This is a genomic window from Pseudomonas sp. LBUM1668, from assembly GCF_059695715.1.
Window position 1 is genome coordinate 5813116 of the sequence record NZ_CP166787.1, and the last position, 57671, is coordinate 5870786.

Genomic DNA, 57671 nt, shown 5'->3' on the forward strand with positions numbered 1-57671 from the left:
TGTACTGGTTTTTCGAATCACCTGCATCGAGGCAGTGCCATGACGCTTTATGTGAACCTTGCCGAACTGATCGGCACGCGCATCGAACAAGGCTTCTATCGTCCTGGTGATCGACTGCCGTCGGTGCGCGCCTTGAGCGTAGAACATGGCGTCAGCCTCAGCACGGTGCAGCAGGCTTATCGCATGCTTGAGGACGGTGGTTTGGCCACACCGAAACCCAAATCCGGCTACTTCGTTCCGGTCGGGCGCGAGCTTCCGGAGCTGCCCGCCGTCGGCCGCCCTGCGCAGCGGCCGGTGGAGATCTCGCAGTGGGATCAGGTGCTTGAGCTGATTCGCGCGGTGCCGCGCAAGGATGTGGTGCAACTTGGTCGCGGCATGCCCGACATCAGCTCACCGACCATGAAGCCGCTGCTGCGCGGACTGGCACGGATCAGCCGGCGCCAGGACATGCCCGGGCTGTATTACGACAACATCCACGGCACCCTCGAACTGCGTGAGCAGATCGCCCGGCTGATGCTCGATTCCGGCTGCCAGTTGAGCGCCAGCGACCTTGTCGTCACCACCGGTTGCCACGAAGCGCTATCCACCAGCATCCGCGCGATCTGCGAGCCCGGCGACATCGTCGCGGTGGATTCGCCAAGTTTCCACGGCGCCATGCAGACGCTCAAAGGGCTGGGCATGAAGGCTTTGGAAATCCCCACCGACCCGCTCACTGGCATCAGCCTCGAAGCGTTGGAACTGGCGCTGGAGCAGTGGCCGATCAAGGTCATCCAGCTCACCCCCAACTGCAATAATCCGCTGGGCTACATCATGCCGGAGTCGCGCAAACGTGCCCTGCTCAACCTCGCACAGCGCTTCGACGTGGCAATCATCGAGGACGATGTGTATGGCGAACTGGCCTACACCTACCCGCGCCCACGCACGATCAAATCCTTCGATGAAGACGGCCGCGTGCTGCTTTGCAGTTCGTTTTCCAAAACGTTAGCGCCGGGGCTGCGCATCGGCTGGGTCGCGCCGGGTCGGTATCTGGAACGGGTGCTGCACATGAAATACATCAGCACCGGATCGACCGCGCCACAGCCGCAAATCGCCATTGCCGAATTTCTCAAGTCCGGCCACTTCGAACCGCATTTGCGGCGGATGCGTACGCAATACCAGCGCAATCGCGACATAATGATCGACTGGGTGACTCGCTACTTCCCCGCCGGCACGCGCGCCAGCCGCCCGCAAGGCAGCTTCATGTTGTGGGTCGAACTGCCGGAAGGCTTCGACGCGCTGAAACTGAATCGTGCGCTGCTCGAGGAAGGCGTACAGATTGCCGTTGGCAGCATCTTTTCCGCCTCGGGCAAGTACCGCAATTGCCTGCGCATGAACTACGCCGCCAAACCAACGCCGCAAATTGAAGAGGCGGTGCACAAAGTCGGCGCGGCGGCGATCCGGCTACTGGCCCTCGGCTGATTGGCAGACAGCGTCGACCGTTGCATACAGTTTATCGGTGTCGCTGCTTGCCGGCGCATCGACCTCGACCTGGCAGGCTTGACCGCTGCCGGAGTCGATCCGCAACCGCACCAGGACTGGCGCATCGATCAGGTACACCAGCCCGGCATCCACCACATTGGTCAGGTAGTTGCCCTGGGCATCCTGCACCGATGCACCTTTACGGACGGGTAAACCGTCAGGCGTACGCACCTGCAGCATCAGACGGCACACGGTGTCTACGGGAAAGTCCAGGCGCGGCACGGCGCCACGTCCGGCTTCGACTTCCTGATAACCATTGAGTACATCCACATTGCGCGGCAGGCTGCGGGTGTCGATTTCGACTCGATTGGTGCGCCACGCCGACAAACTGGAAGCCACTGCCCGCCCCGCGCCATCGGTCCAGACCGGACCTTGCGGCGTGCTCAACTGGATACCGGCATCGTCACCTGCCTTGACCAGCGCAAAGGTCTCGCGCACCGGATAAGGCGATAGCGTCACGCCCCCTTCGTGCAGCACCAGACCACCGCGCAGCCCGGCGTCATAACGGCTCGAGCCGACGCTATTACGCGAGTAGCCAAGGTCGACGCTGGTGTAACGCGGCAATGCACTGAGCCGGGCATTGAAGTCGGTCTGCCCGTTCTGGGTACGCTCCATGCCCATGCTGTAATCCATCGTGTCGCTCAATTGTTCGGCGTAACGCACGCCTGTGCGCGAGCCCCGGTGCTCATCGTGGCGGGCGAATGTGCTCAGTCTGCGTTTGCTTCCCAGCGGCAGACTAACAGTCAGGTAGGCGCTGTCACCTCGCCCCCCCATGGCGGAGCTGCTGCTTTCGCGCTGAACACTGAGCGATAAGTTGGCCCTGGAATAAGTCTGCGACCATGTCGCCCCCATCCGCGAATGTTGCGTGCTGCCCTGCCCCGCATACGTTGACCAGAAGCCGGAAAAGGCGCCCCAGTCACGACTCGAGTAGTTGACCCCGGCGCCCCATTGTCGCTCGCCCTGCTGGTCCAGCTCCTCTCCAGCACCCTGCCCCGTCTGCGCCAAGGTACGAAACCCCCCGCTGCGCCGGCTCATATTGAGACTGGCTGACAGGCCGTAGCCCAAAGGCATCCCGAGCGCCGCTTGCGTCCTCCGGCCATTACCCGAATTCACGGTCATGGAATTAAGCTGCTGCACGCTGACCACCGCCCCCATGCCCACAGCCTGCGTTAATTCCCACCCTGCGGAACGATAGTCGCCGGCACCCATGATCCCGGCGCTGAAGCCAGTCGCCGAGCCCAACAACCAGTCTTTGTTGGCCGCCACGAAGGTCGGCGCTTCGCGGTCATCATTGCGCATTCGCCGGACCTTTCCTGCCGCAAGCCCATATCCTGGTTTCGCCGGCAGGGTCGGGGCTCTCAAAGAGGCTGCCGGAACGAGAAATACGTGGCGCTCACCACTTTCGGCCACAACCGTAACTTCCAGATCCAGATGGCGACTCAACAGTGGCAAATTGCGCAGTGCAAACGGCCCGCCCGGTACCACCGTGGAATAGACCACCACGCCGCTCTGCCGAACTTCGATCCGCGCGGGCGAAGGTGCATGACCTTCCACGACCGAGCCGCTGCCGGCATCTTCTGGCACGGCCCCGGCCAAGGCCGAATCCGGCAAGATTTGAATACCCGTGAACGGCTCGCCCGCGAACAACGATGAACGCATGTTGAGCTGCCCGACCTGCACCTGCGCCGCATACGCCTCCCATGTGCGAGAAGCCTGGGTATAGAGGACATCGAAACGCTCGGTATCCGCAAATGAGGTGTAGTTCTGCCGACTGCGCACCACCCAATCGGCAGCGTTGAATCCCAACTCGGTGCCAAGGTTCAGATATTGGGTCGAATGGCCAAGACTGGAGTCGCTCACCACCAGCGCGTCGTAGTTGAACAACCCGGCCCTGCCCCCCGACTGCCAGGCGCGCGCAGCAGACTTGGGTTCAAGCAGCAAACCAGTCGGCACCAGCAGCATCACCCTTTGCGAACCGGGATCAAGCCGTACTTGCACGTCGGGGAGATGATCCTCGACGTGAGCACAGCTACCATTCTCGGCGTTGTCAGGCAGGCCGGAAGGCACCGCAATGGACGCCTGATCCAGTAACCGGGTATCGAGACACAACTGCCCGTTGCCATCAAACGTCGCCAAAATCGAACCCAAAGCCCTGCCGTTGACCTCAAGCGCCACTCGACTGCGTCCGGCCGTGAAACGGGGTTCAACGCCGAAAAACCGGGCGGTGGCAGGGTCGATACCGCGTGCCTCCAGTACCGCTGGGTCGAACTCGGTATACGTCTGGGCCGAGGCTGCTGAAGGCATCAGGAGGATCGGCGCCAACCACCAGGGGACAGCGCAAGACACACGCTGGATCTGTGCGCTGCGTTTCATTTTTGAACGATCAACGGCGCGTCGAAGCTGTCGACGGCAAAACCGTACGTTGTCGCCGGAAACAACCGTACGTGACTGGCCAATGTCGACGGTGTGTCGAGCATCATCACTTCGCCCGGCAAAATGTAAGTACGTTGCAGATCGAGCGTGACGCCACCGGGAATCAGGCTCACCGCTTTGGACAGCCTGACCACATACGGGCTTGGGTTACTCACGCGAATTTGTCGGCCGGCAACGCTCCAGACCAGGCGTTTCCAGGGCGTACGGTCGATAGCCAGATCGGCTGGCCGGACAATCACCGGGATGTTCTGACGCACGGTCAGATACACCTGAGCGCCGTTTCCCTCTTGCCGTGGGCTGATCCCTTCGAATACCACGCGTTGCAGTCGCTCGGTTTTCAGCGGTGCGACGTCCCGCAAAATGAACCGCACTTGCTGACTTTTGCCCGGCTCCACCCGCGCCACCGGCGGATTGAGCAATAGCAGCAGCTCGGTATCCTCGGGAATGTGCTCGATGGTGCTGTAGAGCAATGCCGGCTGGTCGTCGGAGTTGCGGACATTCAGGGTCGCTTCCCCCGACGCTTGATCGACCACCACAACCGGCGTTTCCGGGACCATGCCAGCGGCATGGCTACTGATGCTCATAAATGACAGGCACACGGCCACGAAGGCGACAGGCACCTGGAAAGAAAAAAGGGGATACATGAAATTCTCCTGCGGGTATCGGCCGAAATGCGTCAGGCAATTTCGGCCGATACCTTGATGCGAAAAAATACGCGCTAACGCTATTCAGGCCCTGCGAGGCGCATCACGCGATCCGCATGGGTTCGGCAGTTTTTCGACTCAGAGGTAGAACACGTCGAACGTCACCGAACCATCGAGCTGGAACTCATCGGTGGTCGGCGGCAGATCGGCGGTCGGGCGAATGGCTGCCGCGACCTGCATCGGGAATGTGTGCAGCCGAGCAGCGGCAGGGCCCGCCGCAGCACTTGGCCCCCACGAATAAGAGATAGGTGCGTTGGATACCAGGCCGGTGGCCGGTACACGCCATACGCGGTTTTGTGGGCTGCGTACCAAGAAGGTTTGTGGCGTGCCATCGGCCAGTGGCTGGCCGGTCAACAGGCCGAAACCGCCAATGCCTACACCCTTTGTGCTGCCTAGACCGTAATAAAGCGTGTCAGAAGTCCGCCCATTGAACGTCAGGCCGGACACTTTGGTGGCGGCACGGTTGTCAGTCGCCGAGATTTCAACCGCCGCCGGTGCATCGCACGCAACCTTTAGGGTGATGTCCCTTGGGGGCAGATCGTTCTGCTGAGTCGCGCTCAGACTGGCGGAAAAAATACGCCCCAGATTAACGTTGCCGCCACCGGCGAATGCCGGAACGCAGGACGTTGGAATCACTGTGCCGGAGACCGTCAGGTCGAGGGTGCTGGCCTGAGCTGCAAAAGGTGACAGTGCCAATAGCAAGGCACTGGCTGCATAGAGTTTTTTCATTGTTATTTACCGGTTGATGATTGGGTACATACACAGGTCGTTTCAGGACGTTGCGCAGTCCTGAGCGGCCGTTATGCCCGCACATCATTCCCGGTTCAGAAAGGCTTTTCTGTAGGTTCAAGGTACCTGGTAGGTGTAGCGTTTTCGACGTACTGCGTAGTCCATTTCAGCGTGCATCGACAGAGGTGACTCAAAGTCCAGAGTGAATTTAATCTAAACAAAGAATGTCCTACGCCCGTGCCATACTTCGACCTTCGACCCGCCATGAGATGATCCTCCTTGAGATCAAGAACGGTCCTACTTTTCCCCCTACTTCTCGTGCTCCTGCTCAGCAGTTGCGCGAGCCTCAATGCACCGCGCGAACCGAGCCAGGCGTTGCCAGCGTCCGACTCGGCTTTCGGCCGGTCGATCCAGGCTCAGGCAGCGCCGCATGAGGGGCAGTCCGGTTTTCGTCTGCTATCCAACAGCACCGAAGCGTTCACCGCCCGTGCCGAGCTGATCCGCCACGCGCAAAGCAGCCTCGATTTGCAGTACTACATCGTGCATGACGGCGTCAGCACACGGATGCTGGTGGAAGAATTGCTGAAAGCCGCCGACCGCGGCGTGCGCGTGCGGATTCTGCTCGACGACACCACCAGCGACGGTCTCGACCAGATCATCGCGACGCTGGCGGCGCACCCGCAGATCCATATCCGTCTGTTCAATCCGCTGCATCTGGGACGCAGCACCGGCGTTACCCGGGCTGCCGGACGACTGTTCAACCTGTCGCTGCAACACCGGCGGATGCACAACAAGTTATGGCTGGCAGATAACAGCATGGCCATCGTCGGCGGCCGCAATCTGGGCGACGAGTACTTCGACGCCGAGCCGAATCTGAATTTCACCGACATCGACATGCTCAGCGTCGGGCCGGTGGCCGAGCAGCTCGGGCACAGTTTCGATCAGTACTGGAACAGCGCGTTGAGCAAACCGATTGAAGAATTTCTTTCCAGCAAACCGACGGCCAGGGATTTGCAGAACACCCGTACGCGCCTGGAAGAGTCGCTGGAGGAAACCCGCAAGCAGAACCACGCGCTGTATCAGCAGTTGATGACGTTCAAGACCGACCCGCGCATGGACATCTGGCGCAATGAGCTGATCTGGGCCTGGAACCAGGCGCTGTGGGATGCGCCGAGCAAGGTGCTGGCCAAAGGCGAGCCGGATCCGCAATTGCTGCTGACCACGCAACTGGCGCCGGAGCTTACGGGGGTCAGCAAAGAACTGATCATGATCTCGGCCTATTTTGTACCGGGCCAGCCGGGGCTGGTGTACCTGACTGGGCGCGCCGACGCCGGGGTTTCGGTAAGCCTGCTGACCAACTCGCTGGAGGCCACGGATGTGCCAGCCGTGCATGGCGGGTATGCGCCGTATCGCAAGGCGCTGCTGGAGCACGGAGTAAAACTGTTCGAACTGCGGCGCCAGCCCGGGGACGGTGGCGGCAGCGGCCCGCACGTGTTTTACAGTAAGTCGTTTCGTGGCTCGGACTCTAGCCTGCACAGCAAGGCGATAATCTTCGACCGGCGCAAATCGTTTATCGGCTCGTTTAATTTCGACCCGCGTTCAGTGCTGTGGAACACCGAAGTCGGGGTGTTGGTGGACAGTCCGCAGCTTGCCGAGCATGTGCGCGAACTGGCGCTGCAAGGCATGGCGCCGGCGCTCAGTTACGAAGCGAAATTGCAGGATGGGGATATCGTCTGGGTGACTGAGGATAACGGTCAGATGCACACACTGACCAAGGAACCGGGGAGCTGGTGGCGCCGGTTCAATGCGTGGTTCAGTACCAGCGTTGGCCTGGAACGGATGCTTTAAAGATCAAAAGATCGCAGCCTTCGGCAGCTCCTACATTTGGAATGCATTCTCTCTGTAGGAGCTGCCGCAGGCTGCGATCTTTTGACTTTAAGCAGTCTGCACTGTGCCAAAAGCACCTTGTCGGGATACCAGAATCACCAACCCGAAAGCTCCCGCCGCCATCAACCAGGGCAACGCATGCCCGCTGATCCACTGACTACCCGCCCCCGCCGCCAACGGCCCGATCAGACAGCCAACACCCCACAGTTGCGCGATATGCGCATTGGCCCGCACCAGCGCGTCATCACGATAACGCTCACCGATGAGGATCAGCGATAGCGTGAACAACCCACCTGCGCTGGCGCCAAACAACACCCACAGCGGCCAGATCAGCAACGTGTCGATCAACATCGGAATCGCCAGGCTCGACAGCATCAACACCACCGCGCACCCGGTGAACAGCGTGCGCCGCGACAGGTAATCGGCTAACGCGCCAATCGGTAATTGCAGCAGCGCATCGCCCACCACCACAGTACTGACCATCGCCAAGGCGATTTCGGCGGTAAAACCCTGTTGCAGGCAATACACCGGCAACAGCGTCAGGATCATCGCCTCGAACGCGGCAAACAAGGACACCGCCCAGGCAATCGCCGGCAGTTCGCGGGCAAAGCCCCACAGGTCGCGGAAGGTCACGCTGCTCGCTTCACTGCTCGGCGCACCGCTACGGCGCAGCAACAGCAAAGGCGAGATCATCAGCAGCGCGACACCGACCCAAAAGCCGTAATCATCTTCGGTGCCGAGCGCGCCCAGCAGCAAAGGACCAGACAGTTGGCTCAGCGCGTAACTGCTGCCATACAGCGCCACCAGTCGACCGCGCCAATGCTCGACCACCAGTTGATTGATCCAGCTCTCGCCGAGGATGAACACGATGGTCAGGATCACGCCGATCATCAAGCGCAGCACCAGCCAGATCGGATAGCTCGGCAACAGCGCCAACAGGCCAATGGACAAAGCACCGGCCCACAAGCACAGACGCATCAGGTTCGCCGTGCCAAAACGCGCCGCCAGATGACTGGAAATCTTCGCGCCCAACAACACGCCAATGGCCGGCATCGCCGCCATTACGCCAATGGCAAAGGCGCCATAACCCCAGCCCTCAAGACGCAACGACACCAACGGCATGCTGACCCCCAGGGCCAGGCCTACACTCAAGACAGACGCCAACACGGCGAAATACGTCGCCCACCGCATGTTCCACGCTCCTGTGGATATTCTTTTTGTATTCACCCAAAACACTGTGGGAGCGAGCCCCGGTGGCGAGGGGATTTATCCCCGTTGGGTCGCGCAGCGGCCCCAAAACCTGCAACCACGATGTACCAGGTACACCGCGTGCAATGGTTTAGCGACTGCTTCGCAGCCGAACGGGGATAAATCCCCTCACCACAGAAACTCACTCCCACAGAGGATTTCTGTAGCGCTCGGGAGCCTGATTCAGCAGGCCCTCTTTACCGCATTACAACTTGATCCAAGTCGCCTTCAGCTCGGTGTATTTGTCGAACGCGTGCAGCGACTTGTCGCGGCCGTTGCCCGACTGCTTGAAGCCACCGAACGGTGCAGTCATATCGCCGCCGTCGTACTGGTTGACCCAGACGCTACCGGCGCGTAGCGCCTTGGCGGTCAGGTGCGCTTTGGAGATGTCCTGAGTCCACACCGCAGCGGCTAGGCCGTAAGGCGTGTCGTTAGCGATCTGGATGGCTTCTTCAGCAGTGTCGAAAGCAATAACCGACAGCACCGGGCCGAAGATCTCTTCCTGTGCGATCTTCATCGCGTTGCTCACGCCGTCGAAAATCGTCGGCTCGACGTAAGTACCACCGGTTTCCTGAAGAATGCGCTTGCCGCCAGCCACCAGTTTGGCGCCGTCGGTATGACCGGACTCGATGTACGACAGCACGGTGTTCATCTGCTGGGTATCGACCAGCGCGCCGACATTGGTCGCCGGGTCCAGCGGGTTACCCGGCTTCCAGGCCTTCAGCGCCTCGATCACCATCGGCAGGAATTTGTCCTTGATCGAACGCTCGACCAGCAGACGCGAACCGGCGGTGCAGACTTCGCCCTGGTTGAAGGCAATGGCGCTGGCGGCGGATTCGGCAGCGGCTTGCAGATCGGGAGCATCGGCAAAGACGATGTTCGGGCTCTTGCCACCGGCTTCCAGCCAGACGCGTTTCATGTTCGATTCGCCGGAATAAATCATCAATTGCTTGGCGATCTTGGTCGAACCGGTGAACACCAACGTGTCCACATCGTTGTGCAGGGCCAGCGCCTTGCCAACGGTATGGCCATAGCCCGGAAGGACGTTGAGCACGCCTTTCGGAATGCCGGCCTCAACAGCCAGCGCCGCGATACGGATGGCGGTCAGCGGCGACTTTTCCGACGGCTTGAGGATCACCGAGTTGCCGGTCGACAGCGCCGGGCCGAGTTTCCAGCAGGCCATCATCAGCGGGAAGTTCCACGGCACGATGGCGCCAACCACGCCTACCGGCTCGCGGGTCACCAGACCCAGTTGATCGTGCGGCGTGGCCGCGACTTCGTCGTAAATCTTGTCGATCGCCTCACCGCTCCAGCTCAGCGCTTGCGCCGCGCCCGGCACGTCGATGTACAGCGAATCGCTGATCGGCTTACCCATGTCGAGGGTTTCGAGCAGGGCGAGTTCTTCGGCGTGCTGTTTCAGCAGACCGGCAAAGCGAATCATGGTGGCTTTGCGCTTGGTCGGCGCCAGGCGCGACCACACGCCGGAATTGAACGTAGCGCGAGCGTTTTCCACAGCGCGCTGGGCGTCGGCGGCGTCACAGCTGGCAATTTTGCCCAGCAGACGGCCATCGACCGGGCTGATGCTCTCGAAGGTCTCGCCGGAGACCGCGTCGGTGTATTCGCCATTGAGGTAGGCGCGGCCTTCGATCTTCAGGTCGCGGGCGCGTTGTTCCCAATCGGCACGAGTCAGGGTGGTCATTCAGGTGTCCTCCTCTTGTTGAATACGAGCGCCGCGCGATCTTCGCCGACGTCCTCAGCAATTCTGCCCGGCCAGCCTGCATTTTCGGCCCGAGGCACCCGCCACCCTAAACCAGCGGCCGGGTTTGTTTCAATATATTTGACATAAGGTGGTCATACGACCTTGCAGTGTTGATTTTAATCAACATAGACTTTGGCCTTTTCCAGCCATTGCGCCGCATTCACGGGAGATAACAACAATGAACATCCAGAACGTCGTCGACATCAGCCTGACCACCAGCGAAGCCGAACGCTACCGCCCGGACCCGGCCAAAGTACTCAAGGGCGATCCCGAGCAAGCAGTGTTCCATCAATATGAAAGTCCTTGCGGGCAGATGGGTGTCGGCGTGTGGGAAGGTGCGGTGGGTCAGTGGACGGTGAATTACACCGAGCATGAATACTGCGAAATTCTTCAGGGCGTTTCGGTGCTGCGTGACAGCGACGGCAATGCCAAGACGTTGCGCGTCGGTGACCGCTTTGTGATTCCGGCGGGTTTCCGCGGCACTTGGGAAGTGCTGGAGGCTTGCCGCAAGGTCTATGTGATCTTTGAACAGAAGGGCTGAGGATATTCGCTGGCTGATCTGGCCCCATCGCTGGCAAGCCAGCTCCCACAGTAATTGTGGGAGTTCACAAATTATGCGGTCACCAAAAAACCTATGGAAGCTGGCTTGCCAGCGATGAGGCATGGACGGGCGCGACAAAACCTGAGAAACAAAAAAGGCCCGTATCGTGAGATACGGGCCTTTTTCGTAAGTCAGGAAAAATCAATTACTTGATTTTGCCTTCCTTGTACATCACGTGCTTACGAACAACCGGATCATATTTCTTGATCTCGATTTTGTCCGGGGTAGTACGCTTGTTCTTGTCGGTAGTGTAGAAGTGACCAGTACCGGCGCTCGAGATCAAACGAATCAATTCACGCATGATTAGCTCCCTTAAATCTTGCCATCGCGGCGAAGTTCGGCGAGCACGACAGTGATGCCACGCTTGTCGATGATACGCATGCCTTTGGCAGATACGCGCAGACGCACAAAACGTTTCTCTTCTTCAACCCAGAAGCGGTGATGCTGCAGGTTCGGCAGGAAACGACGACGGGTTTTGTTGTTTGCGTGGGAAATGTTATTCCCAGTCACCGGACCCTTACCGGTAACTTGACATACTCTCGACATGCCTCAGCCCTCTAAAACCACATGCCCAACCCGGCATGGGTTGGCCGCTTAATCTCTCAGTCATTTGGCGCCAGGCGCCGCGTTTCTTTAGAGGTCTTACCGGCTACACCTACAGTGAAGGAACCGGGCCCCTAGAAAAGAGCGCTGCTTTATACCAGAAAGACTGGGGTGCAACAACTTTCCGTGTGCAATCAATCCACAAAAAGCCGCAAATTCTGCCCGTGAGTGCCTTGGATAAAGGCCGGGACGGGGTTTTACCACTCGTCGAAGAAAACTGCTCACATGCGCGATTCTGGCTCTTCGTTGCACCGAGCACCCACCGCAACCGCGTAAAAACGCTCCCAAAAACACAAAAGGGGATAGTCATTTGCAATCGCGACCTCTAGGGTAGGGCTTTTCCAGACTGCACTTGCAGATGGGCCTTCGATCTGTGAAAGGAAACCGACCATGCGCCTCGCTGCCCTAACCCTGCTGCTCGCCCCCCTCCTGCTGAGCCCCTTGGCCCAGGCCGCCGCGCTGAGCGTCTGCACCGAGGCGAGCCCTGAAGGCTTCGATGTGGTGCAGTACAACTCGCTGACCACCACCAATGCGTCGGCCGATGTGCTGATGAACCGCCTGGTTGATTTCGACACTGCCAGCGGCAAGGTCATCCCGAGCCTGGCCGACAGCTGGGAAGTCAGCACCGACGGCCTGACTTATATCTTCAAATTGCACCCGCGGGTCAAATTTCATACAACCGAATACTTCAAGCCAACCCGCGAGCTGACTGCCGAAGACGTCAAATTCAGTTTCGACCGTATGCTCGATCCAGCCAATCCGTGGCACAAAGTAGCGCAAAGCGGCTTCCCCCACGCGCAGTCGATGCAGTTGCCGGCACTCATCAAGAAGATCGACGCGCTGGATCCGCTGACGGTGCGCTTCACGCTTGATCACCCGGACTCGACTTTTCTGGCGACGCTGAGCATGGGTTTCGCCTCGGTCTATTCCGCCGAATACGCCGACAAGCTGTTGAAGGCCAACGCCACCGACAAGCTCAACAGCCAGCCAATCGGCACCGGCCCGTTCGTATTCAGCCGTTTTCAGAAAGACGCCGCGGTCCGTTACAAGGCCAACCCGGACTACTTCCGTGGCAAGCCTGCAGTGGATCCGCTGATCTTCGCGATCACGCCAGATGCCAACGTGCGCCTGCAAAAACTGCGACGCAATGAATGCCAGATTGCCCTGTCGCCAAAACCCTTGGACGTACAGGCTGCGCAGAAAGAACCGACGCTGAAAGTCGAAAAAACTGACGCGTTCATGACCGCCTTCGTCGGCATCAACAGCCAGCATCCGCCGCTGGACAAACCGGAAGTGCGGCAGGCGATCAACCTTGCCTTCGACAAGGCCAACTACATCAAAGCCGTGTTCGAAGACACGGCGGAAGCGGCCAATGGCCCTTACCCGCCGAATACCTGGAGCTACGCGAAGGGCCTTCCGGGCTACCCGCACGACGTGGCGAAAGCCAAGGCGCTGATGGCCAAGGCCGGCTTGAAGGATGGTTTCAAGACCACGATCTGGACGCGTCCATCGGGCAGCCTGCTCAACCCGAATCCGAGCCTTGGCGCACAGATGCTGCAATCGGATCTGGCAGAGATCGGCATTCAGGCGGAAATCCGTGTGATCGAATGGGGCGAGCTGATTCGCCGCGCCAAGGCGGGCGAGCATGATCTGTTGTTCATGGGCTGGGCCGGCGACAACGGCGACCCGGACAACTTCCTCACGCCGCAGTTTTCCTGCGCCGCGGTCAAGTCCGGCACCAACTTCGCCCGCTACTGCAACGCCGATCTCGACAAGCTGATCAGCGCCGGCAAGACCACTAGCGAACAAGGTGTGCGCACCAAGCTCTACGAGCAGGCACAGGCGCAGATTCAGCAGCAGGCATTGTGGCTGCCGCTGGCGCACCCGACGGCGTTCGCACTGACGCGTAAAGACGTTCAGGGTTACACGGTGAGCCCGTTTGGCCGGCAGGATTACTCCAGGGTCAACATGAAATAATCGCCACACCACCAAATCCCTGTAGGAGCTGTCGAGTGAAACGAGGCTGCGATCTTTTGATCTTTAAAACAGAGTCAAAAGATCGCAGCCTTCGGCAACTCCTACAGAGAAAGGGTCGGCGGATAATTACATCCAGCCGCACTCCGCCATCGACAGCGGCTCACCCTCCCCCACGATGAAGTGATCGAGCACCCGCACATCAATCAGGTCCAAAGCCTTCTGCAAACGCTTGGTCAACAACCGGTCCGCCTGACTGGGGTCGCTGTTCCCCGACGGGTGATTGTGACACAGGATCACCGCCGCTGCGTTATTCGCCAACGACCGCTTCACTACTTCCCGAGGATGCACGCTAGTGTTGTCGATGGAGCCGCGAAACAGCGCCTCGAACGTCAGCACTTGATGCTTGGAGTCCAGAAACAGACAACCAAACACCTCGTGTGGCTCGTGGCGCAGCATCGATTTGAGGTAATCGCGAACCGCCTGCGGATTCTCCAGTGCGGGTTTCTTGCGCATGCGTTCGGCCAGATGCCGCCGGCCCATTTCCAGCACCGCCTGCAACTGGGCGAACTTCGCCGGCCCCAATCCCAATTCCCTGCTGAATTCTGCAAGATCGGCCTCCAGCAACACGCGCAGGCTGCCGAATTGAGTCAACAGGTGTCGCGCAAGATCCACTGCGCTCTTTCCAGTGACTCCGGTGCGTAAAAAGATCGCCAGCAATTCTGCGTCGGAAAGACTTCCCGAGCCTTGTTCAAGTAGCTTCTCCCGCGGGCGTTCTGCCGCAGGCCAATCGCGAATACTCATACACTTTCCCTGTCTGTGGGCGCCGCTGTTCCGTAGCGGTCGCTGTGATATCTTAGCCCATCTTTTTTGCGGGCGAATTCACCCTGGGGAGGGGGTTTCGCCACGTATGTCACCCACGAAATGAAAGGCAGACCTATGCAGCGGCTGTATCGGAAACGCATCGTTCTGGGCGTCGGCGGCGGCATCGCTGCCTACAAGAGCGCTGATCTGGTTCGTCGCCTGATCGACCAGGGCGCCGAAGTGCGCGTGGTCATGACCCATGGCGGCGCCGAGTTCATTACTCCGCTGACCATGCAGGCCCTGTCCGGGCACCCGGTTCACCTGGATTTGCTCGACCCGGCCGCCGAAGCGGCGATGGGCCACATCGAACTGGCCAAGTGGGCCGATCTGGTGCTGATCGCCCCGGCAACCGCCGACCTGCTCGCACGCCTGGCCCAAGGCATCGCCAACGATTTGCTGACCACACTGGTGCTGGCCACCGACGCCGTCGTGGCGGTCGCACCTGCAATGAATCAGGCGATGTGGCGCGACCCTGCGACCCAGGCCAACCTGCAACTGCTTGAAAGCCGCGGCCTGAAGACATTCGGCCCGGCCTCCGGCAGCCAGGCCTGCGGTGACGTCGGCATGGGCCGCATGATGGAAGCCACGGATCTGGCCCAATGCGCAGCGGACTGCTTCCAGCGACAGGCGCTGACCGGCAAGCACTTGGTGATCACCGCCGGCCCGACCCAGGAAAACATCGACCCGGTGCGCTACATCACCAACCATAGCTCCGGAAAAATGGGCTTCGCCCTGGCCGAAGCGGCGGTGGAAGCCGGCGCCCGCGTGACACTGATCAGCGGCCCGGTGCACCTGCCGACCCCGGATCGCGTCACGCGCATCGACGTGGTCAGTGCCCGTGACATGCTCGCAGCGTGCGAATCTGCGATCCCATGCGACGTGTTCATTTCCTCGGCAGCGGTTGCGGATTACCGCCCGGAAGTCATCGCCCCGCAAAAACTCAAGAAAGATCCTACGAGCGGCGACGGCTTCGTCCTGCAAATGGTGCGCAACCCAGACATCCTGGCCACCATCGCGACCCGTCCCGATCGTCCGTTCAGTGTCGGTTTCGCCGCCGAGACCGAACACCTGCTCGACTACGCTGCACGCAAGCTGAAGGACAAGAATCTCGATTTGATCGTCGCCAACGACGTCGCCAATCCGAGCATCGGTTTCAACAGCGAAGAAAACGCCTGCAGCGTAATTGACCGTGAGCTTCACGCAACGGTTTTCGCCCAGACCAGCAAGAGCAAGATCGCTCGCCAACTGGTCACTTTTATCGCCGAACGTCTGAACCAGGTTTAATTTACATGCACGCTTTGCAAGCCAAGATCCTCGACCCACGCATCGGTACTCAATTCCCGCTGCCGCAATACGCCACGCCGGGCTCCGCCGGGCTCGACCTGCGCGCCATGCTGGAGCAGGACATCGTGATCAAGCCGGGTGAAACCGTGCTTATCCCGACCGGCCTGTCGGTCTACATCGGTGACCCCAACCTCGCTGCGCTGATCCTGCCGCGCTCGGGCATGGGCCACAAACACGGCATCGTGCTGGGCAACCTTGTTGGCCTGATCGACTCCGATTACCAGGGCCCGCTGATGGTTTCGTGCTGGAACCGCGGCCAGACCGATTTCACCATGACCGTCGGCGAACGCCTGGCGCAACTGGTGCTGGTGCCGGTGGTACAGGCGCATTTCGAGATGGTTGACGAGTTCGTCGAAACCGAGCGTGGCACCGGTGGTTTTGGCCATACCGGCACCAAATAATCCATACCGATACCGATACCGATACCGATACCGATACCGATACCGATACCGATACATCACTGTAGGAGCTGCCGAAGGCTGCGATCTTTTGATTTTGTTTTTTAAGATCAAGATCAAAAGATCGCAGCCTTCGGCAGCTCCTACAGGGGAAAATTTCAGGCAGATCAGCTGAAAGGTTTACCGCCGCAAATCAAGGTTTTGCCGGACCAAGGCCACGCCAGCCGAGGCGTCATGGCCCTTTCATGCCACGAACTCTCTGCGGAAAACGCCGTCATACCCTTCAGTTTGAGCTTGCCGTCGAATGAGTCGTCGGTCTGTCCAGTCACTTTTGAGATGGAGCATTTCCGCAGATGACCACCCCCGCCCAAGTTGCACCAAAGCTGCCTGACAGCATCTTCCGCGCCTATGACATTCGCGGCACCGTGCCGGAATTCCTCAATGCCGAAACCGCTTACTGGATCGGCCGCGCTGTCGGCTCGCAGAGCCTTGCCCAAGGCGAACCCAATGTGTCCGTCGGTCGCGACGGCCGCCTGTCCGGCCCGGAACTGGTCGCAGAACTGATTCGCGGTATCGCCGAGAGTGGCTGCCACGTCAGCGATGTCGGCCTGGTGCCGACGCCGGCGCTGTACTACGCCGCCAACGTCCTGGCCGGCAAGTCCGGTGTGATGCTCACCGGCAGCCACAACCCGTCCAACTACAACGGTTTCAAGATCGTCATCGCCGGCGACACGCTCGCCAACGAACAGATTCAGGCTCTGCACGAGCGCCTCAAGACCAACAACCTGAGCAGCGGCAACGGCAGCGTGACCCAGGTCGAGATCCTCGACCGCTACAACACCGAGATCGTCCAGGACATCAAACTGGCGCGACGCCTGAAAGTCGTGGTCGATTGCGGCAACGGCGCGGCAGGCGTGATCGCCCCGCAACTGATCGAAGCGCTGAACTGCGAAGTCATCCCGCTGTTCTGCGAAGTTGACGGCAATTTCCCCAATCATCACCCGGACCCGGGCAAGCCGGAAAACCTTGTCGACCTGATCGCCAAGGTCAAGGAAACCAACGCCGACATCGGCCTGGCGTTCGATGGTGACGGCGACCGTGTCGGCGTGGTGACCAACACCGGCAGCATCGTTTTCCCGGATCGCCTGCTGATGCTGTTCGCCCGTGACGTGGTGGCGCGCAACCCGGACGCGGAAATCATCTTCGACGTCAAATGCACCCGTCGCCTGGTACCGCTGATCAAGGAGTACGGTGGTCGGCCGCTAATGTGGAAGACTGGTCATTCGTTGATCAAAAAGAAAATGAAACAATCCGGCGCGCTGTTGGCCGGTGAAATGAGCGGGCACATCTTCTTCAAGGAACGCTGGTTCGGTTTCGACGACGGTATCTACAGCGCCGCACGGCTGCTGGAGATCCTCAGCAAGGAAAAATCCACCGCGGAGGAGCTGTTTGCGACCTTCCCGAATGATATTTCTACGCCGGAAATCAATATCCATGTGACCGAAGAGAGCAAATTCAGCATCATTGATGCACTGCACGACGCACAGTGGGGCGCAGGCGCTGACCTGACCACCATCGACGGCGTGCGAGTCGACTACGCCAAAGGCTGGGGCCTGGTGCGCGCGTCCAACACCACACCGGTGCTGGTGCTGCGCTTCGAGGCCGATGACGAGGCTGAATTGCAGCGCATCAAGGATGTGTTCCACGCCCAACTGAAACGCGTTGCACCTGATCTCCAACTACCGTTCTGATCCACCCGGAGCCCTGAATGACCCTCGAACGCGAAGCCGCCGCCAACACTGCCAAGGTCCTGTCCGAAGCACTGCCTTACATCCGACGCTATGTCGGCAAGACCCTGGTGATCAAATACGGCGGCAACGCGATGGAAAGCGAGGAGCTGAAAACCGGCTTCGCCCGCGACATCGTGCTGATGAAAGCCGTGGGTATCAACCCGGTGGTCGTGCACGGCGGCGGTCCGCAGATCGGTGATCTGCTCAAGCGCCTGTCGATCGAGAGCCACTTCGTCGACGGCATGCGCGTTACCGATGCCGCGACCATGGACGTGGTGGAAATGGTCTTGGGTGGTCAGGTCAACAAAAGCATCGTCAACCTGATCAACCGTCACGGCGGCAGCGCTATTGGCCTGACCGGTAAAGATGCCGGGCTGATTCGTGCGAAGAAACTGACCGTCACCCGCCAGACCCCAGAGATGACCCAGCCGGAAATCATCGACATCGGTCACGTGGGCGAAGTGGTCGGGATCAACACCGAGCTGCTGAACCTGCTGGTCAAAGGCAATTTTATCCCGGTGATTGCGCCAATCGGTGTGGGTGAGAACGGCGAGTCGTACAACATCAACGCCGACCTGGTGGCCGGTAAAGTTGCCGAAGCGCTGAAAGCCGAAAAACTGATGCTGCTGACCAACATCGCCGGCCTGATGGACAAGTCAGGCACGGTTCTGACCGGCCTGAGCACCCAGCAGGTCGACGATCTGATCGCTGACGGCACCATCTACGGCGGCATGCTGCCGAAGATTCGTTGCGCGCTGGAAGCCGTTCAGGGTGGCGTGGGTAGCTCGCTGATCATCGACGGGCGCGTACCGAACGCGATCCTGCTGGAAATCTTCACCGACACGGGTGTCGGCACGCTGATCAGCAATCGCAAGCGTCCCTGATCGCTGAAACGTAAAAGATCGCAGCCTGCGGCAGCTCCTACAGAAGCGAATTTCGTGTGTATGAAATTGCTGTAGGAACTGGCGAAGCTGCGATCTTTTTTATGCGCACAGGAAGCGTCTGACTTAACACAGCGAAACGTCCGACATCCCCTCAGAACAAATCTCCCTAGGATCTTCCCCTCATCCACCGGAGATTTACCCATGCAAAAAGACTACGTTCCTTACGGCAGTGACATTTCAGCAGGTAGCTACGCCTGCGTGGACTGCGGCCGAGAGTATTCAGGCCCTTCGCAAACATCGATGCCACCCTGCCCTGACTTCACCGAGGCCTCTCACCCTCTGAAAGGCTGGAAAGTGCTCACGGGCCAAGGGGATGCCCCTCAGGATCCGTACCCGGCAGACAGCAACAAATAACCCCGGAGGCCCGAGCCATGCAGATCTCGTTCACGATCGACGCCGACGCTTTCGAGCTGGAACAAAAGGAACCGGTCAAAAAGACCTTGCGCATCGGCGATGCGGAAATCACCCACGCCCTCCAGCGTATCGCCAAGGCGAGCCTGACCGAATACCTGAAAATGCTGGTCGAGGGCGGGATGCCCAGCCGGGCCGACGAGGCAAAGCAGGATCGCCTGCTTTATCTGATTCAAAGCTACTTCGGGCAGACTTTACCGACTGAATCGCAAATCTCGACGATCTTCCAGTTGACCCAGAGTCAAAGCAAAACCTTGCTGAAAAACACTGTGTCGCGCTTTCGTAATCAGCTCGACGACATCCTGCAGCACAGCATGCGTGCGGTGGTCGATTCTGCGGAGCATGCAAAGGATGTCTATCTGGTCGTCATCAGCTCGGATGTGATCCGTGATGAGCTGAACATGCTGATTACCCAGAACGAGCCGACCTTCAAACCCATCACCAAGCGCAAGGGCAGTGCCGGGCAGTTTGAGATCAGTGAGGATTCCCACGATTTGTTGTGCGCAACGCTGGGACTCAATGCCGTTCAGTGACATCGTCGCGGTCAGTGGCTTGCTGCTGACCCTGACCACCTTCATGTTCAATCTGGCCTGGCCCAAGCTCAATGAGGCGTTGGCGCTGGATGAGTCACTGTCAGGCCTTCAGGCAAGAAAGCGCAGCAGGCAAAAGGTCATGGGGACGTTATTAAGCTGTGCGGTGCCGCTGACTTGCGCCTTTGCAGCGCTGTTTTACATCAACCTTCCGGCTGCGGTGGGGATTATTCGCAGCAGCTCAGTGGATCTGTGGGATTTCGACGTTGATCGCACGCTGTACGTAATGGTGGTTGTCGCGCTGCTCGCGTTTGCGCTGATCAATACGGTATTGACCCTGAAACTGATCTGGAAATGGCGAAATCTGCGCTAACCGCAAGCAAAAAGACCCCGCTCAGCCTGACTGAACGGGGTCTTTCTTTGCCTGCGATCCCTGTAGGAGCTGCCGAAGGCTGCGATCTTTTGATTTTGCTTGCGTCAAAAAATCGCAGCCTTCGGCAACTCCTACAGGGGATTGCGTCAGGCCAGAATCTGCGTCAAACGCCGAATTGGGCGCGGTACGCTTCCACGGCTGGCAAATGCTGCTTGAGCTGCGGATCGTCAGCGAGGAACTCCAGCACCTGATTCAGCGAAACAATGCTGATCACCGGAATGCCGAAATCGCGCTCTACTTCCTGAATTGCCGACAACTCTCCGTTGCCACGTTCCTGACGGTTCAAGGCGATCAACACACCGGCAGCCTTGGCACCGTCCTGAGACGCGATGATCTGCATGACTTCGCGGATCGCAGTACCGGCGGTGATCACGTCGTCGATGATCAGCACATCACCGGTCAGCGGGGCACCAACCAGACTGCCGCCTTCACCGTGGGCCTTGGCCTCTTTGCGGTTGAAGCACCATGGCAAGTCACGGTCGTGATGCTCGGCCAGCGCGACGGCGGTAGTCGCTGCCAACGGGATGCCTTTGTACGCCGGGCCAAACAGCACGTCGAAGGAAATGCCGCTTTCGGCAATGGCTGCGGCGTAGAACCGACCCAGCTGCGCCAGGGCCGAACCCGTGTTGAACAGGCCGGCATTGAAGAAGTAAGGACTGGTGCGCCCGGACTTCAGGGTGAACTCACCGAAGCGCAAAACGCCGCGATCGATGGCAAAACGAATGAAATCGCGCTGATACGCTTGCATGAAAAAAACCCCAAATACCACGGATTTAGCTAATTAGCTTGACGCCGTGTATCATACACGCACGCGATTTTTGGGGCCATTTATGCGGATCATCAGTGTGAACGTCAATGGTATTCAGGCTGCAGTCGAGCGTGGTTTGCTCAGTTGGCTGCAAGCACAGAATGCCGACGTCATCTGCCTGCAGGACACCCGTGCCTCCGCCTTTGAACTGGATGACCCAGCCTTCCAACTGGATGGCTACTTCCTTTATGCCTGCGATGCTGAAGTCCCCGCCCAAGGTGGCGTGGCTTTGTACTCGCGGTTGCAACCGAAGGCTGTCATCAGCGGTCTCGGTTTCGAGACGGCCGACCGCTACGGGCGCTACCTGCAAGCAGATTTCGACAAAGTCAGTATTGCCACCTTGCTGCTCCCTTCGGGGATGAACGGCGATGAGGACTTGAACCAGAAGTTCAAGCTCATGGACGACTTCGGCAAGTACCTGGACAAACAGCGGCGTAAACGTCGCGAGTACATTTATTGTGGCTCGCTGTATGTCGCGCAGCAGAAGCTCGACATCAAGAACTGGCGTGACAGCCAGCAATCCCCGGGCTTCCTGGCGCCAGAACGCGCCTGGATGGACGAGATTGTCGGCAACATGGGCTATGTAGATGCCCTGCGCGAAGTCAGCCGCGAAGGCGACCAGTACAGCTGGTGGCCGGACAACGAACAGGCCGAGATGCTCAATCTGGGCTGGCGCTTCGACTACCAGATCCTGACCCCAGGCTTGCGGCGCTTCGTGCGCAGTGCACGCCTGCCGCGCCAGCCTCGGTTCTCGCAGCACGCGCCGCTGATCGTCGACTACGACTGGACGCTGACCATCTAAGCGTCGATTCGCAGACAAAAAATGCCCGTATCGCGAGATACGGGCATTTTTTGTGCCTCAGACTAAGGTGGTCCGAAGCTCAGACGGCGACGAAAAACGGCAACACCAGGTACAGCTTGATCACGATGACATTGATAATGTCGATGAAGAATGCACCCACCATCGGCACCACGAGAAACGCAATCTGCGAAGGACCGTAGCGCTGCGTCACCGCCTGCATGTTGGCGATGGCCGTCGGTGTCGCACCCAACCCAAAACCACAGTGCCCCGCTGCCAATACCGCCGCGTCGTAGTTACGACCCATCATTCTGAACGTCACGAAAATCGCAAACAGCGCCATGACCAGTGTTTGCGCAGCCAGGATGATGAATATCGGTAGTGCCAGTGCCGCCAGATCCCACAGCTTGAGCGACATCAAGGCAATCGCCAGAAACAGCGACAGGCTGACATTCCCCAACACCGAGACCTCGCGCTCGAACACCTGATACAAGCCCAGCGCTGACAGCCCGTTACGCAGAACGACACCCACGAACAAGACGCAGACAAACGTCGGCAACTCGAATGCGGTGCCGTGCAGCAACCCATTGAGCAGATTGCCGGCCAACAGGCTGACGGCGATCAGCGCAAGCGTCTCGATAAACGAGAACGGTGTGATCGAGCGCTCCTTGTTCGGCTGCTCAAAACCTTTTGGCAAGCGTGGTGTTTCTTGCGAGTGGCAGCCGGGCACCTGAACGCGCTTGATGAGCAAGCGAGCCACAGGGCCACCAATCAGCCCACCCAACACCAGACCAAAGGTCGCAGATGCGATGGCGAGCTCGGAGGCGGAGGCCAGACCGTACTTCTCGCTGAACACCGTGCCCCACGCAGCGCCAGTGCCGTGACCGCCTGCCAGCGTTATCGAGCCCGTCAGCAAGCCCATCAACGGATCCAGCCCCAGCGCAGTGGCAAGGCCAATGCCCAAGGCATTCTGAACCACCAGCAACCCGGTGACCGCGAGCACAAAGATGCCCACCACGCGCCCACCTTTCTTCAGGCTGGCAAAATCCGCACTCAAACCGATAGTGGCAAAAAAAGCCAACATCAAAGGCGTCTGCAGTGAAGTATCGAAGCGGATTTCAATATCGAGAGTTCGCAGCAACAACAGAACCAACGCAACAACCAGACCGCCCGCGACGGGTTCGGGAATATTGTAATTGCGCAGAAAGGCGATACGCATAACCAGCCCACGCCCCAGTAAAAGCACCAGGGAAGCGGCCACAAGCGTTCCATAAAAATCGAGCTGAATCATTGGATTATTCTTGGCTATATATTCAGAGCCGCACTTTATACCTGGGCACGCCTCATGAACTGGCTGATCTACTCAACACTATTGATCGGGGGGTTCAAGAACCTTCGCTGGCTTGAATATATCGAGATATTTCAAAGGAAATACAACGTGCGACAACTTTAACAACCACCAAAGCTTATTGCCAAGAACATGGGCATCACTGAGGCGATGCAGTTGTGACTAAAGATGTAAGAGCCTGATGTATATAGCAATCTGCACTGCCGCTCATCGCAGTCAGATTATTCCTACACACTTTTTAAACTGATTTAATTGCAAACACAGAAAAACCCTGTAGGCGCTGCGGCACGCTGCGATAATTTGATTCTGACTCTAAAAATCAAGATCAAAAGATCGCAGCGTGCCGCAGCTCTTACAGGGGGCTTTGAATCGTTACTTGATCAGACGCCACGTGAAAGGATAGCGATAGGGGAAACCTTCGTTAGCTTTCACGCCACCGATAATCGCCAATACCAACGCGGCAATGGTCACCAGTCCGTAAAGAAAGAAACCAACGATGACCAGCATCAGCAGAATGCAAATCGCCGTAGCGATCGCAACGGTGATCTGAAAATTCAGCGCCTCTTTGCCCTGTGCATCGATAAACGGATCTGACTCACGCTTCATCTGCCACAGAATCAGCGGCCCGATCAGATTGCCGAAAGGAACCCAGATCCCCAGCAAGGCGGACAAGTGACAAAACATCGCCCACTGACGAACCTCCTGGCTCGGTTTGGGCAGCAGCTCTTGGTCACTCATCGCGTCCTCCTTGCGGGTTATGAACCTGCTCAGTCAGCCAGTGCTGATTTCTGCAGTTCAAAGATTTCATTCATGCCTTTTTTGGCCAGTTCCAGCATCGCGTTCAGGTCTTCAGGCTGGAACGGCGCGCCTTCAGCGGTGCCCTGCACTTCGATGAAGCCACCGGAGCTGGTCATCACCACGTTGAGGTCGGTCTCGGCAGCGGAGTCTTCAAGATAGTCCAGATCCAGCACTGGCTCGCCTTGATACATGCCCACCGATACAGCGCCGATCATTTGCTTGAGCGGATCGCCGCCTTTCAGGCCGCCGCGCTTTTTGATGACCTTCAACGCATCGACCAGGGCCACCATGGCGCCGGTGATGGATGCAGTGCGGGTGCCACCGTCGGCCTGGATCACGTCGCAGTCGACGTACAGGGTGACGTCGCCCAGCTTGGACATGTCCAGCGCCGCGCGCAGGGAACGACCGATCAGACGCTGGATTTCCAGGGTGCGGCCGCCCTGCTTGCCGCGACTCGCTTCACGCTGATTACGCTCGCCGGTGGCGCGCGGCAGCATGCCGTACTCGGCAGTCAACCAGCCCTGGCCCTGGCCTTTGAGGAACCGCGGCACGCCGTTTTCGACGCTGACGGTGCAGATGACCTTGGTATCACCGAATTCGACCAGTACGGATCCCTCGGCGTGTTTGGTGTAGTTGCGGGTAATGCGGATCGAGCGGAGCTGATCGGCAGCGCGACCACTTGGACGTTTCATAGGGAATACCTGTACTGGGGACGGAAAACTGCCGAGCATTATAGAGCGGTGCACCGCCACTGGGCACTGGTTAAAAATCCGCACCGACGACCGAACGCCCTCAAACACTTATTACCGACGGGCTGCAGCCCTTTGTCACACCGTGTGTTTGGGCGCATTCGCCGCACTGCGCTACAATCCTGCGCCTTTGCTGCCAGTCGGCTTAAATTCATTGATATCGCGCCTGCGGAACTCAGGTTCCGCGCCGATCTGCATTGCGAGGTCACCGCCATGGTGCACAGCATGACCGCTTTCGCCCGCGTCGAAAAAGCCGGCGCACAGGGCACCCTGAGCTGGGAATTGCGCTCGGTCAACAGTCGCTATCTGGAACCGCACCTGCGTCTGCCGGAGTCGTTTCGCGACCTCGAAGGCGCCGTGCGTGAAGCCCTGCGTCAGGGCCTGTCGCGGGGCAAACTGGAATGCACCCTGCGATTCACTGAAGAAAGCACCGGCAAACCGCTGCAAGTTGATCGCGAGCGCGCCGCGCAATTGGTCGCCGCAGCCGAAACGATTGCCGGTCTGATCAAGAATCCTGCTGCACTCAATCCGCTGGAAGTGCTGGCCTGGCCCGGCGTTCTGGTCGCCGATGCCAGTGACCCGCAAGCACTGAATGCCGAAGCCCTGGCCCTGTTCAATCAAGGGTTGAAGGAACTCAAGGCCGGCCGTGAGCGTGAAGGCTCGGAGCTGGCACGGCTGATCAACGATCGCCTGACATCCATCGAAGAAGACGTCGTGACCCTGCGTGAACTGGTTCCGCAGATGCTCGCCACCCAGCGCCAGAAGGTCCTCGACCGCTTTGCCGACATGAAGGCCGAGCTGGATCCGCAGCGCCTGGAACAGGAAATGGTCATCCTCGCGCAAAAGAGCGATGTGGCCGAAGAACTGGATCGCCTGAGCACTCACATCATAGAAGTACGCCGGGTGCTCAAATCCGGCGGTGCCGCCGGACGGCGCCTCGACTTCCTGATGCAGGAACTCAACCGCGAAGCCAATACACTGGGCTCCAAGGCCTTTGACCCGCGCAGCACCCAAGCCGCCGTCAACCTCAAAGTGTTGATCGAGCAGATGCGCGAACAAGTGCAGAATATTGAGTAAGGCTACCCCCGACATGACCCACAGCACCGGCACCCTGTACATCATTTCCGCACCATCGGGCGCGGGCAAGAGCAGCCTGGTCAAGGCTTTGACCGATGCCAACCCGGAGATCCGCGTTTCGGTTTCGCACACCACCCGCGCCATGCGTCCGGGTGAAGTGGACGGCGTGAACTATCACTTCGTAACCCGCGAAGCCTTCGTAAAGATGGGCGAGCACGGTGATTTCCTTGAGCGCGCCGAAGTCTTCGGCAACTTCTACGGCACCTCGCAAAGCCATCTGCAACAGACCCTCGATGAAGGCCACGACCTGATTCTGGAAATCGACTGGCAGGGCGCCGAGCAAGTGCGCAAGCTGATGCCGCAGGCGCGTTCGATTTTCATTTTGCCGCCATCGCTGCAAGCGCTGCACCAGCGTCTGACCAATCGCGGCCAGGACAGCGACGAAATCATCGACGGGCGGATGCGCGAAGCGGTCAACGAGATGAGCCACTACGTCGAATACGACTACCTGATCATCAACGACGACTTCGCTCATGCGCTGGACGATCTGAAGGCGATTTTCCGCGCCAATCAGTTGCAACAGAAACGCCAACAGGTGCGTTTCGGCAAATTACTGGCCGAATTGCTCGGTTAATCAGCGCTTCCCAAAAGCGCTGCAAGGGCTTTACATTGGCACTTGCAGCGCGTTGAAGAGGTTGATCAAAAATCAGCGCTTCCCTAATCGCTGGTGTTTTTTTAAACTGCTTAGTCCGCTCGCCCAACCGGGCAGCGCGCATATTGCATTCGCTCCGAGGAATACCATGGCCCGCGTAACCGTTGAAGACTGCCTGAACCACGTGGAAAACCGTTTTGAGCTGGTCATGCTCTCTACCAAACGTGCCCGTCAACTGGCCACCGGCGGCAAAGAGCCACTGGTTCAGTGGGAAAACGACAAGCCTACCGTTGTAGCGCTGCGTGAAATCGCTGAAGGCCTGATGAGCTACGAGTTCATCGCCGAGCAGGAAATCGTCCAGGATGAACCGCTGTTCGCAGCGTTCGAGGACGAGTCCAACGAGGCCGTCTAAGCCTATGCCTGGTCGACGTAGCACGGCGCAGGGTCACAACGTACGGCAGGAGTCATCATGCCGAGCATAGACGCCCTCGCCGATCGCTTATCGACCTACCTCGGCAATGACCAGGTCAACCTGGTCCGCCGAGCGTATTTCTACGCCGAACAAGCCCACGACGGCCAACGCCGACGCAGTGGCGAGGCGTACGTCACGCATCCTCTTGCCGTGGCAAATATTCTTGCCGACATGCACATGGACCATCAGAGCCTGATGGCTGCGATGCTGCATGACGTGATTGAAGACACCGGTATCGCCAAAGAAGCGCTGCAAGCGCAGTTCGGTGAAACCGTGGCCGAACTGGTCGATGGGGTCAGCAAACTGACCCAGATGAACTTCGAGACCAAGGCCGAAGCCCAGGCTGAAAACTTCCAGAAAATGGCCATGGCCATGGCACGCGACATCCGCGTGATCCTGGTCAAGCTCGCTGACCGCCTGCACAACATGCGCACGCTGGAAGTGCTGTCCGGAGAAAAACGCCGCCGGATCGCCAAGGAAACCCTCGAAATCTACGCGCCCATCGCCAACCGGCTGGGTATGCATGCCATTCGCATCGAATTCGAAGACCTCGGCTTCAAGGCCATGCACCCGATGCGTTCCGCGCGGATCTACCAGGCGGTCAAGCGCGCCCGGGGCAACCGCAAGGAAATCGTCAACAAGATCGAAGAATCCCTTGGCCATTGCCTCGCAATCGACGGCATCCAGGGCGAAGTCAGCGGTCGCCAGAAACACCTCTACGGCATCTACAAGAAAATGCGCGGCAAGCGTCGGGCCTTCAACGAGATCATGGACGTCTACGCGTTCCGGATCATCGTCGACAAGGTCGACACCTGCTACCGCGTGCTGGGTGCTGTGCATAATTTGTACAAACCGCTGCCCGGGCGCTTCAAGGATTACATCGCGATCCCCAAGGCCAACGGCTATCAGTCGCTGCACACCACGCTGTTCGGCATGCACGGCGTACCGATCGAGATCCAGATCCGCACCCGCGAAATGGAAGAGATGGCCAACAACGGCATCGCCGCCCATTGGCTGTACAAATCCAGCGGTGACGAGCAGCCGAAGGGCACTCACGCCCGCGCCCGCCAGTGGGTCAAAGGCGTGCTGGAAATGCAGCAACGCGCCGGCAACTCGCTGGAGTTCATCGAGAGCGTGAAGATCGACCTGTTCCCGGACGAGGTCTACGTATTCACGCCAAAAGGCCGGATCATGGAGCTGCCGAAAGGCTCCACGGCGGTCGACTTCGCCTACGCGGTGCACACCGACGTCGGTAACAGCTGCATCGCCTGCCGGATCAACCGCCGTCTCGCACCGCTGTCCGAGCCACTGCAAAGTGGCTCCACGGTCGAGATCGTCAGCGCGCCCGGCGCACGACCGAACCCGGCCTGGCTCAACTTCGTGGTGACCGGCAAGGCGCGCACGCACATTCGCCATGCGCTGAAACTGCAACGCCGCTCCGAATCCATCAGCCTCGGCGAACGCCTGCTGAACAAGGTACTGAACGGTTTCGACAGCTCGCTGGAGAAGATCCCGAACGAGCGCGTCAAGGCGATGCTCACCGAGTACCGCCTCGAACTGATCGAAGACCTGCTCGAAGACATTGGCCTGGGTAATCGCATGGCCTATGTGGTCGCCCGTCGCCTGCTTGGCGAAGGCGAACAACTGCCTAGCCCGGAAGGCCCGCTGGCGATTCGCGGTACCGAAGGCCTGGTGCTGAGCTACGCCAAATGCTGCACGCCGATCCCGGGCGACCCGATTGTCGGGCACCTGTCGGCGGGCAAGGGCATGGTCGTGCACCTGGACAACTGCCGCAATATCAGCGAAATCAGGCACAACCCGGAAAAATGCATCCAGCTCTCGTGGGCCAAGGATGTCACCGGCGAATTCAACGTCGAACTGCGTGTCGAGCTGGAACACCAGCGTGGCCTGATCGCCCTGCTGGCCAGCAGCGTCAACGCAGCCGATGGCAATATCGAGAAAATCAGCATGGACGAACGCGATGGTCGTATCAGCGTCGTCCAACTGGTGGTCAGCGTTCACGACCGTGTGCACCTGGCCCGCGTAATCAAGAAACTGCGCGCACTGACCGGGGTGATCCGCATCACCCGCATGCGTGCATAAGTCCACCCTTACAAGGAGTCATGCATGACCAAGACAGTTATCACCAGCGACAAGGCCCCTGCTGCTATCGGCACTTACTCCCAGGCGATCAAGGCTGGCAACACCGTCTACATGTCGGGTCAGATCCCGCTGGACCCAAAAACCATGGAACTGGTTGAAGGCTTCGAAGCCCAGACCGTCCAGGTGTTCGAGAACCTCAAAGCCGTGGCCGAAGCCGCCGGCGGTTCGTTCAAGGACATCGTCAAACTGAACATCTTCCTCACCGACCTGAGCCACTTCGCCAAGGTCAACGAGATCATGGGCAAATACTTCGACCAGCCGTACCCGGCCCGCGCCGCCATCGGCGTTGCTGCCCTGCCAAAGGGTTCGCAGGTTGAAATGGATGCCATTCTGGTCATCGAGTGATGCGCACGGCGCGGCCTTCATACGCCGCGCCGACTGCTCTGCAAGAAAGGTTTTGAAAGGATTCCACCATGCGCAAAGCGCTTGCTCTCTCGCTGTTCGCCATTTTCCTCGGCGGCTGCGCCAGCGACCCTGCCGACCGTGACATCAGCGGCACCTGGATCAATCAGGTGGCGATTGATGCTGCCACCAAGGGCGGCTCCCTGCGCGAAGCGCTTCAGGCTTACGGCCCGAACCTGGAATGGGACGTCAACACCAAGGCCGGCCAGGCCCGCTACACCAACGGTTTTGAGAAAGTCGAAGGTCGGTTGCTGGGCGAACAGTCCGGTGCCTGGAAAGTCGACTTTTATGGCAGCTCCGCCAGCGAGCTGAAACGCGACGGCAATCAGCTGCAACAGGCCGCCAGCGACAACGAACCGGAACAGCTCTTCGACCGCGCGCAGCTCCAGGTACCCGAAGGCGCGCCGATTGGTGCGAGCTTCGAACGCGCACTGTATTCAACCTACATGGGCGGCACCTGGAAAATCGCCAATGGTCAGGGCGAAGGCAGCACCGTGCAGTTTCAGGCCGATGGCCAGGTCTCCGGCCTGCCGGGCGCCGATCGTTACGCGCTGTGCCTGGCGGGCGATTGCGCATCGATGAGCAGTGGCAACGACAGCATGTGGTTGCAGCAGAACGGCCAAGGCAACAACTGGATCTTTGTGCGCAAGGGCAAGGAACTGGAAATCCTGCAAGCGGTGAACACCGCTCTGGCGGATGAACAACCGCAGTTCACAGCTGGTGAGCGCAAGTGGTTGCTCGAGAAGCAGTAACCTGCTTCTGAAATTGCAGCGAACCCGTGTAGGAGTGAGCCTGCTCGCGATAGCGCATCAACAGTCAGCATAAATGTTGAATGTTAATCCGCTATCGCGAGCGGGCTCACTCCTACAGTTGTTTTGTGGCGTCAGGACGTCAGCATTTACCTTCAAGAATCGCCGCGTAACCTTCGCGGTAGCTCGGGTATGTTGGCGTCCAGCCCAACGCTTTCGCCCGCGCATTGCTGCAACGTTTGCTGCCGGTGCGCCGCACGCTTTCATCTTCCGACCATTCAGTGACACCCAGATACTCGCGCAGCCAGCCCACCACCTCGGCCAGCGGCGCCGGCGCGTCATCGACACCGATGTAGATCGGCTCCAGCGCCACGCCCCGACGGTCAGCCTCAAGCAGAAACGCCAGCAACCCCGCCGCATCATCAACATGGATACGATTGCCATACAGCGGCGGATCAACGGCCACTCGATAGCCACGCCGTACCTGAGTCAACAGCCATTCCCGGCCCGGGCCATAGATACCGGTCAAACGCAGGATACTCGCCGGGATACCACTGTTGAGCGCTACCTGCTCGGCTTCAAGCATCAATCGCCCCGAGTAACCGGTGGCGACGGTCTCGGAAGTCTCATCCACCCACTCGCCGTCCAGTTGCCCGTAGACACTGCTGCTGGACACGAAGATCAGCCGATCCGGCACTTGACCATAGTCGTCCAACCAACTCAGTACATTCTGCAAACCCTGCACGTAAGCCGCTCGATAACCGGCCTCATCGTGATCGGTGGCAGCGGCGCAGTACACCAGGTAATCCACGGCACCGACCGGCCAGGTCGCCGGACAGTCTTCATTGAACAGGTCGCCGGCAACACCGATGACCCCTTCAGGCAGGCGCGAGACATTTCGGCGCAAGCCATGAACTTCCCAACCAGCAGCCAACAATTGCGTGGCCAGACGGCTGCCGACATCACCACAACCGGCGATCAAAACAGAAGGCGCGGACATCAAAAAACTCCCATCGGAAAGGCACAGACTAGCCTCGGCGAAGGACGAACGGCTAGCAATCAAGGAAAAAAAGTTACTCTATTACTTTTGTTAACAAGAATTACTTGCAATAATGCCTGCCACTTTTGTTCTCGGCCTCACGAGGCCTGGAAGAGCATTACCGTTTTTCTATCTCAGGTCCGGCCAGCATGAATCGTAATCAAATCCCCGCTTCGCCAACCAAACGACCTCGCGCCTGGAGCGCGGTGGCGGCTCTGTTGCTCAGCCTGATGCTGACGCCAACCGCCGCTTTCGCCGACGCTCAGGCACCCGCTGCTCCGGCCGCCTCCGAACAGAGCGCTCCAGCAGCGGCTGCACCGGATGCAACGACCCCGGTTCAAACCCTCGACGCCGCACCTGCCGATGCGCCAGAAGTCCTTGAAGCCGACAACAGCCTGGGCATGGCTCACGACCTGTCACCTTGGGGCATGTACCAGAACGCCGACATCATCGTGAAAATCGTGATGATCGGCCTGGCCATTGCGTCGATCATCACCTGGACCATCTGGATCGCCAAGGGCTTTGAGCTGATGGGCGCCAAGCGTCGTCTGCGTGGCGAAATCGCCGCCCTGAAAAAGGCCGCCACCCTTAAAGAAGCCAGCGCCACAGCGGCGAAGGAAGGCACGCTCGCCAACCTGTTGGTGCACGATGCGCTCGAAGAGATGCGCCTGTCGGCCAACAGCCGTGAGAAAGAAGGCATCAAGGAACGCGTCAGCTTCCGTCTCGAGCGCCTGGTAGCTGCCTGCGGTCGCAACATGAGCAGCGGCACCGGCGTGCTGGCTACCATCGGTTCCACCGCACCGTTTGTCGGCCTGTTCGGCACCGTGTGGGGCATCATGAACTCCTTCATCGGCATCGCCAAAACCCAAACCACCAACCTTGCCGTCGTGGCACCTGGTATCGCTGAAGCGCTGCTGGCCACCGCACTGGGTCTGGTGGCTGCGATTCCTGCGGTAGTGATCTACAACGTCTTCGCCCGCTCCATCGCCGGTTACAAGGCGCAGGTCTCCGATGCCTCGGCAGAAGTCCTGCTGCTGGTCAGCCGTGACCTCGATCACCAGCCTGAGCGCAGCTCGCAACCGCACATGGTGAAAGTGGGGTAATCGGCCATGGGCCTGCATTTGAAAGAAGGCGCAGACGACGATCTGGCCGAGAACCACGAAATCAACGTCACACCGTTCATCGATGTGATGCTGGTGCTATTGATCATCTTCATGGTGGCCGCTCCATTGGCCACTGTCGATATCAAAGTCGACCTGCCCGCCTCGACCGCCAAACCGGCGCCGCGGCCAGAGAAGCCGGTGTTCCTCAGCGTCAAGGCTGATCAGCGCCTGTTCCTCGGCGAAGACGAAGTGAAGCCTGAAACACTGGGCGCCACCCTCGACGCCCGCACCAAAGGCAAGAAAGACACCACCATCTTCTTCCAGGCCGACAAAGGCGTGGATTACGGCGACCTGATGAGCGTGATGGATAACCTGCGCTCTGCCGGTTACCTGAAGGTTGGTCTGGTGGGACTTGAGAGCGCAGTCAAAAAATGATCACGACGCGCCATAAGCTGACGCGTTACAGCGGTAGCCTGGCCGTGGTGCTGGGCGTTCACGCGCTGGCCATCGCGCTGGCGCTGAACTGGACTACCCGCCCGCCCATTGAACTGCCTCCCCAGGCAATGATGGTCGAGCTGGCCCCGGTTCCAGCCCCGCCACCGCCAGCTCCGCCGAAAGTCGTCACCCCGCCGCAGCCACCGGCTCCGGTTGAAGAACTGCCGATTCCGAAATTGGCCGAAGCGCCGAAAGCCGAAATCGCGGTGCAGAAACCAAAACCGAAGCCAAAGCCTAAACCGCCGAAGCCTGTCGAGAAAAAGCTGCCCGACCCGCCGAAGGAAAAACCTTCCGAGGAAAAACCGGCCGACACGCCACCGACACCTGCACCGACAGAGAAATCTGCTGCACCAGCACCAGGCCCGTCGCCAGCCCAGATGGCTGCCAAGGCCAGCTGGCAAGGCACCCTGCTTGCGCATTTGGCCAAGTACAAAAAGTACCCGCAAAGCGCACAGGCGCGCGGCAAAGAAGGCTTGAACCGTCTGCGTTTCGTGGTCGATGGCGAAGGCAACGTGCTGTCGTTCGAACTGGTGGGCCGCTCCGGCAACGCCGATCTGGACCGGGCCACCCTGGAAATGATCCGCCGCGCACAACCGCTGCCCAAACCACCGGCCGACATGTTGACCAATGGCTCGATTGAAATTGTTGCGCCATTTGTTTACTCGCTGGAACGCCGTCGTTAAGGCAACGCAAAACCCTGTAGGAGTGAGCCTGCTCGCGATCGCGGTGTGTCAGACGATGATTTTCTGACTGATACACCGCGATCGCGAGCAGGCTCACTCCTACAAGGGTTCTCAGCCAACCGAGAGAACCAAGCCAAAAAGGCACCGAAAGGTGCCTTTTGCATATCCATGCACGGCAAACCGGCATTGCCTGGTGTCGCACTCCTCCCTCAGTCTGATAACGTGCGTCTATCGATTGCAGCCGGTATGCTTGGCCCGCATCTTCATGGACGCTTGCTATGACCCTCACAGAATTACGCTACATCGTCACCCTCGCCCAAGAGCAGCATTTCGGCCACGCCGCCGAAAAATGCCACGTCAGCCAGCCGACCCTGTCGGTGGGCGTGAAGAAACTTGAAGACGAACTCGGTGTGCTGATTTTCGAGCGCAGCAAGAGTGCCGTGCGTGTGACGCCGGTCGGCGAAGGCATCGTCGCCCAGGCGCAGAAAGTACTGGAACAGGCCCAAGGCATTCGCGAACTGGCCCAGGCCGGCAAGAACCAGCTGACCGCCCCGCTGAAAGTCGGCGCGATCTACACCGTCGGCCCGTACCTGTTTCCACACTTGATTCCACAACTGCACCGGGTCGCCCCGCAGATGCCGTTGTACATCGAAGAAAACTTCACCCACGTGCTGCGCGACAAACTGCGCAACGGCGAACTCGACGCGATCATCATCGCCTTGCCGTTCAACGAAGCCGACGTGCTGACCCTGCAACTCTATGACGAGCCGTTCTACGTCTTGATGCCAGCGCAGCACCCGTGGACCCAGAAAGAAACCATCGACGCCGGCCTGCTCAACGACAAGAGCCTGTTGCTGCTCGGCGAAGGCCACTGCTTCCGCGATCAAGTACTGGAAGCCTGCCCGACCCTGACCAAGGGCAGTGACGGCGCCAAGCACACCACGGTCGAATCCAGCTCGCTGGAAACCATTCGCCACATGGTCGCCTCCGGTCTGGGCATCTCGATCCTGCCGTTGTCGGCGGTCGACAGCCACCACTACGCCCCGGGCGTGATCGAAGTGCGGCCCTTGTCGCCGCCGGTGCCATTCCGCACCGTGGCGATTGCCTGGCGCGCGAGCTTTCCACGGCCCAAAGCCATCGAGATTCTCGCCGACTCCATTCGCCTGTGCTCGGTGGCCAAGCCAGCGGCACCGGTTACAGCCGGTTAAGCGAGCGTCATGACAGAGCTGTCGCAAGTGTCGGTGACGGCACTCAAGGGTGTCGGCGAAGCCATGGCCGAGAAACTGGCCAAGGTCGGCCTGGAGAACCTCCAGGACGTGCTGTTCCACCTGCCGCTGCGCTATCAGGATCGCACCCGCGTGGTGCCGATCGGCCACTTGCGACCGGGACAGGACGCCGTGGTCGAAGGCACCGTCAGCGGGGCTGACGTGGTCATGGGCCGACGTCGCAGCCTCGTCGTGCGCTTGCAGGACGGCACAGGCGGCTTGAGCCTGCGCTTCTACCATTTCAGCAACGCGCAGAAAGAAGGCCTCAAGCGCGGCACGCGGATTCGCTGCTACGGCGAAGCGCGGCCCGGCGCGTCAGGACTGGAGATCTACCACCCGGAATACCGCGCCATCACGGGCGACGAGCCGCCGCCGGTGGATGAAACCCTGACCCCGGTCTATCCGCTGACCGAAGGCCTGACCCAAGCGCGCTTGCGTCAGTTGTGCATGCAAACGCTGACGATGCTCAAGCCTGACACCCTGCCCGACTGGCTGCCGACCGAACTGGCCCGCGACTATCAACTCGCGCCGCTGGCCGATGCGATCCGCTACCTGCACAACCCGCCCGCCGATGCCGACGTTGACGAACTCGCCCTCGGTCATCACTGGGCCCAGCATCGTCTCGCCTTCGAAGAACTGCTGACGCATCAACTGTCGCAGCAACGTCTGCGCGAAAGCATGCGTTCCCTGCGGGCGCCAGCCATGCCGAAAGCGGAAAAACTGCCGCCCAAATACCTGGCCAATCTAGGCTTCGCCCCCACCGGCGCCCAGCAGCGGGTCGGCAACGAAATCGCCTACGACCTCAGTCAGCACGAACCGATGCTGCGGCTGATTCAGGGTGACGTTGGCGCGGGTAAAACCGTGGTCGCCGCCCTCGCCGCGTTGCAAGCGCTGGAGGCCGGATACCAAGTCGCGCTGATGGCGCCGACCGAAATCCTCGCTGAACAACACTTCATCACCTTCAAGCGCTGGCTCGAACCGCTGGGCATTGAAGTCGCGTGGCTGGCCGGCAAGCTCAAGGGCAAAAATCGCGTCACCGCGCTGGAGCAAATCGCCAGCGGCACGCCGATGGTGGTGGGCACGCATGCACTGTTTCAGGAAGAGGTGAAGTTCAAGAACCTCGCGCTGGTGATCATCGACGAGCAACACCGCTTCGGCGTGCAGCAACGTCTGGCGTTGCGGCAGAAAGGCGTCGGTGGGCGCATGTGCCCGCATCAATTGATCATGACCGCCACGCCGATTCCGCGCACGTTGGCGATGAGCGCCTACGCCGACCTCGACACCTCGATCCTTGACGAGTTACCGCCCGGACGAACCCCGGTCAACACTGTGCTGGTCACTGACACACGCCGCGTCGAAGTCATCGAACGGGTCCGTGGCGCCTGCGCCGAAGGGCGTCAGGCCTACTGGGTGTGCACGCTGATTGAAGAGTCGGAAGAGCTGACCTGTCAGGCCGCCGAAACCACCTTCGAAGACCTCACCGCCGCCCTTGGCGAACTGAAAGTCGGCCTGATTCACGGCCGCATGAAGCCTGTCGAAAAAGCCGCGGTGATGGCCGAGTTCAAGGCCGGCAACCTGCAATTGCTGGTCGCAACCACGGTGATCGAAGTCGGCGTCGACGTCCCCAACGCCAGCCTGATGATCATCGAAAACCCCGAGCGCCTGGGCCTCGCGCAGTTGCACCAATTGCGCGGTCGCGTCGGTCGAGGCAGCGCGGCCAGCCATTGCGTGTTGCTCTACCATCCGCCGCTGTCGCAGATCGGCCGCCAGCGCCTGGGCATCATGCGCGAGACCAACGACGGTTTCGTCATCGCCGAAAAAGACCTCGAACTGCGCGGCCCCGGTGAAATGCTCGGCACCCGCCAGACCGGTCTGTTGCAATTCAAAGTCGCCGACCTGATGCGCGATGCCGACTTGTTGCCCGCCGTGCGCGACGCCGCCCAAGCCTTGCTGGAACGCTGGCCGACCCACGTCAGCCCCTTGCTCGATCGGTGGCTGCGCCACGGGCAGCAATACGGCCAAGTGTGAGCACCGTCGCAGTTTCTGACAGCCCGCGCCTACAGAGCTGGTTATACTCCTGCAATTGTTTCAAAAACGGATACAGACCATGACCGAAGCTGCTCTCGCCCCCGAATCTCCGCACGCTCCGTCTGTTATTCGGCTGCTGCTGGACAAGCTCGGGATCGTCTACGAAGAAGTGCTCGACCACCACGGCCTCAATGCATCGCGCAAAGTACAAGCCGTGTTGCTGGACGACGCTGTCGGCGCGCTGATGGTGCTATTTCCACAGAGCCAACTGCTCGACCTCAATCGCCTCGCCGAACTGACGGGTCGTCGTCTGACCGCCGTGTCGACTGAGCGCCTGCAAAAAATGCTCGGCAAACACAGCCTGAGCCTGTTGCCAGGTCTGCCGGCGCTGACCAGTTCGCCGTGCCTTTACGAAGAAAGCCTGCTGCGCGAGCCGAAGTTGCTGATCAACTCCGGCGAGCCGGGCGTGCTGCTGGAAATCACCAGCGAACACTTCAAGACCATGCTCACCAAGGCCAGCGCCGCCAACTTCGGCGAGAATCTGACCAGCATTCGTCCGAACCTCGACCGCCCTGATGACGACCGCAAGGAAATCACCCAGGCTGTGCAGGCGTTCACCGCGCGACGCATCCAGCAGCGACTGGAAGCGACCATCGAGATTCCGCCGCTGGCCGAAACCGCTCAAAAGATCATCAAGTTGCGCGTCGACCCGAATGCCACCATCGACGACATCACCGGCGTGGTCGAAACGGACCCTGCGCTGGCCGCACAAGTGGTGAGCTGGGCGGCGTCGCCGTACTACGCCTCGCCGGGCAAGATTCGTTCGGTGGAAGACGCGATCGTCCGCGTGCTCGGTTTCGATCTGGTGATCAATCTGGCGCTGGGCCTGGCCCTCGGCAAGACACTGAGCCTGCCGAAAGATCATCCACAACAGACGACGCCGTACTGGCAGCAGTCGATCTACACCGCCGCCGTCATCGAAGGCCTGACCCGCGCCATGCCGCGCGCCCAGCGCCCGGAAGCCGGCCTTACTTATCTGGCCGGTCTGCTGCACAACTTCGGCTACCTGCTGCTGGCCCACGTCTTCCCGCCGCACTTCTCGCTGATCTGCCGCCACCTGGAGGTCAACCCGCACCTGTGCCACAGCTACATCGAGCAGCATCTGCTGGGCATCAGCCGCGAACAGATCGGCTCGTGGCTGATGCGCTACTGGGACATGCCCGACGAACTGGCCACCGCCCTGCGCTTCCAGCACGATCCAAGCTACGACGGCGCCTACGCCGAATACCCGAACCTCGTGTGTTTGGCCGTGCGCCTGCTGCGTAGCCGTGGCATCGGCTCCGGTCCGGATGAAGACATCCCGGATGCACTGCTCGAGCGTGTCGGCCTGACCCGCGAAAAAGCCAACGACGTCGTCAGCAAAGTGCTTGAGGCTGAAGTCCTGCTGCGCGAACTGGCTTCGCAATTCAGCCAGGCCTAAACGCATCGCGGGCAAGCCCGCTCCCACAAGATCTATGCGATCCCTGTGGGAGCGGGCTTGCCCGCGATGAATCCAGCTCAATCTATCTGCCTGAAAAAAAACCTGTGGTGAGGGGATTTAGCGAAACGTCGCACCGCCCCGACCGACTGCGCAGCAGTTGCAAACCCAGCCAACAAGGTTTGTCCGGTAGATCGAGTATTCTGGCTTTGGGGCCGCTTCGCAGCCCAACGGGGATAAATCCCCTCGCCACAAAAACCCTTCTACTCTCAGGCTTTTGGCTTGGCCTTCCTCGGCTTCAAATACTTCATCAACCCCTGAAACCACATCACCAGCGCCGGATTGCCCTTGATCTGGATCGACTTGTCCTGAATCCCCTGCATAAACGCCAACTGCTTGTTCTTCGCCTGCATCGTGGCAAAGCCATAACCCGCATCTTTAAACGCAATCGCAAACGCCGGCTCCGCCACCACCCCAGACTTGCTGGTGATGCGTTGATCCTTGACCACGAAATGCCGCGCCACTTTCCCATCCAGCGTCTGCATCTGAAACACCAGATCCTTGTCACCCAACTGCTGCTGGAACGCGGGATTTGTCCGGCTGGCCTTACCCATCAACAAACCCATCATCCACAGAAGAAAACGAAATTTCATGCGCACAGCCTCAAAAGGAAAATGAACGGCCGGGGGAGTGTAACGGCTTCAAGCGATAACGCCACTATTGGTAAACGTTGGAAGAGGATGCCGCCGTTTTCTAGCACGATGACTACCAAGTCACACTTCCCTACACACGCCTACACACATTTCTGTAGGAGCTGCCGAAGGCTGCGATCTTTTGATCTTCCACCCCGTAAACCTATGGAAAATTTCCTGCAAAGAGCCGGGCTGTTCATGAACTAGGCGGACGGGTGGGCTATCGATAAGCTCTGTGTGTCGCCGCAAAATCGGTGATCGGATGTGCAAGTCCGTATTCGGGGAAAATCAATTAACTGCTCAGGATTTACACCCATGACTGATGAAACATTCGACGCTGATTCAACCTCCCCCTACGCGTCTCCCGATTCAAAGAAATTCCACGAAGCCGCCGAGCGCGCCCTCGACCACTATTTCAAACCCGCCGTCGAACCACGCCCCAAACGCGAAACCGGCCTCTTCAGCCTCTCCCCCGGCACCGACGCCGAAGCCCTCATGGCCAACGCCTCGGAAGACCTGCTGTCTATCAGCGTCATCGCCTGCGATCTGGCTTGTGAGGGACGCTGAAAAATCAGTCGAGGGGCATGCAAAATTTGCCGTATCACCCTCGGTTTTGCGTGGTTCCTGAAGGTTGCTCTGATCCAGCTTTGAACCCGTAATGGTCTTTGCATCCAATTCCGCCAAGCGCTTCCTAATGCTCGCCGCATCCTTGTAAGCACACTCGACTTCTACGTCATCCTCAAGATTTAAGCCGTCTCGGCAGTTCTGGAATTCGGGTTCTGGCGGGTCACCTCGAAAGAACTGCATAGACAATTGATCACCATCCTTGAAGAGCGGCAATTCCAGCACCGAGTAGGAATCACCTTCGAAATGGCTGTGCGAGATTTTGTTCTTTGTCAGAACAAACATCGACTTTCCGGCGCGCGCGGGGGATTTGCGCTCGAAGAAGAACACCGAGGCTATCTGCTCGCCTTCCACCTTCCACACATAATTCAGCGTGGGTTTGGCTGCGTTCAAGGCTGAATAGAAGATCTCGGCGGTGGGAACGTGAACTCCGGTCGCTTGTTCTTTCAGGTTGTTCTTCAGAAAGAACACCGTAATCTTTTGATCGCCCAAAGACGCCACTACCGGCGGATGCAACTCACCAATGGTTTGTGGATCGCCGGCCAATGCCGATTGGGTCGACAAACCGACCATGAGTCCAAAGGCACAAACAAAACCTGAAAACCTGCTCAATTCCATTTTCCTTCCGGGGTTAATCTTCATGTCGACTCAGGCGCGCCGCATTTCAGCTCTTTGATCTGGGCGTGCTGAATCGGTATCACACAGGCGCGACGTTTCTCTCCAGGCCCACGAAGCTCCGTCAGGCTGAGCGTCACGTGTAACCCATCCTCAGCAAACGCGTGATCCTCGAAACCAGCGTCGGCATAATCCTTCCAGAACGCTTTGCCATCGAAACTACAAAACTGCCTGGACGACAGCACTCTCCAGTTGCCGTCAGGCGCGAGGATCTGAACAGTGAGGCACGGATCACTGAAGGTACTGACGTAGCGAGCCACGACATCGCCGAAGCGTTGAGAGGCAGATTTAGAGACTTTACTGATATTGGTCGCATCACTCGGTCGATCGGATGCGATCGCGTCCAGATAACCGGCACGCTCCAGACTTATCCGTGCCACACACAGACTGATCATCAAGGACTGCGCCTGTGAGCCGGGTTGTACTTCTGTGGCCTCCAGCAAGCATGTTGTGTCGCGCAACTTGAGCCAGGCACGTTGTGAATCTTTGGCGATTGCCGTAAACGCCTCAGCTTGTGCAAGGTCTGCCTCTCTCTGAGAAGCGAAGCGCGCCATGAGCTTTTTGTAGCTGGCATTTAGTTTTGCGTCGGCCGCTTTACGGTCGGCTTCCACACATTCCAAGTATTGCCAACTCACGGTTATGACTTTGCAAGTGTCCTCAGCGAGCGCGATCGAAGCGGACAGCAGCCCAAGGAACAAAGCGATAAAGCGGACAAACCTGTTCAATTCTTCACTCCCTGAAACTCAGATCGCTCAATGACACGTTGCGGAATTCTCTTTGCCTTGCCAGCGGAGTTCATCGCATCGCGATATTCACGGTAGTACCGTTGCGCCTCGTCTTTCCGATCAAGTCGCCACAAGGAATCCGCCATGTTCAACATCAACACCGTGCGCTTGCCAACCGTCTCAACGCCTCGAAAAAACTTCAGCGCCAGCTCATCTTTACCACCCTCGGCCAGATAAAAGCCGAGGTCGTTGTAGGCTTGAACATTTTGCGCCGGGGGATGGCACGCCATGTAGGACTCTGGACTTAAAAAACTCATGCTCCACTCGAGAGATTCGGCGCGGGACTGCGCCGCTTCGATGCTCAAGGCATGTTTCAGCAATTCGTTGGGAGGCCTAGTTTCCAAGGCATGCTTGAGCACCCCGCCCTCTTCGGAAATCCACTGATTGCCCAGCCATTTACCCTCACAAAATCTTTCGTAACTCTCAGCCAACACGCAACCGGTTTCCATCGAGATCACAGCGCAATGCCCCTGTGATGTTGCTATTTCTTCACCGTTCTCACCTATGACTACGCCGTATTCCACCGGGGTCGCCAACAACGTTTTCTTATCGGGGCTAAGCCATTCGGGATAGGCCTGAGTACCAATACCGGCATGGAAGAGCGGAAATGTTTTTCCATTCGCCGTGAACCAGGCAGTGGCAGACTCCACCACAGGTGAAGTCCACTTTTTTGCCTGTAACGTCACTGTGTGCCCGTCAATGCCAACGATTGGCGGCTCTTCGGCAAAGGCGCTGGCTGTGGCAAACAGACTGCCAATCAACACCATCTTAAGGCTGACCATAGACAATCCTTTTCACCGCCGGGCTTTGCGACTGAAGTTGTCTCTTCGTGACGCCATAAGATTTGATCAACGCCTCCCTTGAGCCTTTCGAGCCAAATGAGCGCTGGTTATTGTCGAAGCTAAATTGCTCCAATCGCCCCGTAGTCGAGTAATAACCACGCCACTCCGGACAGGCACCGCAACCGCCATAGCCGCCTATCGATACGAGGCTGCCCTTGGTGCCCGTCACACAATCCATCGCCACCACCACGTTGCTTAACATCTTCGTCTGCATACCGTCCGAGGTGAGTTGCGAAACCTTGCCGACGTCACGCCGGAGCACTTTGCCGACGATGTTGATTGTCTGGTCGGAGCAAACCGGCAGCACGTGGTCGGCGGTGTCCTCCACCGTCACTGATCGGCAGGACGACACCAACACCACTTCAACGCCGCCACATTGCATGACGTCGCGTTGGGTGTAGGCATCGGTCGGAGCGGCGACGGCCGGAAGCGAGAGCAACAGAGAAAGACAGCCCGTGAGTAAGCGGTTCATCCCCTAATCCTTAATCAAGCGGCGGCGTTTCTGCGTCTGTCATCGTCAGCAGCCGGAATTCGTTGTTCACAAACTCGTAATAGCGATCCCGGTTGACGCTTTCCAGCGAATTCCCCTGGGCATCTTCTTCACCGTCGAGGGCGATGCCGGAAATAAGGATCAAGCGGCTGTCGGGTTGGTAGAGCATGGCGAACGTGCTGCCGTCGTAAGCATTCGGCAAGCCGCCGACCACTTCACCGGTGCGGGCATCGAGCACTTCGGCGCACATGGCGCTGCCGCCACAACCGAGTTGGTGCAGGATGTAATGGCCGGCGAAGTTGACCTTGCCTTTCAGAGCTAGCACCCGTGTCTGATCCATCATTGGGCTGCTGTTTTCTTGCGGTACCAATTTATGGCTAGCGCCGGTGAAAACTGGTGTGACGGTGTAATCCTTGAACGCTGGATCGGCGGCGGATGCCATGGACGCGGCGGTCAATATCAAGCTGCCGAGAAAAATCGAAAATCCTTTCACGTAGTAACTCCATAAATGCAGTGGGGACCGTCGACTTACTCAGACTGCCCTTCATAACGCTGTGTCTGCGGGTTGAATTGCCACAGATGTGGCCGGGTCATGGCCTTTTCACCCTTGTAGCGAATCCGCCCGCGCTTGTCCCTAATGTAGGAGTAGATCTCGATCTCCTTGAACTCACCTCCCCCCTTGGGTGGGCCGTCCAGAACTTTGACGCCGGCGAAGTAATCGCCGCCCGAATACCTCAAATAACCACGACACTGGATCAGGAAGGCGAATGTGCTATCCATTGATGAGCCAATGCCGACGCGGGAATTGAATATAAAGTCTTCGATGCCATCGCCATTTAGATCGCCGCGAAAAACCACGTGGCCCGGCTCGATAGAAAATTCTTTTCCATCGAGACTGGAAAGTATGTCTTCCGGATGTTCACTGCTCTGCGACCATTGCGATAAGAAATATTTTGAGTCAGCTTCCTGATTGCAAACATCTGCCGCCATAACCGCTATCGGCAACCAGCTCACACATAACACCAGCAATCGTTTCACTTCGTTTCCTTCGAATTGATCAATTCCAACTCACCATCCCGATACACCACCTCACACCCCACCCACGCCGGATCAACCTGTGGCATCACCGCCGACGGCTTGCGCAATTCACGCAACAACGTCGAGCCATGCGACAAGCGCCCACCCATCCGCGCAATCACCGCCCGCGCCGTCTGGTAATACGCGTGCCGCCCCGGATCGAGGGTGTCTTCGAGCAAAATATCCTCGCCCAGAATGCCCTGCACTTGCCCCGGATAAATCATGAACCCGGTGGCCTGCTCCGCACCTTCGCGACCGTCCTGCCAGAAGCTTCCATCGCGCGTCCGCACGTCCGGATGCGGCGCGAACCAGTGCTCGCGATCCGCCAGCGGCATGGCGTGGTGCAGACGGAAAAAGATGCGCATCAGGTTGTCGCGATACCACTCTCGCACTTGCAGGTAGTAACCGCGCAGGCCCGGCAGGCCGGTCGCGTTGGCGAGGCGGATTAGCCGTGACCATTGTGGGAATGGCTGGAGCGGCAATTCGCTCGCCGCTGGCCGAGGGGTGGCCGGGTCGGTCTCCCAAGGCAAACGATGCGGGCTGTTTTCAAGGTTGTCGTAAGCCGTCGGCGGGCGGCCCAGCCAGTCGCCGCCACTGCTGGCCAGCGCCGTGGCGATGCACAGATTGCCTTGCACCACGAACACGTAAAACCGGGTGAACCAGTCCGCCAGTTGTTGGCCGTCGGCACCCTGGGCGACGAGGTCGGTCAACTCCTGATCGAAACGCTGCAAACCACGCTCAAGGGTCAGCAGATGACCTCGGGCGATGCGTTGCATGCGCAGGAACAGCGGCAACGAGCGCAGCATCTTCAGCGGTTGCCACGGCAGATACGGGGTCGCGCCACCGACTTCACCGGCGTAGTTGCTGGCGCTGATGCCCCAGTCGGCGAGTCGGGCGAGGAACAAATCGTTGTTGATGTAGGACGCGCCGCCGAACACGGCAGTGAACGGCTCGTTGTCCTGCAACACCCGCGCATCCCACCGCGCCATGATCGCCGGGATACTCGCCGCCGCGCGGCGCTGAGCGTACTCGACAAAAACGCTCGGTTGCGGCGGCAGGATCTCGGCGATGTTCGCGGCGGTGAGGTGCCGGCGCCAGCCGTAGTCGCTGATCGGCCGGTATTGCAGCAGCCACAGTTGTGAGCCGTCCCAGGCCCATTCGACGTCGCCGGGCACGTAGTGGAACACCCGCAACACGTCTTGCAGAAATTGCCATAGCCGCTCTTCGGTCAAGCCGTGGGATGGCGTGAACGCGCCGCTACGCCAGGCATCGCCAACCCGCGAAAGCGTTGCCCGCGAAGGGCTGACGTGACCGTCGGCCAGCGATTCGAGATGGCCTTCAACCCATTCCAGCTCCACCGACAGATGTCGCACGAAAGCTATCCCGGAAACGACCGGCGTGATAAAGCGCTGCACCACCACTTCCTCGACGCCTTCGGCGGTCAATTCGGCGATGCGGTTTGGCACGTTGGCGCGCGGCTCGCGCAGGTAAGTCGTGCTCAACCCGGCGTTGGCCGAATCGGCCTGATCCTCGCCGTAACTGGAGGAGCGCACCGCCCAGGTCACATCAGGTTGGGCGGCGAGAAACGCAGGCAGACGCGGGTCGTTGCAATCGTTGAGCGTCAGCGCCGCCGGCACCGGTTGCCGCGCCAGTTCAGCCAAGCGCAAACGCCCGCCCTTGGTGTGCGCGACAAACCCGCGCTCGCCCGACTCCAGCCACTGCGCGAACTGCGCGGGCGAGTCGATCCACGGGTAGTGACCCCAACCGGGTTTGAGGCTGATGGTCAGATCAGCGCGAGCGAGAATCGCCGACCACGCCGCCGCTTGCTCGATGCCCAGCACGTTGTCCTGATCGCCCCAAACCAGCTCGACCGGATCGGTGATCCACTCCAGCAGCGGCAGCGCGGTGTCGGCCCGCACCAGTTCCCAGTGCGGCACGAATGCCCGGCAACGCGCATAACCGGCGCCCATGCGCTGGTACTGCGAGGGCGTCCAGGTCTGGTTGGAAAACTTGCGCGCGAACAGCGTGGGTTTATTCGACAGCAACCAGTGAATGGTCTTGCGGATCGGCAGCGGCGACATCAATGCCGGCAAGCGACGCTGCCACAAAAACGCCCCGACCGGCGCCAGCAAAACACTGCGGGAAAAGTGCCCGGGCCGACGTTGCAACGCATGCAGCACCAGCAAGGCATTGACCCCGACCGCCATGATCGCACTGCCCTTTTGCGTCATCGCCAGCAAGGTCTCGGCGTAGGCCGCGAGATCCTCGCAGGGTGGCTGCGGATTGGCGCCGAAGCCCGGCAACTCCAGCGGCACCACGTCGTAGCGCTGAAAGTGCGGCAACGCATCGTCCCACCAATCGGCGGCGCTGCCGTTGCCGGCCAGCAGGTACATCAACGGCTTGCTCATGGACGATCCTCAGGTCAGATCGCGCAGAGCGGCGTCGAGGGTTGGATAGCGGAATGTGTAGCCGGCCTCGGTCAAACGCTGCGGCACCACGCGCTGACCGTCGAAGAACAACTGCGCCATCTCCCCTGCCATAGCACGCACTGGCGCAGCGGGAATGTGGAACCACACCGGACGCTTGAGGACCTTGCCGGCCTGCTCGGCGAATGCTGCCTGACTGATCGTTTCGGGCGCGACCATGTTGTAAGTGCCGCGCAAACTTTCATCGTCGAAGGCCCGCGCGATCACCTGAAGCACATCGTCGCGATGCACCCAGCTCATGATCTGCCGACCGTCACCCATGCGCCCGCCGAAGCCCAGACGGAACGGCATCAGCAACGGTGTCAACGCACCGCCCGGGCCGAACACCACGCCGAGGCGCAGCACCACCTGACGCACGCCAAACTCGGTGGCCGGTTGCGCGGCGGCTTCCCAACGCGCACAGAGTTCAGCCATGAAACCGTCGCCCTTGCCGGCGTGTTCGTCGAGGCTTTCGCTGGCATCGCGCACGCCGTAGTAGCCGATGGCCGAGGCTTGAATCCATAGCGCTGGTTTGTGCTTGGTGTTCTTCAGCCAGGTCATCAGTGCTTCGGTTGTGCCGACTCGGCTGGCGAGCAGTTGAGCCTGACGTTTCGGAGTCCAACGTGGGCCGGCAACCGGCGCGCCTGCGAGGTTGATCACCACATCGAAGGTTTCATCGTGGCTGAGTTCGCTCAGGGACTGCACGCTGCGAACGCGACCGCCGAACAGATTGGCTGCTTTTAACGGATCACGTGCCAGCACACTCACGGTGTGGCCGGCGTCGAGTAATTGGTTGATCACGGCCTCACCAATAAACCCGGTACCGCCGGTGATCAGCACACGCTTGTGGGCGCTGCCGGCAAACGGGTTGGACGTGCTCTGAGTCTTTACTCGAGGGGATTTTCGACGGTCATGGCGATACAGACAGACCAGCGGCGGCAACAGCAGCAACAGCGCAAAACCGTCGAGCCACAGGTGCGACCAGACCTGTTGTTGCGCTGACAGCCACATATCCTGCGGCGCCCATAACAGGATGCCGGCGATCAACCAGCCCCACACCATCGGCGCTTTCGAGCGATTGCCGATGTGCACCAGCGCGAGCATGTACAGCGAATAACTTTGCAGCGTCGCGCCGAAGAGTGCGAGCCACCAGACCTGTTGTTCGTGGCCGGCGGCGGGTACTGCGTCGGCGCCCCAGAATGCCAGTTCGAGAACTTGCAGATAGCCGTCGAGTAAACCGGAATGCCCGGCCCAGGTCAGGGTGAGACCGGCGAGTATGTGCACGATCGCGGCGGCGTACAGCCAGAGCACTAGCGCGGGGCGAAGCGAGGTCGAGGGGGCTGGCATTCCGTGTCCTGAGCGCATTCCTTGGGGGTGGGGAGTTTAAAGGAAAAGCTTGGGGTTTCGGGGGTTGTCAGTAGCAGTGGCTGGGTTTGATTGGCGTGGTGGAGTTTTTCTTCAAGTGTTCCAAACCGAAACTCGCGCCTTCGCTACCCTTCGCGAGAGCCAGTTGATAACAGGCCATGGCTCGGGATGGATCTTTGGTACCCCATTCGCCGCTCGCGAAGGTAGATCCCAACTTGCTGATCGCGTTGGCATCGCCCATTTTCACGGCGCCCATCAGTGCCTGCTCTGCAAGCGCAGGATTTTTGCAGGGACCATCAAATGTTAGCTCGTTGCCGTCGCAGTAAAACTCGGAAAGCCCCATCGCACCGTTCGGCAAAGTGGTGGCCGCTGCTTTGAATAGTGACTCCAAAGTATCCGTCGGCACCTGCGGCGCCATGCCCGAGAGACTCAGAATGGCTGCTTTATAACTGGCGAGTGGGTCTCCGGAGTGCGCTGCACATAATAAGTTTTCTAGCGTGGCCTCAAACAACTCAACGGTGCGAGGCTGGTCTTCCGGCGCACCCAATGCTTCGAACGCCTCGGCACGCTGGAAACAGAAACTTTCTTTCTTGCTCATCGTCGGCGTGCTCGCCGCTACCAGGTCTTTTTCCCGAATCGACCAGTCTTCAACACCCTCGAGCACCCAACACGCCTGCCGGGAAAAGTTGAAGGCTTTGACGTTGCTCCAACCGGCGCGTCGATCCACAACAGTGGAATGGCTGTCGTCGTATTCCCAAATCACAACACCCGGGGTTTTGCGAGATTCGATAGGCGCCATCAACGGATAGGCCAACCCAGCCCCCTTCTCGCCCGTGGTCACCGGTTCGAAACGACCCGATTCGGCCTTTGGCTTTAATACCAGCGATTTGACGGTAAACGCAGTGAGCCGGCGCTGTGCTTCGATATCGGCAGAAAACACTGCCAGGAACGGTAAGAAATCCTCGGATGGACAAGCGTCGCTGGCATTGCCTTTATCGGATAGATGCGCGGACTGTTCCGGCGCAATCTTGTCCAGATACGCCGAACGCTCGCGACTCATTCTGGCGATACACGAGTTGACGGCGAACACATGCGCTGGCATCCCCGTCTCGATTTCGAATGCCTCCAACGGACAATTCGTATCGCGCAATTTCAGCCACGCACGCTGCGACTCCTTGACCTTCGCCGCGTACTCCGCGCCCAACACCGGATCTGTTCGATAGTCAGATTCAAGCCGCGTCATCAGCTGCTTGTAGCTGACGTTCAACTGCGCATCGGCAACCTGCTTCGCCGCCTCCGAGCAAGGCACCATTTCCAGACTTGAGGTGACCTGGCTGCAGTCATCCTGCGCATAGACCGCTGAAACTGGCAGCAGCATGGCCAGCAGGGTAAAAACAAAACGGTTCACTGTGTTCATCCTTGAGTCATTCAGGTTTTGCGTTTGGTGAATCCGGTGATGCATTGCTTGGGGATGTTCATTTCCCAGTAGGTGCTGAGCAACGCTTTACGCTTTTTGTCGACGCGCAGGTTAACGAAGCCATCGCCGCAGTCCGGCTGCAACTCTTCGAAGGTGCCGGTTTTGACTTGGTAAATGAACACCCGGTAGTAGTGGTAAGTGCCCATGCCGTCATCGAGCTGCCAGATTGCGAAATCCTGGGCGCCGTCGAAATTGAAATCGTCGAACTGCATGTGGAGTTCGTTTTCGGCTTCAAAATCGATTGTTCGCGACTCGCTGTGCGTTTCACTTTTAACCGCGATGTTCAGCTTGGAGCCTTCAAGAACCAGCGTCGCGTCGACGCCTTTGGTTGGACTGAACGTGGTGGTTTCGGCTAACGCCGGGATCGTCCACATCAGGCCGAGCAGTGATACCGCTAGAGTTTTGAATTGCATGTACTGCCCTACTCCCACTTGCATCCGGACTCGAGAGAGGAGTCGATGCTGGTGCTGATTCCGAAGCTATAAGCCTTACCGTTGGACTGCTTTGTGTAAGACATCGAGACGATCTGCGAGCCTTGCGTCATCAACTCATAAGTCCCCGTGACCTTACCGTTGACGATTTCGGACCAGGTTCTGGTGTGCTGCCAAGGCGCGTCTGGATCGTTGATTTCATTCTGAGAATCCGTCAACACAATGGAAATGGGCTCACTGGATTTGGCGTACTTCACGAAACCACCGGACCATTTGCTGGCTTCGTCGTAGTAGGTACGGAGTTCGAACTTTACCGGGCTCGATTGGGATAATTCGAAGCAAAGTGATTCGGTGGTGACTGCGCTTTGAGCGCCTAAAGGAAATAGCGCAAAAAAGAGAAAGAAAAATTTGTTCATGCTCATCCAAGTCGACGCTTTCGCGCGAATGCTCTGGCTTGTCCTTTTCAACGTCTGCTCTTGTCCGGTGCCAAAGCCAATTGGCGAGCACGCTCTATCGTCGCGCGAATCAGGCAGGCATCGGACCACTCACCGAAAACTGATTTATGCAATTTCGGGTCGGCCTGGCACTCCGCATCTCGAAATTTCATCCAGGCTCTTTGAGTTTCCCTCAGTGCTTTCTGACCGCTTTCGTCCAGCCGACTCATACGATCTCGAAATACAGAATTCAACAATGCATCCGCGTCAGGAACCATCAGATCAAGAACACCATTTCCCGAGGGAAACCACTCAACGTCCGCCAATGCCTGTTCGCTCTCATTGTTCCAATTGTAGAGGCCGTTTTCTTCGATCTTCAGTGTGGCGGATCGCTGATGGTGATTCGTCGGATCGCTTTCGCTGACCTCCGAGCGATAAACAATTTCCAAATAGATAGGGTCGGTTGTGCGCTGAGGATCATTCAATAGCGTTTGCCGAACAATGGCTCGTTGCTTATTGCTCTCAGTGATCTCTATCGAAAAGCACGGATCCGGCCCAGGACGTTCTGCGGACGCCTTCCTCTCCAGGCATTGATTACGAACCGCCATGGAAGGGGTATCCGAACCGCCACCCACATCGACGACTCTGACAAGCAACCGGACTTCCGGGTCCTTGGAAAAGTCGGCCTGAAGGATGGTGGCAATCATCGTGCCCTCAGCCATGACCACAGGCGACAGTATTGAAAGTAAAAAAATGAGGCTGAATCTGAAAATCTGCATTCCTTGGCGTCCGTAAAAAAACTCAGTGATCCGTTCAATTCTGAACGGGCCTGCGACAGAAGATAGAGTCAGAACCGACAAACGGGCCAGATCTATTTAAGTTCTCAACTAAATTCAAAGCGGTCGAGCGTAACAAATAAATCCGTCCCGTTTTCCTCAAAGATTTTCTCTCATGTCCATGCACTCCCTCGCATCCGCGAGGACTTTGCGCTCACCATTATTGAGGACGCACACAGGTTTTTTGAAGGTGCCTTTCATCTTTTGACAGACAGTGCTACCCGCTTCCTTATAAACACATTGCTCGCCAGAAATGATCAACTCTTTACCTGGAGTCAAAGTCACAACTTTAGTACTTTCAATACGGTAAACGTTCTCGTAAATTGAATCACCGGACTGTTGAATATCTTTATAGGTACCATCCTCCAACTCCGAAGCACTAGCAGGGATGTCTCCGATATATGCGGCCTTTCCACCTTTAGCTACAGCAGAAAAAATCATCACCTGAGCGTTTAGACCCATATCATCACTGGTTGGATAAGAAAATATAATTGCTTTATTTTCGGCCCCTGCCACTTCTCTAGTAACATAGTCTGACCGACATCCGCGATCAGCATTATCAAGAGAGAAGACTCCCCCTTCAAAAGAAAGAGTCAAGCTAGCTTGATCGGCATTCCGATCAGCTTCTTTACATATCAGGCTATGCTCAGTTGAAGCCGAATAAGCAGCGCCACTATAAATGGATAACAAAAACACCATTAGGCGAATCATTCAAATGACCTCAGAAAAATCTTAGAAGCTTATTTATCATTACTTCACGAGCCGAGAAGTTCACTGAAAAAATGGGACAGACCACGTTTTTCTTATAATTACTAAAACGTGATCTGTTCCCACCCCTACTATTGGTCATATCAACTACAGTTTTCTCGAGATTTAGCCGACTGTGGAATACGTCCACCCTTTCCGTTTTTTGTCATTTTAGCGATATATTCTTTATAAAGCGGACACGCGTCGGACTTCATACCTATATCCCAATACGCATCTGCCAAATTCAATATTGCAACGACTCTCTCCGGGAATTTTTTATGAATCTCCTTCAAAAGCAAAGCAGCTAAAACGCTATTTTTGTTACGATACAAATAATAGGCATAATCATTTAGCGGCCCGACATTATCATCGGACACTATCAAAGTCAGCTCATACACCAGCTCCTGGGGAATGCTCCTTCTTACTTTATTACCGCCATCATCGACCCCATAAAACAACTCTCCTTTTTCGCCCTGAGGAAGCTTACCAAGAATATATTTGAAGTCTTTCCTGATTTCTGCAAGCTGATCCTCATTACTCAAATAGCTAAAATTGGGCCCATTTTCGGAAAACTGAGAAAACAGGGTGCAACACGCCACACGCTGAACATTAAACTTCTGCGGAAATAGTGCTTCAACTGGTACCCTCTCACCACCCAAGGTATATTTTTCATCTTTACTAGGTTCCGCCCAAGTAGATTTTTTATAGAGAACCCAGTCTTTCTTCCCAGAAATCCATTTAAAACTGTACTGCGTAAGATCAGTATTACGAGTATAGAAATCCAGCAGCAACGAGAATTCGCCTGGTAGATAACCTACAGACAACCCACCGTGTCCTAGCTCAAAATTTCCCGAAACTGACTTGTTGCCCCCACCAATATCGATAGTGATTCGCGAAATTGTGCCGTCATCCTCGAGTGGTCTAACACTATACGGATCGCAGACTCCATCTCCATTCAGGTCAGCCTCGCAGCTAGAGCTCGCACTTATCACTGTTGCCATGAGCGCGAAAACGAAAAAAGCTAACAGCCTTATCATAATGCCCCTCAAGTGCAATGATGCGTGATTCGGCGTGTTGTTTAGCTATAGAGTAGAAAAAAGGGACAGACCTATGCTTCCTGATTATTACTAAAGCGTGGTTTGCCCCCATTTTCATCCAATAGCTATGCTCTATTTATTCGGATCCAAGCGTTCTCCAACTCGTGCAGGAATTTTTCCTGACAAGCCTTTTTTCGCCATCACTGAACGATATTCAACATAATAATTCTTTGCTTCATTATGTTTACCGAGCGCCCAAAGCGAGTCTGCCATATTAAGTTTCAACGGCACTCTATCCGGCGCAAGAGGCAGCAACCGCTCATAAACTTGCGTAGCTAACAGATTTTCACCACCCTCCGCAAAATAAAAACCGATATCATTGTACGCTGCCACATTTGACTTAGGTGGATTGCAAGCCATATATGAGGGGATGCCCATAAACATCAAATCTTTTATAGAGTTCGCTCGTAACTCGACTGAAGAAATTCTGGAAACTTGGTCTATCATGCTTTTCGGAGGAAAACTGCTTTTGACAAAATCATATACTTCCCCAGTAGAGTCTTTCCACACTGCACCAACCCAAGAGCCATCACACTGGAGTGCAGAACCAATATTTTCAACACAACCTGTCTCTAAGGAAACCGCATCACAATAGGCTTGCTCGGATTGTTCACTGTACCCGTGACCATCGCTCACCTCTCCAGAAACAACGCGCAGCAAAAGCATCTTCCTCTTATCAGGAGACACATTCTCCAAGCTTATTAATGTAGAAATTCCTGACGGGGTCGACTTGGTTGGAAGGCTATAAATAGAAAAATTATCATTTACCCCTTTATATTCGACACTATTCCACCCACTACGAAGTTTGTCCCAACCGCTAAAACGCACAGAAGTACCGTCCACGCCATTTACAACGACTGGCTCACCTTCAGCACGACACGGGGAGGTTGCCAAAACACCCACCACAAAAAATGCATGAAACTTATTAACCATTCAAGGCCACCTTGAGATTATTATGTCGAATCGGTCCATCTGTCATATTGCCGCGATTAGTTCCAGTCCCGTAATACACAAGAATTTCTCGTTCATACGCTGAGTGATTAATACCCCACGTGGTAACATCTCTACTTACAGTAGCATGCGCCAGAAAAAACTTATCCAGAGCTCTTTTCACACTATCAGGTACATGTGAGGGTCGATTCACACTCTCGTCTAAAACGGTGGCCATCCCAAACTCTGATTTGAAAAGCTCGGCAATTTTGAAACTGTACGAGGTCGGCGACTCCACTAAAACGCCCCTCAATCGCGTAATGAAATCTGAGATCTGAAGCTCGACATATGATGGGGATCCCATAGCACAAGACAAAACCGAAACTGGTTTACATTCAATTAAGTGCCCCTGCGTGCTCTGCGAACACCCTAACCTCAGTGCATTTTTTAACTCGACCTTCTCAAGCTTATGACCATCTAAAAAATCTGGGTGCTGATAATACATTTGTGGTTTAGTCGAGCTTAAATCAAGATACCACCCTTGCCCCTCAAACAATTCTAAATATTCATCAAGATATCTATCTTTGAATCTTTTTACTTGATCAGCAAGCTCACCTGCACCCGTTTCCTTCTTAATGGTTTTCTGCATCGCACCCGCTGTTACAATCTCACCATCATAAGCTTGTACAGCATTGATTTTACCTTCGTTCTCACACATAGCGGAAATTATTCTTCTTTCGCTAGCGGTTACCTTCCCGGCAGCTTGCATAATGTTCCAATGGGGTGAGTCACCCAACTTACTCTCCCCTTTTACTTGCGGGCCAAAATTTAAACTACCATACTTAACAACATACACATCAACCTTACAATTACACGACTTTTTCTGATCAAAGTTCCCAACCATACCTATTGGATGTATATGCCATATCTTCCCATCCGGACTTAAACTTTCCTTTGGTGCAACCTCTGGCCACCAAGACAAACTCTTAATCCTCTGTTTTTGCGCAACCCAGTCTAAATTCGGACGATCCGCTGAATGCCCCATTAGTTCATCCAGGGCATCCCATTTCGCCGCATCATAGAACCATTCACTTTCATATTTAGTAATAAGCTGAGATATAGATTGCGCGAACCAAGGTTTAGCAAGTGCTGCTTGAATTTCAGTAGATGTCAGTTTGTCGTTCTTATCAGAATCAATAATATCGTACAACCCTTCCTTTACCGGGCCTTTAGTAGATTTACTAGCTAGAGGAACGAAGGTAGCTTTTTCTTCCTCGGTAAGCATATCGCGATCATGAAGAAACGAAGAAAAGTGATCGGCATTACTGCCGGTCTCTTCAATAAATTTAAACCCGACCCATTCCCACGGTTTATGGCGAGTGGTCATCAAATCCTTATCGCACACCCAGCCGCTGACAGGATTTCCCTGGCCGTCCCCCAGTATCCCTTCGAGGTGCCACCATCTAGTCGTACTTGTAGTTGCGGGAGCGTTGCCTGTGCTGGGGGTAGTGGTAGATTGTTTGATTTTTTTTGAATCCGGCAGGGCCTCTAAAACACTTGAGGGAACAACCAGATCATATCCAATCACCACACCGGCGTCGTTGGCTTGTGGTGGATTGGTCGCACTTATATCTGGGCGATGAGTAATTAGCTTCGTATCTTTGTGAATCTTTAACAGATTTTTTTGATCGTCTGGTAAGGCAGCAGCTGCACCTTGGCTAAGAGAAACAAATTTCTCAATGTCATCGCACGTGAATACTTCCACATGAACTAGGTTGCGAGGTGCTCCTTCATCATGTTCTTGATAATGACCTGCAAAACCAACCAATGCGCCGGCCTTAATGGTCACAGGTTCATCGAGCAAAACGACCTTCCCCATATCCTTGGGCTCAGTCTTAGTTTCAAGAGAGGGAAACCATACATAACCTCCAATATTGCCAGCCTCATCAGCAGCAAGTGCAGGAATTGGATTACCACTCACAACTTTTACTAGTTTTCGATAGTTACCAACTGCGCCTTCCTGGCTAATTTCAATTTGAGTGCCAGCAGGCAGAATCGACATAACCTCGCCGGTGGTCGACCCCGTTCTACGAACTCTCAACCCCTTGGCCTGATTAGCAGGTATATTTTTTGCTAGCTCGCCAATCAGGTACTGATCTGGGCCTTTACTGTTCATTTGGGTTTTGAACACCCAGCCGCCTACAGCTACGGATTGGTCAGCTTCCGGCGACACACTTACAACTTTTAGCCATTTTCCATCTGTACTCGCGCCTCCCGTGGTGACGGTTGTGCCACGCGGCAATGTAGTCAGAATATTGGTGTAATCCGTGGTTCCTGGAAGCCCTGCGCGCACATTCAGGCCCTCGACGGGATCCTTCACATCCGCTTTTACTTGGTAGCCTCCATTAACCCAATAGGACGGCCGCTCCAATATAGGCGTTTTCGTCCTGTAGCCATCCATGTCCAACAGATGCATATACAGGCTATAAAACGTCAATATCGGTCCCGCAGCTGGAGCAGGTGGCGGAGGTCCACCTGCTCCGGCAGGTGGTGCTGGAGGGGACGGCACCTCCAAGACGTGCTTAATCAGCACAAAGCCTGTCGAAGCAAAGGCGGTACGGTCGGTATATACCGTGGCTGGATAAGTGTCATCGATCCGATAGGCAACTACTTGCCCATCAGCGATGCAACGAACCTCGCTCTGTGCCGAGACTAATCCAGAAGCCTCATCAAAATGCACGCCGCCATGCCACAAGCCATTGCTGCCAAGTGGGTAATAACCATCCTGCGCCTTCGCTAATGCCGCGTAATACTGCTGTGGATCTGTGCCACCTGCACCACCTATCTTTATTGGGTAAGACCACTTTTTAACTTTCACTGGCTCTGTCATTTGTACTTTTACCTAATCCTTTTTGATCCGTTGGCGGTCAACCAGAGAACCTGATCATTCGCATTGGTCGAAGGTCAGCTTTCTGAGGCACCGCATTCCCCAACGCCTGATCCATCAAACTCCCCGCCTTATCCTTATCCGCCGCCCCCGGCAGCACCGGCGGTTTAATCCCGATCCCGGTGCCGGAGCCAGCCGAGCCCCCGGCATTGATCTTGATCACCGGCCCAACCACCGTCACACCACCGCCATCCAGCTTGATAAAGCTCCCACCCCCAAGAATGGTCAGCTCTGTCCCCGCCTCAATAACAATCTTGTCCCCAGCCTTGAGGTGTATCTCTTTCCCCACGCTGGTCAGTTGCGCAGTCCCCAGCTTCACATGCTGGTTTTGCCCAATCGTCAGGTGATCATCCAGCTTCGCTTCGATCTTGCGGTCGCTGATGGTGGTGCGGTGTTCCTCGGCTTTCAGCTCGGTGTAGGTGTTCTTCACCACCGTGTCATGACGTTCATTCCCGACCCGAATCTTCTGGTCGTGTTCGACGTTCTCGTCCCAGTCCCGCTGGGCGTGGATGAAGATTTGTTCGGCGCCTTTCTTGTCTTCAATGCGCAGTTCGTTATACCCACCACCACCCGGCGAGCTAAGCGTTTTGAACACGCTGCGGGTTTTGTTCGCCGGCAGTGCATACGGCACCGGGTTTTCCTTGTGGTACAGGCAGCCGGTGACGAGGGGTTGGTCGGGGTCGCCTTCGAGGAAGGTTACGAGGACTTCCATGCCGATGCGCGGGATGCTGATCGCGCCGTAGCGGTCACCGGCCCAGGAGCTGGAGACGCGCATCCAGCAGCTGGTTTTGTCGTCGGCCTGGCCTTCGCGGTCCCAGTGGAATTGCACTTTGATGCGGCCGTATTGGTCGCAGTGGATTTCTTCGCCTTTGGGGCCGGTGACGTGGGCGGTCTGGCTGCCGAGGACGCGGGGTTTCGGGTGTTCCAGCGCGGGGCGGTAGAACACGTCCCATGGGGTGGCGAGGAAGGTGTTGCGGTAGCCCTGGTGAAAGTCGTCCTTGTTGTCGGTGGTGTCGCTGGTCACGCCTTCTTCGAGGACTTGCGGCTGTTTGCCTTCGTGGACGATTTCGGTGAGCAGCCACAGGTCGTTCCACTCGCTGCGCGGGTGGTCGGACATTTCCATGAAGTGGCCACTGACCAGTTTGGTCTGGTCGCCACGACCCTCGGCCTGACGATAGTCGGCGCGGTGGCGTTCGAGGGCGCGTTGGCTGAGGAACTTACCGCGCGCACGCTCGATGAAGCGGCCGGGGTAGTCGTAGTCTTCGAGATCCGGTTCGGTGCTCTCGCCTTCAGGCTTATAAGCAGCTTCCATTTGCAGGCGCGGTTTTTCGAAGTCGTAATCGCGTCGCGTGACGCGGCTGGTGCGGGTTTCCAGGCGCAGTTTGAAGCCTTTGATCACCGGTTCGTCGGCGACCATCCCGCTGCCTTGTACGTAGGCGGTGGGCTGGCCGAGTTTCTGGAACACGGTCTGGTCGTCGCC

General features: G+C 57.7%; 52 protein-coding genes and 2 pseudogenes (1 of these 54 running past the window's edge). 24 read left to right on the plus strand and 30 right to left on the minus strand.

The features are described 5' to 3' along the window. Positions 1 to 39 precede the first annotated feature (39 nt). Positions 40 to 1458 carry an aminotransferase-like domain-containing protein gene (locus tag ACA061_RS26290; protein ID WP_497300288.1) on the plus strand — a complete coding sequence of 473 codons (1419 nt, stop codon included), beginning with the start codon at positions 40 to 42 and terminating at the stop codon, positions 1456 to 1458. Here the strand turns inward: ACA061_RS26290 and ACA061_RS26295 are convergent. From ACA061_RS26295 to ACA061_RS26305, 3 genes are all read right to left on the minus strand, one after another. Further along, positions 1441 to 3822 carry a fimbria/pilus outer membrane usher protein gene (locus ACA061_RS26295; RefSeq protein ID WP_497300289.1) on the minus strand — a complete coding sequence of 794 codons (2382 nt, stop codon included), beginning with the start codon at positions 3820 to 3822 and terminating at the stop codon, positions 1441 to 1443. The two genes, ACA061_RS26290 and ACA061_RS26295, sit on opposite strands and share 18 nt — an antisense overlap. 65 nt (positions 3823 to 3887) lie before the next feature. Further along, the gene (locus ACA061_RS26300) at positions 3888 to 4595 is read right to left on the minus strand and encodes a fimbria/pilus chaperone family protein (RefSeq protein WP_210700671.1); all 708 of its coding nucleotides are present in this window, start codon (positions 4593 to 4595) and stop codon (positions 3888 to 3890) included. Between the two features lie 138 nt (positions 4596 to 4733). Continuing rightward, a complete protein-coding gene (locus tag ACA061_RS26305) occupies positions 4734 to 5384 on the minus strand; it encodes a DUF1120 domain-containing protein (RefSeq protein ID WP_150616858.1) in 651 nt (216 codons plus the stop codon). Between the two features lie 279 nt (positions 5385 to 5663). Between ACA061_RS26305 and ACA061_RS26310 the strand changes: the two genes are divergently transcribed. Further along, a complete protein-coding gene (locus ACA061_RS26310) occupies positions 5664 to 7232 on the plus strand; it encodes a phospholipase D family protein (RefSeq protein ID WP_210700672.1) in 1569 nt (522 codons plus the stop codon). 87 nt (positions 7233 to 7319) lie between these two features. Here ACA061_RS26310 and ACA061_RS26315 read toward each other — a convergent pair whose 3' ends face one another. Beyond that, positions 7320 to 8462: an MFS transporter gene (locus tag ACA061_RS26315; RefSeq protein WP_210553370.1), complete on the minus strand. Its 1143-nt coding sequence runs from the start codon at positions 8460 to 8462 to the stop codon at positions 7320 to 7322. Positions 8463 to 8724: 262 nt separating this feature from the next. Further along, a complete protein-coding gene (locus ACA061_RS26320; protein ID WP_497300290.1) occupies positions 8725 to 10218 on the minus strand; it encodes an aldehyde dehydrogenase in 1494 nt (497 codons plus the stop codon). Between the two features lie 238 nt (positions 10219 to 10456). Between ACA061_RS26320 and ACA061_RS26325 the strand changes: the two genes are divergently transcribed. Beyond that, the gene (locus ACA061_RS26325; protein ID WP_150616861.1) at positions 10457 to 10819 is read left to right on the plus strand and encodes a cupin domain-containing protein; all 363 of its coding nucleotides are present in this window, start codon (positions 10457 to 10459) and stop codon (positions 10817 to 10819) included. Between the two features lie 205 nt (positions 10820 to 11024). On the opposite strand, the gene rpmG is transcribed toward ACA061_RS26325, so the two are convergent. Together rpmG and rpmB are read right to left on the minus strand one after the other, a co-directional pair. Next, entirely contained in the window at positions 11025 to 11180 is a 156-nt protein-coding gene (gene rpmG, locus ACA061_RS26330) for a 50S ribosomal protein L33 (RefSeq protein ID WP_016772554.1), read from the minus strand. Between the two features lie 11 nt (positions 11181 to 11191). Beyond that, positions 11192 to 11425 (minus strand): 50S ribosomal protein L28, encoded by a 234-nt coding sequence (gene rpmB, locus ACA061_RS26335; protein ID WP_007920377.1) that lies wholly within the window; start codon positions 11423 to 11425, stop codon positions 11192 to 11194. Positions 11426 to 11872: 447 nt separating this feature from the next. Between rpmB and ACA061_RS26340 the strand changes: the two genes are divergently transcribed. Then, complete coding sequence (locus ACA061_RS26340) at positions 11873 to 13459, plus strand: ABC transporter substrate-binding protein (protein ID WP_210553369.1); 1587 nt, start codon at positions 11873 to 11875, stop codon at positions 13457 to 13459. Positions 13460 to 13585: 126 nt separating this feature from the next. Here ACA061_RS26340 and radC read toward each other — a convergent pair whose 3' ends face one another. Continuing rightward, positions 13586 to 14260 (minus strand): RadC family protein, encoded by a 675-nt coding sequence (gene radC, locus ACA061_RS26345; RefSeq protein ID WP_210553368.1) that lies wholly within the window; start codon positions 14258 to 14260, stop codon positions 13586 to 13588. Between the two features lie 135 nt (positions 14261 to 14395). Here radC and coaBC point away from each other — a divergent pair, with 135 nt between their 5' ends. From coaBC to ACA061_RS26375, 6 genes and pseudogenes are all read left to right on the plus strand, one after another. Then, positions 14396 to 15604, plus strand: a complete 1209-nt coding sequence (gene coaBC, locus ACA061_RS26350; RefSeq protein ID WP_497302001.1) for a bifunctional phosphopantothenoylcysteine decarboxylase/phosphopantothenate--cysteine ligase CoaBC — start codon at positions 14396 to 14398, stop codon at positions 15602 to 15604. A gap of 5 nt (positions 15605 to 15609) precedes the next feature. Further along, on the plus strand, positions 15610 to 16065 hold the full coding sequence (dut, locus tag ACA061_RS26355) for a dUTP diphosphatase (RefSeq protein ID WP_210553367.1): 456 nt from the start codon (positions 15610 to 15612) through the stop codon (positions 16063 to 16065). A gap of 371 nt (positions 16066 to 16436) precedes the next feature. Next, positions 16437 to 17813: pseudogene (locus ACA061_RS26360) on the plus strand (phosphomannomutase/phosphoglucomutase); the annotation flags it as partial. A gap of 17 nt (positions 17814 to 17830) precedes the next feature. Continuing rightward, positions 17831 to 18736, plus strand: a complete 906-nt coding sequence (argB, locus tag ACA061_RS26365; protein WP_150593448.1) for an acetylglutamate kinase — start codon at positions 17831 to 17833, stop codon at positions 18734 to 18736. Between the two features lie 431 nt (positions 18737 to 19167). Then, a complete protein-coding gene (locus tag ACA061_RS26370; RefSeq protein ID WP_150616865.1) occupies positions 19168 to 19740 on the plus strand; it encodes a hypothetical protein in 573 nt (190 codons plus the stop codon). Beyond that, on the plus strand, positions 19727 to 20110 hold the full coding sequence (locus ACA061_RS26375) for a hypothetical protein (protein ID WP_210553365.1): 384 nt from the start codon (positions 19727 to 19729) through the stop codon (positions 20108 to 20110). The genes ACA061_RS26370 and ACA061_RS26375 overlap by 14 nt, the downstream gene beginning before the upstream one ends. Positions 20111 to 20273: 163 nt before the next feature. Here the strand turns inward: ACA061_RS26375 and pyrE are convergent, their stop codons facing one another. Beyond that, positions 20274 to 20918, minus strand: coding sequence for an orotate phosphoribosyltransferase (gene pyrE, locus ACA061_RS26380; protein WP_041071932.1), 645 nt, complete (start codon positions 20916 to 20918; stop codon positions 20274 to 20276). Between the two features lie 82 nt (positions 20919 to 21000). Here pyrE and crc point away from each other — a divergent pair, with 82 nt between their 5' ends. After that, positions 21001 to 21780, plus strand: a complete 780-nt coding sequence (crc, locus tag ACA061_RS26385; RefSeq protein WP_007920349.1) for a catabolite repression control protein Crc — start codon at positions 21001 to 21003, stop codon at positions 21778 to 21780. A gap of 79 nt (positions 21781 to 21859) precedes the next feature. Here the strand turns inward: crc and gltS are convergent, their stop codons facing one another. The 3 genes from gltS to rph all read right to left on the minus strand — a co-directional run bounded on the left by gltS (position 21860) and on the right by rph (position 24615). Beyond that, positions 21860 to 23068 carry a sodium/glutamate symporter gene (gene gltS, locus ACA061_RS26390; protein ID WP_150616868.1) on the minus strand — a complete coding sequence of 403 codons (1209 nt, stop codon included), beginning with the start codon at positions 23066 to 23068 and terminating at the stop codon, positions 21860 to 21862. 429 nt (positions 23069 to 23497) lie between these two features. Further along, positions 23498 to 23863, minus strand: a complete 366-nt coding sequence (locus ACA061_RS26395; RefSeq protein WP_150604638.1) for a DUF4870 domain-containing protein — start codon at positions 23861 to 23863, stop codon at positions 23498 to 23500. 29 nt (positions 23864 to 23892) lie between these two features. Continuing rightward, the gene (rph, locus tag ACA061_RS26400; protein ID WP_042561757.1) at positions 23893 to 24615 is read right to left on the minus strand and encodes a ribonuclease PH; all 723 of its coding nucleotides are present in this window, start codon (positions 24613 to 24615) and stop codon (positions 23893 to 23895) included. Positions 24616 to 24885: 270 nt separating this feature from the next. Between rph and ACA061_RS26405 the strand changes: the two genes are divergently transcribed. The 6 genes from ACA061_RS26405 (at position 24886) to ACA061_RS26430 (ending at position 30190) form a co-directional block, all read left to right on the plus strand. Continuing rightward, on the plus strand, positions 24886 to 25749 hold the full coding sequence (locus tag ACA061_RS26405; protein ID WP_497300291.1) for a YicC/YloC family endoribonuclease: 864 nt from the start codon (positions 24886 to 24888) through the stop codon (positions 25747 to 25749). Positions 25750 to 25762: 13 nt separating this feature from the next. Then, positions 25763 to 26383: a guanylate kinase gene (gene gmk / locus ACA061_RS26410; protein WP_150604639.1), complete on the plus strand. Its 621-nt coding sequence runs from the start codon at positions 25763 to 25765 to the stop codon at positions 26381 to 26383. A gap of 166 nt (positions 26384 to 26549) precedes the next feature. Beyond that, positions 26550 to 26813 carry a DNA-directed RNA polymerase subunit omega gene (gene rpoZ, locus ACA061_RS26415; protein WP_016985812.1) on the plus strand — a complete coding sequence of 88 codons (264 nt, stop codon included), beginning with the start codon at positions 26550 to 26552 and terminating at the stop codon, positions 26811 to 26813. A 57-nt stretch (positions 26814 to 26870) separates the two neighbouring features. Continuing rightward, positions 26871 to 28976 carry a bifunctional GTP diphosphokinase/guanosine-3',5'-bis pyrophosphate 3'-pyrophosphohydrolase gene (gene spoT / locus ACA061_RS26420; RefSeq protein WP_210553362.1) on the plus strand — a complete coding sequence of 702 codons (2106 nt, stop codon included), beginning with the start codon at positions 26871 to 26873 and terminating at the stop codon, positions 28974 to 28976. Positions 28977 to 29000: 24 nt separating this feature from the next. Then, positions 29001 to 29381, plus strand: a complete 381-nt coding sequence (locus ACA061_RS26425; RefSeq protein ID WP_003229509.1) for a RidA family protein — start codon at positions 29001 to 29003, stop codon at positions 29379 to 29381. Between the two features lie 68 nt (positions 29382 to 29449). Next, on the plus strand, positions 29450 to 30190 hold the full coding sequence (locus tag ACA061_RS26430; protein WP_150616869.1) for a hypothetical protein: 741 nt from the start codon (positions 29450 to 29452) through the stop codon (positions 30188 to 30190). A gap of 139 nt (positions 30191 to 30329) precedes the next feature. Here the strand turns inward: ACA061_RS26430 and ACA061_RS26435 are convergent, their stop codons facing one another. Then, positions 30330 to 31187, minus strand: coding sequence for an SDR family oxidoreductase (locus ACA061_RS26435; protein ID WP_497300292.1), 858 nt, complete (start codon positions 31185 to 31187; stop codon positions 30330 to 30332). 188 nt (positions 31188 to 31375) lie between these two features. Here ACA061_RS26435 and exbB point away from each other — a divergent pair, with 188 nt between their 5' ends. From exbB to ACA061_RS26465, 6 genes are all read left to right on the plus strand, one after another. Further along, on the plus strand, positions 31376 to 32329 hold the full coding sequence (gene exbB / locus ACA061_RS26440) for a tonB-system energizer ExbB (RefSeq protein ID WP_210553360.1): 954 nt from the start codon (positions 31376 to 31378) through the stop codon (positions 32327 to 32329). A gap of 6 nt (positions 32330 to 32335) precedes the next feature. Further along, complete coding sequence (exbD, locus tag ACA061_RS26445; RefSeq protein WP_103302606.1) at positions 32336 to 32764, plus strand: TonB system transport protein ExbD; 429 nt, start codon at positions 32336 to 32338, stop codon at positions 32762 to 32764. Continuing rightward, on the plus strand, positions 32761 to 33507 hold the full coding sequence (locus tag ACA061_RS26450; RefSeq protein ID WP_150595960.1) for an energy transducer TonB family protein: 747 nt from the start codon (positions 32761 to 32763) through the stop codon (positions 33505 to 33507). The genes exbD and ACA061_RS26450 overlap by 4 nt, the downstream gene beginning before the upstream one ends. A 278-nt stretch (positions 33508 to 33785) precedes the next feature. Next, positions 33786 to 34715 carry a hydrogen peroxide-inducible genes activator gene (locus ACA061_RS26455; protein WP_042561765.1) on the plus strand — a complete coding sequence of 310 codons (930 nt, stop codon included), beginning with the start codon at positions 33786 to 33788 and terminating at the stop codon, positions 34713 to 34715. A gap of 9 nt (positions 34716 to 34724) precedes the next feature. Beyond that, entirely contained in the window at positions 34725 to 36800 is a 2076-nt protein-coding gene (gene recG / locus ACA061_RS26460; RefSeq protein WP_150616872.1) for an ATP-dependent DNA helicase RecG, read from the plus strand. A 79-nt stretch (positions 36801 to 36879) separates the two neighbouring features. Continuing rightward, positions 36880 to 38280 carry an aminoacyl-tRNA deacylase and HDOD domain-containing protein gene (locus tag ACA061_RS26465; RefSeq protein ID WP_150604644.1) on the plus strand — a complete coding sequence of 467 codons (1401 nt, stop codon included), beginning with the start codon at positions 36880 to 36882 and terminating at the stop codon, positions 38278 to 38280. Positions 38281 to 38546: 266 nt separating this feature from the next. Here ACA061_RS26465 and ACA061_RS26470 read toward each other — a convergent pair whose 3' ends face one another. After that, positions 38547 to 38930, minus strand: a complete 384-nt coding sequence (locus ACA061_RS26470; protein WP_150595957.1) for a helicase — start codon at positions 38928 to 38930, stop codon at positions 38547 to 38549. 354 nt (positions 38931 to 39284) lie between these two features. Here ACA061_RS26470 and ACA061_RS26475 point away from each other — a divergent pair. Further along, positions 39285 to 39521, plus strand: a pseudogene (locus ACA061_RS26475) (DUF6124 family protein); the annotation flags it as partial. A gap of 710 nt (positions 39522 to 40231) precedes the next feature. On the opposite strand, the gene ACA061_RS26480 reads toward ACA061_RS26475, so the two are convergent. From ACA061_RS26480 to ACA061_RS26555, 16 genes are all read right to left on the minus strand, one after another. After that, positions 40232 to 40993: a lysozyme inhibitor LprI family protein gene (locus ACA061_RS26480; protein WP_210553356.1), complete on the minus strand. Its 762-nt coding sequence runs from the start codon at positions 40991 to 40993 to the stop codon at positions 40232 to 40234. Continuing rightward, positions 40990 to 41835, minus strand: a complete 846-nt coding sequence (locus ACA061_RS26485) for a tetratricopeptide repeat protein (protein WP_150616876.1) — start codon at positions 41833 to 41835, stop codon at positions 40990 to 40992. Before ACA061_RS26485 ends, ACA061_RS26480 begins: the two co-directional genes overlap by 4 nt. After that, positions 41822 to 42367, minus strand: coding sequence for a hypothetical protein (locus tag ACA061_RS26490; RefSeq protein ID WP_150616877.1), 546 nt, complete (start codon positions 42365 to 42367; stop codon positions 41822 to 41824). Before ACA061_RS26490 ends, ACA061_RS26485 begins: the two co-directional genes overlap by 14 nt. Before the next feature lie 10 nt (positions 42368 to 42377). After that, positions 42378 to 42827, minus strand: a complete 450-nt coding sequence (locus tag ACA061_RS26495; protein WP_210553568.1) for a hypothetical protein — start codon at positions 42825 to 42827, stop codon at positions 42378 to 42380. An 86-nt stretch (positions 42828 to 42913) separates the two neighbouring features. Next, positions 42914 to 43423 carry a hypothetical protein gene (locus ACA061_RS26500; protein ID WP_210553355.1) on the minus strand — a complete coding sequence of 170 codons (510 nt, stop codon included), beginning with the start codon at positions 43421 to 43423 and terminating at the stop codon, positions 42914 to 42916. Then, on the minus strand, positions 43420 to 45870 hold the full coding sequence (locus ACA061_RS26505; RefSeq protein WP_497300293.1) for an alpha/beta hydrolase: 2451 nt from the start codon (positions 45868 to 45870) through the stop codon (positions 43420 to 43422). The genes ACA061_RS26500 and ACA061_RS26505 overlap by 4 nt, the downstream gene beginning before the upstream one ends. A 9-nt stretch (positions 45871 to 45879) precedes the next feature. Continuing rightward, on the minus strand, positions 45880 to 47274 hold the full coding sequence (locus ACA061_RS26510) for a TIGR01777 family oxidoreductase (protein ID WP_497300294.1): 1395 nt from the start codon (positions 47272 to 47274) through the stop codon (positions 45880 to 45882). Positions 47275 to 47341: 67 nt separating this feature from the next. Then, on the minus strand, positions 47342 to 48700 hold the full coding sequence (locus ACA061_RS26515; protein ID WP_210553352.1) for a lysozyme inhibitor LprI family protein: 1359 nt from the start codon (positions 48698 to 48700) through the stop codon (positions 47342 to 47344). Between the two features lie 20 nt (positions 48701 to 48720). Continuing rightward, positions 48721 to 49182, minus strand: coding sequence for an XAC2610-related protein (locus ACA061_RS26520; RefSeq protein WP_497300295.1), 462 nt, complete (start codon positions 49180 to 49182; stop codon positions 48721 to 48723). 8 nt (positions 49183 to 49190) lie between these two features. Further along, complete coding sequence (locus ACA061_RS26525; RefSeq protein WP_210553350.1) at positions 49191 to 49616, minus strand: hypothetical protein; 426 nt, start codon at positions 49614 to 49616, stop codon at positions 49191 to 49193. A 47-nt stretch (positions 49617 to 49663) separates the two neighbouring features. Then, entirely contained in the window at positions 49664 to 50413 is a 750-nt protein-coding gene (locus tag ACA061_RS26530) for a lysozyme inhibitor LprI family protein (protein WP_224450877.1), read from the minus strand. A gap of 156 nt (positions 50414 to 50569) precedes the next feature. Then, entirely contained in the window at positions 50570 to 51181 is a 612-nt protein-coding gene (locus tag ACA061_RS26535) for a hypothetical protein (RefSeq protein ID WP_497300296.1), read from the minus strand. A gap of 140 nt (positions 51182 to 51321) precedes the next feature. Next, positions 51322 to 52218, minus strand: coding sequence for a tetratricopeptide repeat protein (locus tag ACA061_RS26540; protein ID WP_497300297.1), 897 nt, complete (start codon positions 52216 to 52218; stop codon positions 51322 to 51324). Between the two features lie 168 nt (positions 52219 to 52386). Beyond that, positions 52387 to 53247 carry a tetratricopeptide repeat protein gene (locus ACA061_RS26545; RefSeq protein ID WP_210553347.1) on the minus strand — a complete coding sequence of 287 codons (861 nt, stop codon included), beginning with the start codon at positions 53245 to 53247 and terminating at the stop codon, positions 52387 to 52389. After that, a complete protein-coding gene (locus tag ACA061_RS26550; RefSeq protein ID WP_210553346.1) occupies positions 53240 to 56134 on the minus strand; it encodes an SH3 domain-containing protein in 2895 nt (964 codons plus the stop codon). The genes ACA061_RS26545 and ACA061_RS26550 overlap by 8 nt, the downstream gene beginning before the upstream one ends. A 37-nt stretch (positions 56135 to 56171) precedes the next feature. Next, on the minus strand, positions 56172 to 57671 hold the 3' portion of the coding sequence (locus ACA061_RS26555; RefSeq protein WP_210553345.1) for a type VI secretion system Vgr family protein. The gene runs 543 nt beyond the window's last position; the window shows 1500 of its 2043 coding nt (coding positions 544-2043); its start codon lies beyond the right edge, outside the window; its stop codon occupies positions 56172 to 56174.

Bases quoted from the DNA above. Each gene is read 5' to 3' on its own strand.
- rpoZ (WP_016985812.1), top strand. From the start codon at position 26,550: ATGGCCCGCGTAACCGTTGAAGACTGCCTGAACCACGTGGAAAACCGT.
- ACA061_RS26470 (WP_150595957.1), bottom strand. From the start codon at position 38,930: ATGAAATTTCGTTTTCTTCTGTGGATGATGGGTTTGTTGATGGGTAAG.
- rpmG (WP_016772554.1), bottom strand. From the start codon at position 11,180: ATGCGTGAATTGATTCGTTTGATCTCGAGCGCCGGTACTGGTCACTTC.
- rpmB (WP_007920377.1), bottom strand. From the start codon at position 11,425: ATGTCGAGAGTATGTCAAGTTACCGGTAAGGGTCCGGTGACTGGGAAT.
- ACA061_RS26540 (WP_497300297.1), bottom strand. From the start codon at position 52,218: ATGGCAACAGTGATAAGTGCGAGCTCTAGCTGCGAGGCTGACCTGAAT.
- gmk (WP_150604639.1), top strand. From the start codon at position 25,763: ATGACCCACAGCACCGGCACCCTGTACATCATTTCCGCACCATCGGGC.
- ACA061_RS26530 (WP_224450877.1), bottom strand. From the start codon at position 50,413: ATGCAGATTTTCAGATTCAGCCTCATTTTTTTACTTTCAATACTGTCG.
- crc (WP_007920349.1), top strand. From the start codon at position 21,001: ATGCGGATCATCAGTGTGAACGTCAATGGTATTCAGGCTGCAGTCGAG.
- ACA061_RS26550 (WP_210553346.1), bottom strand. From the start codon at position 56,134: ATGACAGAGCCAGTGAAAGTTAAAAAGTGGTCTTACCCAATAAAGATA.
- ACA061_RS26300 (WP_210700671.1), bottom strand. From the start codon at position 4,595: ATGTATCCCCTTTTTTCTTTCCAGGTGCCTGTCGCCTTCGTGGCCGTG.
- ACA061_RS26325 (WP_150616861.1), top strand. From the start codon at position 10,457: ATGAACATCCAGAACGTCGTCGACATCAGCCTGACCACCAGCGAAGCC.
- exbD (WP_103302606.1), top strand. From the start codon at position 32,336: ATGGGCCTGCATTTGAAAGAAGGCGCAGACGACGATCTGGCCGAGAAC.
- ACA061_RS26450 (WP_150595960.1), top strand. From the start codon at position 32,761: ATGATCACGACGCGCCATAAGCTGACGCGTTACAGCGGTAGCCTGGCC.
- ACA061_RS26320 (WP_497300290.1), bottom strand. From the start codon at position 10,218: ATGACCACCCTGACTCGTGCCGATTGGGAACAACGCGCCCGCGACCTG.
- ACA061_RS26315 (WP_210553370.1), bottom strand. From the start codon at position 8,462: ATGCGGTGGGCGACGTATTTCGCCGTGTTGGCGTCTGTCTTGAGTGTA.
- exbB (WP_210553360.1), top strand. From the start codon at position 31,376: ATGAATCGTAATCAAATCCCCGCTTCGCCAACCAAACGACCTCGCGCC.
- ACA061_RS26290 (WP_497300288.1), top strand. From the start codon at position 40: ATGACGCTTTATGTGAACCTTGCCGAACTGATCGGCACGCGCATCGAA.
- gltS (WP_150616868.1), bottom strand. From the start codon at position 23,068: ATGATTCAGCTCGATTTTTATGGAACGCTTGTGGCCGCTTCCCTGGTG.
- ACA061_RS26505 (WP_497300293.1), bottom strand. From the start codon at position 45,870: ATGAGCAAGCCGTTGATGTACCTGCTGGCCGGCAACGGCAGCGCCGCC.
- recG (WP_150616872.1), top strand. From the start codon at position 34,725: ATGACAGAGCTGTCGCAAGTGTCGGTGACGGCACTCAAGGGTGTCGGC.
- radC (WP_210553368.1), bottom strand. From the start codon at position 14,260: ATGAGTATTCGCGATTGGCCTGCGGCAGAACGCCCGCGGGAGAAGCTA.
- ACA061_RS26520 (WP_497300295.1), bottom strand. From the start codon at position 49,182: ATGCAATTCAAAACTCTAGCGGTATCACTGCTCGGCCTGATGTGGACG.
- ACA061_RS26395 (WP_150604638.1), bottom strand. From the start codon at position 23,863: ATGAGTGACCAAGAGCTGCTGCCCAAACCGAGCCAGGAGGTTCGTCAG.
- ACA061_RS26535 (WP_497300296.1), bottom strand. From the start codon at position 51,181: ATGATTCGCCTAATGGTGTTTTTGTTATCCATTTATAGTGGCGCTGCT.
- ACA061_RS26510 (WP_497300294.1), bottom strand. From the start codon at position 47,274: ATGCCAGCCCCCTCGACCTCGCTTCGCCCCGCGCTAGTGCTCTGGCTG.
- coaBC (WP_497302001.1), top strand. From the start codon at position 14,396: ATGCAGCGGCTGTATCGGAAACGCATCGTTCTGGGCGTCGGCGGCGGC.
- ACA061_RS26405 (WP_497300291.1), top strand. From the start codon at position 24,886: ATGGTGCACAGCATGACCGCTTTCGCCCGCGTCGAAAAAGCCGGCGCA.
- ACA061_RS26545 (WP_210553347.1), bottom strand. From the start codon at position 53,247: ATGGTTAATAAGTTTCATGCATTTTTTGTGGTGGGTGTTTTGGCAACC.
- ACA061_RS26295 (WP_497300289.1), bottom strand. From the start codon at position 3,822: ATGCCTTCAGCAGCCTCGGCCCAGACGTATACCGAGTTCGACCCAGCG.
- rph (WP_042561757.1), bottom strand. From the start codon at position 24,615: ATGAAACGTCCAAGTGGTCGCGCTGCCGATCAGCTCCGCTCGATCCGC.
- ACA061_RS26425 (WP_003229509.1), top strand. From the start codon at position 29,001: ATGACCAAGACAGTTATCACCAGCGACAAGGCCCCTGCTGCTATCGGC.
- pyrE (WP_041071932.1), bottom strand. From the start codon at position 20,918: ATGCAAGCGTATCAGCGCGATTTCATTCGTTTTGCCATCGATCGCGGC.
- ACA061_RS26485 (WP_150616876.1), bottom strand. From the start codon at position 41,835: ATGGTCAGCCTTAAGATGGTGTTGATTGGCAGTCTGTTTGCCACAGCC.
- spoT (WP_210553362.1), top strand. From the start codon at position 26,871: ATGCCGAGCATAGACGCCCTCGCCGATCGCTTATCGACCTACCTCGGC.
- dut (WP_210553367.1), top strand. From the start codon at position 15,610: ATGCACGCTTTGCAAGCCAAGATCCTCGACCCACGCATCGGTACTCAA.
- ACA061_RS26370 (WP_150616865.1), top strand. From the start codon at position 19,168: ATGCAGATCTCGTTCACGATCGACGCCGACGCTTTCGAGCTGGAACAA.
- ACA061_RS26490 (WP_150616877.1), bottom strand. From the start codon at position 42,367: ATGAACCGCTTACTCACGGGCTGTCTTTCTCTGTTGCTCTCGCTTCCG.
- ACA061_RS26430 (WP_150616869.1), top strand. From the start codon at position 29,450: ATGCGCAAAGCGCTTGCTCTCTCGCTGTTCGCCATTTTCCTCGGCGGC.
- ACA061_RS26465 (WP_150604644.1), top strand. From the start codon at position 36,880: ATGACCGAAGCTGCTCTCGCCCCCGAATCTCCGCACGCTCCGTCTGTT.
- ACA061_RS26305 (WP_150616858.1), bottom strand. From the start codon at position 5,384: ATGAAAAAACTCTATGCAGCCAGTGCCTTGCTATTGGCACTGTCACCT.
- ACA061_RS26455 (WP_042561765.1), top strand. From the start codon at position 33,786: ATGACCCTCACAGAATTACGCTACATCGTCACCCTCGCCCAAGAGCAG.
- ACA061_RS26435 (WP_497300292.1), bottom strand. From the start codon at position 31,187: ATGTCCGCGCCTTCTGTTTTGATCGCCGGTTGTGGTGATGTCGGCAGC.
- ACA061_RS26525 (WP_210553350.1), bottom strand. From the start codon at position 49,616: ATGAACAAATTTTTCTTTCTCTTTTTTGCGCTATTTCCTTTAGGCGCT.
- ACA061_RS26375 (WP_210553365.1), top strand. From the start codon at position 19,727: ATGCCGTTCAGTGACATCGTCGCGGTCAGTGGCTTGCTGCTGACCCTG.
- ACA061_RS26340 (WP_210553369.1), top strand. From the start codon at position 11,873: ATGCGCCTCGCTGCCCTAACCCTGCTGCTCGCCCCCCTCCTGCTGAGC.
- argB (WP_150593448.1), top strand. From the start codon at position 17,831: ATGACCCTCGAACGCGAAGCCGCCGCCAACACTGCCAAGGTCCTGTCC.
- ACA061_RS26495 (WP_210553568.1), bottom strand. From the start codon at position 42,827: ATGGCATCCGCCGCCGATCCAGCGTTCAAGGATTACACCGTCACACCA.